This window comes from Roseateles sp. DB2 (genome assembly GCF_051857535.1).
In the GTDB taxonomy this organism is placed as follows: Bacteria; Pseudomonadota; Gammaproteobacteria; order Burkholderiales; family Burkholderiaceae_C; genus Roseateles_B.
The window spans coordinates 1-55,826 of sequence record NZ_JBPZGY010000003.1 but is presented as its reverse complement, the minus strand read 5'-3'; the positions used below and the strand labels follow the sequence as shown (position 1 = coordinate 55,826).

The following is a 55,826-nucleotide window of genomic DNA, read 5'->3' as shown; positions in this document are numbered from 1 at the left end:
GGGGATCACGCGGGCGTCGAACTGGCTCTTGCTGAGCTTCTCGTCGCCCAGCAACTCGCCGGCGATGACCTCGGCCGCCACATGCGCCTCATGCACCGCCTTGTGCGCCAGCATGGGCTGGCCGACGATGTCGCCGATGGCGAAGATGTTGGGCACATTGGTGCGCATCTGCACGTCGACGTTGATGAAGCCGCGGTCGCTCACGGCCACACCGGCCTTGTCGGCGGCGATCTTCTTCCCGTTGGGCGTGCGGCCCACGGCCTGCAGCACGAGGTCGTAGACGCCCTCGCTCTTCGTGCCGTCCAGGCCTTCGAACTGCACCTTGATGCCCTCCGGCGTGGCCTCGGCCCCGACGGTCTTGGTCTTCAACATGATCTTGTCGAAGCGCGGCTTGTTCATCTTCTCCCAGACCTTGACCAGGTCGCGGTCCGCGCCCTGCATCAGGCCGTCCATCATCTCGACAACGTCCAGGCGCGCGCCCAGGGTCGAGTAGACAGTGCCCATCTCCAGGCCGATGATGCCGCCGCCGATGATCAGCATCTTCTTGGGCGTGCCCTTGAGCTGCAGCGCGCCGGTGGAGTCGACGATGCGATCGTCCTGCGGCAGGAAGGGCAGGCGCACGGCAGCGGAGCCAGCGGCGATGATGGCCTTCTTGAAGCGCACGACCTTGCTCGTGCCCGTCTTGTCCTGGGCCGTGCCGGTGGTCTCTTCCACGCTCAGGTGGTAGGGGTCGATGAAGCTGCCGTAGCCGCGCACGACCGTCACCTTGCGCATCTTGGCCATCTGCGAGAGACCGCCGGTCAGCTTGCCAATGACCTTTTCCTTGTGGCCGCGCAGTTTGTCGATGTTCACGGTGGGCGCGCCAAAGTCCACGCCCAGCTCGGCCATGTGGCTGACTTCGTCCATCACGGCGGCCACGTGCAGCAGGGCCTTGGACGGGATGCAGCCCACGTTGAGGCAGACGCCGCCCAGGGTGGCGTAGCGCTCGACCAGCACGACCTTCAGGCCGAGGTCAGCCGCGCGGAAAGCGGCCGAGTAGCCGCCGGGGCCGCCGCCCAGCACCAGCACGTCGGCCTCGATGTCAGCGGCGCCGCTGTAGCTGCCCGCGGGCAGGGGCACCGCCGGGGCCACCACGGCAGGCGCCGGTGCAGTCGCAGTCGCAGTCGCTGCAGGCGCAGCGGGGGCCGCTGCAGCCTCGCTGTCGAGCATCAGGATCACGGTGCCCTGGTTGACCTTGTCGCCCAGGCTCACCTTGAGTTCCTTGACCACGCCGGCGTGCGTCGACGGGATCTCCATCGAGGCCTTGTCGCTCTCGACGGTGAGCAGGCTCTGGTCGACCTTCACCGTGTCGCCGGCCTTGACCAGCAGCTCGATGATGGCCACGTCCTTGAAGTCGCCGATGTCCGGGACCTTCACTTCTAGCAATGCCATGTCTGTCTCCATGTCTTCAAGGCGCGCCGATGATGGCACGGCCAGGATGATCAAGCGACGCGCGCGGATCCGGCTTCGCCGGGCCGTCGCGCGTGCCCCCTTGAGGGGGCGCGCGAAGCGCGTAGGGGGTGGTTAAAGAGCGATGCGGCGGAAGTCGGCAAGCAGGGAAGCGAAGTACACGTTGAAGCGCGCAGCCGCCGCGCCGTCGATCACGCGGTGATCCCAGCTCAGGCTCAACGGCAGCATCAGGCGCGGCTGGAAGGCCTTGCCGTCCCACTTGGGTTCGATCTGGCTCTTGCACACGCCCATGATGGCCACCTCGGGCGCATTGATGATGGGCGTGAAGTAGCGCCCGCCGATGCCGCCCAGGGACGAGATGGTGAAGCAGCCACCGCTCATGTCTGCCGGGCCCAGCTTGCCGTCACGGGCCTTCTTGGCCAGCTCGGCCATCTCCTGGCTGATCTGGACGATGCCCTTCTTGTCGGCATCCCTGATCACCGGCACGACGAGGCCGTTGGGCGTGTCCGCTGCGAAGCCGATGTGGAAGTAGTTCTTCAGCACCAGCGTGTCGCCATCCAGGCTGGCGTTGAATTCGGGGAACTTCTTGAGCGCGGCCACGGCGGCCTTGATCATGAAGGCCAGCATGGTGACCTTGACGCCGCTCTTCTCGTTTTCCTTGTTCAAGAGAACGCGGAAGGCCTCGAGGTCGGTGATGTCGGCATCGTCGTGGTTGGTGACGTGCGGAATCACCACCCAGTTGCGATGCAGGTTGGCGCCCGAGATCTTCTTGATGCGGCCCATCTCCTTGCGCTCGATGGGACCGAACTTGGCGAAGTCCACCTGCGGCCAGGCCAGCAGGCCGGGGAAGGCGCCACCGGTAGCGGCGCCGCCCGCGGGCGCGGCGGCCTTCTGCGCGGCGGTCTGGGTCTGGCCGGTCATCACGGCCTTGACGAAGCCCTGCACATCGGACTCCAGCACGCGTCCCTTGGGACCGCTGCCCTTCACTTCCCCCAGCGGCACGCCCAGCTCGCGGGCCAGCTTGCGGATGGTTGGCGAGGCATGCGGCAGGCGGCCCTTCGCGGCAGTGGGTTCATGCGCGGGCAGCGTGGGCGCAGAGGCGCTTGCGCTTGCGGGTGCAGCAGCAGGTGCGGCAGCAGCAGGTGCAGTTGCACTTGCTGCAGGCGCAGCGCCCGCCACGGTCTGCACCACGGCCAGCAGCGTGCCCTTGGCGACTTTGTCACCCAGCTTGACCTTCAGCTCCTGGATCACGCCGGCATGCGAGGACGGAATCTCCATCGAGGCCTTGTCGCTCTCGACAGTAATCAGGCTCTGCTCGACACGGATGGTGTCGCCTGCCTTGACGAAGACCTCGATCACGCTGACCTCGTCGAAGTCGCCGATGTCCGGCACCACGACGTCGACCAGGCCGCCGCCCGAAACAGGCGCAGCGGGTGCAGCGGGTGCAGCGGGTGCAGTGGGTGCAGTGGGTGCAGCGGGGGCAGCAGCAGGCGCAGGCGCAGCGGCGGCAGTCGCTGCGGCGCCCGTCCCTTCCACGATCAGCAGCAGGCTGCCCTCGTTGACCTTGTCGCCCACGGCGACCTTCACTTCCTTCACGACGCCGGCCTGGGTCGAGGGGATCTCCATCGAGGCCTTGTCGCTCTCGACCGTCACCAGGCTCTGGTCGACCTGGATGGTGTCGCCCACCTTCACCAGCAGCTCGATCACTGCCACGTCCTTGAAGTCCCCGATGTCGGGCACCTTCACTTCAAGCATTGCCATGCGGATGTCTCCGTTGAATTCGTTGCGTCACGCAGCGCGTGCCTTCCCGAGCGGGGCTTGCAGATCCGGCTTTGCCGGGCTGCCAAGCCCGCCCCCTTGAGGGGGCCTTGGCTCAGCGCTTTCGCGCCTCGGGAGTGGTCAGGCATACAGGGGATTGATCTTGTCGGCCTTGATGCCGTACTTCGCGATCGCCTCGGCCACCTTGGCGACAGGCAGCTTGCCTTCGTCAGCCAGGCTCTTCAGCGCGGCCACGACGATGTAGTGGCGATTGATCTCGAAGTGCTCGCGCAATTTGGTGCGGAAGTCCGAGCGGCCGAAGCCGTCGGTCCCCAGCACCTTGTAGGAGCGGCCGGCCGGCACGAAGCCGCGGATCTGCTCCGCGTAGTTCTTCATGTAGTCGGTCGAGGCGATCACCGGGCCGCTGGTGGTACTGAGCTGCTGGGCCACGAAGGAGGCACGAGGCGTCTCGGTCGGGTGCAGCAGGTTCCAGCGCTCGGCGTCCTGGCCGTCGCGGGCCAGCTCATTGAAGCTGGGGCAGGACCAGATGTGGGCGCCGACGCCCCAGTCCTGCTCCAGCAGCTCCTTGGCCGCCATGGACTCGCGCAGGATGGTGCCCGAGCCCAGCAGGTTGACCTGCAGCGCGCTGCCGGCCGAAGCCGGATCCAGCAGGTACATGCCCTTGAGGATCTGCTCCTCGGTGCCGGCCTTCAGGCCCGGCATCGGGTAGTTCTCGTTGAGCAGGGTGATGTAGAAGAACACGTTCTCCTGGTTCTCCACCATGCGCTTGAGGCCGTTGTGCATGATCACGGCGACCTCGTGCGCGAAGGTCGGGTCGTAGGAGATGCAGTTGGGGATGGTGCCGGCCAGGATGTGACTGTGGCCATCCTCATGCTGCAGGCCCTCGCCGTTGAGCGTGGTCCGGCCCGAGGTGCCGCCCAGCAGGAAGCCGCGCGCCTGCATGTCGCCCGCCGCCCAGGCCAGGTCACCGATGCGCTGGAAGCCGAACATCGAGTAGTAGACGTAGAACGGGATCATCACCCGGTTGTTCGTCGAATAGCTCGTGGCGGCAGCGATCCAGCTGGCCATGCCGCCGGCCTCGTTGATGCCTTCCTGCAGGATCTGTCCGGCCTTGTCCTCGCGGTAGTACATCACCTGGTCCTTGTCGACCGGGGTGTAGAGCTGGCCCTTGGGGTTGTAGATGCCGATCTGGCGGAACAGGCCTTCCATGCCGAACGTGCGGGCCTCGTCCACCAGGATGGGCACCACGCGGGGACCAAGCTCCTTGTCGCGCAGCAGCTGCGTCAGGAAGCGCACATAGGCCTGGGTCGTCGAGATCTCGCGGCCTTCCGCGGTGGGCTCCAGCACGGCCTTGAAGGTGTCCAGCGGCGGCGTGGTGAAGCTCTCATCGGCCTTCACGCGGCGCTTGGGCAGGTAGCCGCCCAGGGCCTGGCGGCGCTCGTGCAGGTAGCGCATTTCCGGCGTGTCATCGGCCGGCTTGTAGTACGGCAGCTTGGGCAGCTCGCTGTCCGGCACAGGGATGCCGAAGCGGTCGCGGATGTACTTGATGTCCTCGTCCGTCAGCTTCTTGGTCTGGTGGACGGTGTTCTTGCCTTCACCGGCCTTGCCCATGCCATAGCCCTTGACGGTCTTCACCAGCAGCACGGTGGGCTGGCCCGAGCTGTTGTTGTGGGCGGCGTGGAAGGCGGCGTAGACCTTCTCGGGCTGGTGGCCACCGCGGCGCAGCTCGAAGATCTCCTCGTCGCTCATGTGCTCGACGAGCTTGGCGGTCTCGGGGTACTTGCCGAAGAAGTGCTTGCGGACGTAGGCGCCGTCGTTGGCCTTCATGGCCTGGTAGTCGCCGTCCAGCGTCTCCATCATCAGTGCTTTCAGCTTGCCGCTCTTGTCGCGCGCCAGCAGCTCGTCCCAGCCCTTGCCCCAGATCAGCTTGATCACGTTCCAGCCGCTGCCGCGGAACTCGCCTTCCAGCTCCTGGATGATCTTGCCGTTGCCACGCACCGGGCCGTCCAGACGCTGCAGATTGCAGTTGATCACGAAGACCAGGTTGTCCAGGCCCTCGCGCGCGGCCAGGCCGATGGCGCCCAGGCTTTCGGGCTCGTCCATCTCGCCGTCACCCATGAAGGCCCAGACCTTGCGGTTGGCGGTGTCGGCAATGCCGCGGGCGTGCAGGTACTTCAGGAAGCGAGCCTGGTAGATGGCCATCAGCGGGCCCAGGCCCATCGAGACGGTCGGGAACTGCCAGAAGTCCGGCATCAGCTTGGGGTGGGGATAGCTGGAGAGGCCCTTGCCATCGACCTCCTGGCGGAAGCTGTCCAGCTGGGCCTCGCTCAGGCGGCCTTCCAGGAAGGCGCGGGCGTAGATGCCGGGGGCGCTGTGGCCCTGGATGTAGAGCAGGTCGCCGCCGTGCTTTTCACTTTCGGCATGCCAGAAGTGGTTGAAGCCAGCGCCCAGCATGGAGGCCAGGGAGGCGAAGGAGCCGATGTGGCCTCCCAGGTCACCGCCGTCCGCCGGGTTCAGGCGGTTGGCCCGCACCACCATGGCCATGGCGTTCCAGCGCATGTAGGCGCGCAGGCGCTTCTCGATCTCGATATTGCCGGGGCAGCGCGCCTCCTGGTCAGCCGGGATGGTGTTGACGTAGGGCGTGGTGGCCGAGAACGGCACGTCGATGCCGGCCTGGCGGGCATGGTCGATCAGGGTATTGAGCAGGAAGTGGGCCCGCTCACTGCCTTCCTCGCCGATGACGGCGGACAGCGCGTCCAGCCATTCCTGGGTCTCGAGGGCGTCGGTGTCGTGGGCGGCTGCGCCTGGGGTGGACTGGGGCTGCGCGGACATGCTGTCTCCTTGCAAATCTCTGGTGTTGCGGTGCTGATTCGCGGTGTTGAGGCCTGGCTTCAAGCCCCGCCGATCGCCGTCACAGACGCAGCAATCCCGGGGCCCGCCAATGTTCCGGCCGGAGTGTCGCACAGCATGGCTATTTTTTCCAAATCGTGCGATAGCATTTCACATAATGAAATCACAAGGGATCGCCAAAGGGATTGTTCGCTGCTCCGGGGGTCGGGCCGGACGGGATAATCCGCGCCATGTCTTCGCGTTTCGATCTCAAGGCCCAGCTGCGTCGCTGGTCCCAGCCCTTGCGTCTGCTGGCCACCGCCTGGTGGCGCCGCCAGTCCCCTTCCCGCCAGGACCGTTTCGCCACCCTCGGTCCGCTGATCTCGGTGCTGCTGTTTCTGGCGGCCATCATCCTGGCCTTCTGGTATCTGCGTAACGAAGAAATCGAGCGCGAGCAGGAAGCCGTCAAGCGCGACACCGAGATCGCCCAGAAGCAGATCCAGCTGCGTCTGATCGAGAACCAGGAGCAGTTGGTGCGCATCGCCCGGGAGATCGCCACCCGGGCCACCGACTCCCACGAGTTCAACACCCAGGCCAGCACCTGGGCCCGGGACCGGCCCGAGATCACCCATGTCACCTGGCTGAGCAACCGCCGCGAACGGCGCGCCAGCGTCAGTGCGGCAGGCTACCAGGCGGACAGTCTCATGGCGCTGGAAGGCGGCGACCCCTCCATGCCTGCCGGCAACGCCACCAGCGCAGCCGAGAGCGCCTTCCAGCTGGTCAAGGAACGCCGCCAGCCAGCCTATTCCCAGGCCTTCAGCGATGCCAACAACACCATGGTCTTCCAGGTCCAGGTGCCGCTGATCGACCGCACCGGCTTCTCCGGCGTGCTGATCGCCGAGTACACGGTGGAAGGCCTGCTGCGCTATTACGTGCCCTCGGACGTCGCCGTGCGCCATGCCATCGCCGTGCTGGACTCCCGCGACATGGTCGTGGCCAGCACCGTGACGCCGATGCCGGGGCAAAAGCTCAAGAAGCCCTCCATCTTTCACGAGGTGCCCCTGGCCCCTGCTTTCAACGGTCTGGTGCTGCGCGGCCAGGGCTACCGCACCTCGGTAGGCCTGATCTCCAACACCCTGTTCTGGATGGTGGTGGCGCTGTCGGTGCTGACCGTCTGGATGCTGCTGGGCACCTGGAAGCACATGCGCCGCCGCATGCAGGCCCAGAACGCGCTGATCAACGAAACCAATTTCCGCCGGGCCATGGAGAACTCCATGCTCACCGGCATGCGCGCCATGGACATGGAGTCGCGCATCTCCTACGTGAACCCCGCCTTCTGCGCGATGACGGGTTTCTCCGAGGGCGAGCTGATCGGCCGCAAGCCGCCCTTCCCGTACTGGCCGCCCGACCGCTACGAGGAGAACGCCCGGCTGCTGCAGCAGGAGATCCAGGGCCGCAGCCCCGCAGGCGGTGCCGAGGTGAAGGTCATGCGCAAGGACGGCACGACCTTCGATGCCCGCATGTACGTCTCTCCCCTGATCGACCCCAAGGGCAAGCAGACCGGCTGGATGACCTCGATGACCAACATCACCGAGGCCAAGCGTGTGCGCGACCAGCTCTCGGCCTCGCATGAGCGCTTCACCACCGTGCTGGAAGGGCTGGACGCTGCGGTGTCGGTGCTCTCGGTGCAGCAGGGCGAGCTGCTCTTCGCCAACCGCAGCTACCGACTGTGGTTCGGCGCCGACCCCAAAGGCCACGCCATGCTGGCCGGCGGCAAGCTGGGCCGCAGCAAGGAAGACCCTGACCACGATGAAGAGGTGGACGACTATTCCGGCCTCCCCGCCCAGCCCTTGATGGAGGTGGGGTCGGACCCGCGCGAGGTCTACATCGACAGCCTGGAGATGTGGTTCGACGTCCGCGCCCGCTACCTGCAGTGGACCGACGGCCGCCTGGCCCAGATGCTGATCGCGACCGACATCACCGCCCGCCGACGCGCCGAGGAACAGGCCGCCCAGCAGGCCGAGAAGGCCCAGGTCACCAGCCGCCTGATGACCATGGGCGAGATGGCCTCCAGCGTGGCTCACGAGCTGAACCAGCCGCTCACCGCCATCACCAACTACTGCAACGGCATGGTCTCGCGCGTGCGCAACGACCAGATCGGCAAGGACGACCTGCTCGCAGCGCTGGAGAAGACGGCCAAGCAGGCCCAGCGGGCCGGGCAGATCATCCACCGCATCCGCAACTTCGTGAAGCGCAGCGAGCCGCAGCGCGCGCCCTCGCAGGCGCATGACATCGTCGAGGACGCCGTCGAGCTGGCCGGCATCGAGCTGCGCCGCCGCAATGTGGCCATCCACACCTATGTGGCGCAGCGCCTGCCCACGCTGATGGTGGACCCCATCCTGATCGAGCAGGTGCTGATGAACCTGCTCAAGAATGCCGCCGAGGCCATCGACAACGCCGGCCTGCCGGTCTCCCGCCGCCACATCGAGCTGCGCGTGGTGCCCAAGCACACGCAGGAGCTGGGGGCCAATATCGAGTTCTCGGTGACTGACATGGGCCCGGGTTTGCCCGAGGAAGTCATCGAGCGCATGTACGAGGCCTTCTTCTCCACCAAGGCCGATGGCATGGGCATCGGACTAGGGTTATGCCGGTCCATCGTGGAGTCCCACCAGGGCCGGATCCGTGCCGAGAACTTATACAATGGCCCGACGATCGTAGGGTGCAGGTTCGCCTTCACCATTCCCGTCGAAATCCCGCGCCACGAGGCGCCGGGCACTGCCCCAAACACTGCCGAGACACCATGAGCCTGATTCCGAAGAAGGGTACCGTCTACGTTGTCGATGACGATGAAGCGGTGCGCGATTCCCTGCAATGGCTGCTGGAGGGCAAGGACTACCGCGTGAAGTGCTTCGATTCCGCCGAGTCCTTCTTGAGCCGCTACGACCCGCGTGAAGTGGCCTGCCTGATCACCGATGTGCGCATGGACGGCATGAGCGGCCTGGACCTCCAGGACAAGCTGCTGGAGCGCAAGAGCCCCCTGCCCGCCGTCTTCATCACCGGCCACGGCGACGTGCCCATGGCCGTGAACACCATGAAGAAAGGCGCGATGGATTTCATCGAGAAGCCCTTCAAGGAAGAGGAGCTGCTGGCCCTGGTCGAGCGCATGCTGGAGCAGGCCCGTGTGGAATTTTCGCAGCACCAGGAAGCGGCCAGCCGCGAAGCCCTGCTGTCGCGCCTGACCACCCGCGAGGCCCAGGTGCTGGAACGCATCGTGGCCGGCCGTCTGAACAAGCAGATCGCCGATGACCTCGGCATCAGCATCAAGACCGTGGAAGCGCACCGCGCCAACATCATGGAGAAGCTCAACGCCAATACCGTGGCCGATCTGCTCAAGATCGCTCTGGGCGCCTCGGCCCAGGCCAAGGCCTGACGCTTCACCCCATTCCAGGAAAGCCGCTGATATTCCAGCGGCTTTTTGCATTCTCCGGAGTCTTTCTGACATGACCGCAACCCTCATCGACGGCGTCGCCCTCTCCAAGCAACTTCGCACCGAGGTGGCGCAGCGCGCTGCCGCCCTGGCACCCAGAGGCGTCAAGCCCGGCCTGGCCGTGATCCTGGTGGGTGACAACCCGGCCAGCCAGGTCTATGTGCGCAACAAGGTCAAGGCTTGCGAGGACGTGGGCTTCCACTCGGTGCTGGAGAAGTACGAGGCCACCATGAGCGAGGCCGAGCTTCTGGCCCGCGTCGAGGCGCTCAACAACGACCCCGCCATCCACGGCATCCTGGTGCAGTTGCCCCTGCCAGGGCACATCGACGACCACAAGGTCATCGAGGCCATCTCGCCCCTGAAGGACGTGGACGGCTTCCACGTGGCCTCGGCCGGCGCCCTCATGGTGGGTGAGACCGGCTTCAAGGCCTGCACGCCCTACGGCTGCATGAAGATGCTGGAGAGCATCGGCATGAAGGACCTGCGTGGCAAGCACGCCGTGGTGATCGGCCGCTCCAACATCGTGGGCAAGCCCATGGCCCTGATGCTGCTGCAGGCCAATGCCACCGTCACCATCTGCCACAGCGGCACGGCCGACCTCGCTGCCATGACCCGCCAGGCCGATGTGGTCGTGGCGGCCGTGGGCAAGCGCAATGTGCTGACGGCCGACATGGTCAAGCCCGGTGCCGTGGTCATCGACGTGGGCATGAACCGCGATGACGAAGGCAAGCTCTGCGGGGACGTGGACTTCAACGGCGTTCGCGAAGTGGCCGGCTGGATCACTCCCGTTCCCGGCGGTGTCGGCCCCATGACCATCACCATGCTGCTGGTCAACACCATGGAGTCAGCCGAGCGCGCCGCGGACGGCCGCTGAGGACGGCTCTGCCGCCGCTGCCGCATCCGGCAGGAGCAACACAGACTACGCAAGTGGCCCGCGCGCCCAGGGAGATTCCGTGAACAACCCGCTGCTCAGTACCGCCCCTCTGCCCGCCTTCGCGAGCATCCGCCCCGAACACATCCAGCCCGCCATCAGCGAACTGCTGGAGGCTGCCCGTCGGGCCCAGGCGGAGGCCACCGCGGATTCGACGCCAGCGGACTTCGACGCCCTGGAACGCGTGCTGAGCACCGCCACGGAGCGGCTGTCCGTGTCCTGGGGTGCCGTCAGCCACATGAATGCGGTGGCTAACACACCCGAGCTGCGCGAGGCCTACAACGCCATGCTGCCGGCCGTCACCGAGTTCTACACGAGCCTGGGTGCCGATGAAAAGCTCTTCGCCAAGTACAAGGCCATCCAGCAGGCGCAAGGCGCCACGCTGAACCCGGCCCGCCAGCAGGCGCTGCGGCACTGGATCCGCGACTTCGTGCTCTCCGGCGCCGACCTGCAAGGCGAGGCCAAGACTCGCTTCGCCGCCATCCAGGAGCGCTCGGCAGAGCTGGGCCAGGCCTTCAGCGAGCACGTGATGGACGCCACCGACGGCTGGGTGCACTACGCCAGTGCCGCCGAAATGGCCGGCGTGCCAGAAGACGTGCTGACCCAGACCGCACAGGCCGCCGAGGCAGACGGCAAGCCGGGCCTGCACAAGATCACCCTGCACTTCCCCTGCTACCTGCCGGTGATGCAGTACGCCAGCCACCGCCCGCTGCGCGAGCGCGTGTACCGCGCCTACGTCACCCGCGCCAGCGAGCTGGGCGACAAGCCCGAGTGGGACAACGGCGCGCTGATGCGGGAGATGCTGGCCCTGCACCAGGAAGAGGCCGCGCTGCTGGGCTATGCCAACTACGCCGAGGTCTCTCTGGTGGCCAAGATGGCCGAGTCGCCCGCACAGGTGATGACTTTCCTGCGCGAGCTCGCCGCCAAGGCTCGCCCCCATGCGCAACGCGACCTGGATGCCCTGCGCGCCTTCGCCCGAGAGCAGTTGGCCGCCGAGTTTCCCGAAGGCACGCTGCAGGCCTGGGACCAGGCCTATGTCTCCGAGAAGCTGAAGATGGCCCGCTATGCCTTCAGCGACCAGGAGGTGAAGCAATACCTGACCCTCCCGCGCGTGCTGGAGGGCCTGTTCAGCATCCTGGAGCGCGTCTTCGGCGTGCGCCTGATCGCTGACACGGCCGAGGTCTGGCACGAGTCCGTGCGCTTCTACCGCCTGGAGCGCCAAGGGCAGCTCATCGGCCAGGTCTACCTGGACCTCTACGCCCGCACCGGCAAGCGCCCTGGCGCCTGGATGGACGAGGTCCGTGGCCGCTGGCGCCGCCCCGAGGGCTCGCTGCAGCTGCCGGTGGCGCACCTGGTGTGCAACTTCGCCTCACCGGTGGGGGACAGGCCGGCGCTGCTCACGCACGACGACGTCACCACGCTCTTCCATGAGGTGGGCCATGGCCTGCATCACCTGCTGACGCGCGTCGAGGAGGCCGGCGTGTCTGGCATCTCCGGTGTGGAATGGGACGCCGTGGAGCTGCCCAGCCAGTTCATGGAGAACTTCTGCTGGGAATGGGAGGTGCTGCAGCAGCTGTCCCGCCATGTGGACAGCTGCGAGCCCCTGCCCCGCAGCCTCTACGACAAGATGGTGGCCGCCAAGAACTACCAGGCCGGCCTGCAGACCCTGCGCCAGATCGAGTTCGCGCTCTTCGACATGCGCCTGCACGCCGAGCCTGGCAGCGAGCAGCGCATCCAGCAGGTGCTGGACGAGGTGCGGGCCGAGATCTCCGTCAATCCGCCCCCTGCCTTCAACCGCTTCCAGCACAGCTTCTCGCACATCTTCGCGGGCGGCTACTCTGCGGGTTATTACAGCTACAAATGGGCCGAGGTGCTGTCGGCAGACGCCTGGAGTGCCTTCGAGGAAGAAGGCGTGTTCAATCCGGACGTGGGCCGGCGCTACCTGGAGAACATCCTGGAAGTGGGCGGCTCGCGCGACGCCATGGACAACTTCAAGGCCTTCCGCGGCCGCGAGCCGCGCATCGACGCCCTGCTGCGTCACCAGGGCATGGCGGCCTGAGGCTGACTCAGGTCCGGCAGGGGGCCTGGGCGCCGGGGCGCTCACCCGATCCCCACGCCCCGGGGGCCGCTGGCCCGCGCTCAGGCAGACAGATCCAGGGCCGTACCAGGCTCCAGGCCCAGGCGGCGTGCCATGCCGGCCCGTAGCTTCAGCACGGAACGGGCCTGCTGGCAGCGCAGGGTGCGCCAGGGCCGCACGCCAGTCACGATGCGGGCCACGGTGCCGTCCGCATTCAGGAAGACCGCATCCACGGCCTGGTTCATCCACCAGGTGGACAGGGTCTTGCTCGGGGCAATCCACAAGCCATAGGACTTGGCCCGTCCGTAGGTGGGCAGGGGTTCGCCAATGGGACGCCGCCACCAGGGCAGGGTCTTGTGCACGTGATAGGGCGTCGCCTGCCCATCGACATGCAGGGCAATCGTGGCCATTCCAGTCTCTCCTCGCTGCGCCTTGCACCCCGGCTTCATGCTTGAGCACGGGTAGGGCAAGGCCGTCCTCTCAGGCAGCCCTCCCCGGCTGCCGCTCTCCCGCAGGCATGCCGGCGGGACTGGGACGATAGCGTGGGCGTTCGGCGCTGTCCGTCAGCAGCCGTGAAAAGAGGTAAGGGAATGTGGGCGCCCGATCGCGCGCGACCCCACCCTCAGTCCAGCACCAGACGCTGCTGCAATCGCTGCATGGCGGCATCGTCGCGCCTGCTCTGGCTGCAGGCCCGCCCCTGCGGGCAGCGTACGCCACCCGTGCCAGGCTGCAGCACGATGCCAGGGCCGAGCTCGCCCCGCCACTGCGCCTGTACACCCTTGCTGCTGAAGGGTTCGCTGGCGGCGGCACCACTCTCCGGCGGCTCGCGGGACTCCACCGCCACCTCGCCGCTGAGCACATGCACCTGAGTGGTCTGGCGCGCATCAACCTCCACCAGGAACTCGGTGCCGCGCACGGCGGTGACGGCGCTGGGGGTACGCACCTGCCAGTGGCCGCCGGTCACTGGGGCCACCTTCTGCCCCAGCAGACCCAGTTTGAGCAGGAAGCTGGCCATGCGGGGCTGGCCAGCCTGTGCCTCGAAATGCTCCACCAGCAGCCGACTCTGCTCGGCCATCACCAGCACCGAACCGTCCTCGCATTGCAGGCGCAGGCGCGCTGCTTTGGCTGTGCGCAGCTCCATACCCACGGTCACCGCCATGCCTGCCTGGACGCTCCCTTGCCGCACCCCTTGCTGCCACTGCGCGGCCCCCTTGAGCGACCGGACCTCGCATACCGAGACAGCCTGCGCCCAGGCTTCCCCGGGCAGCACGCAGAAGGCCAGGGCGCCATAGGCGACCAGGGCAGCCAAGGCGGCATGAGAACGACGCCGGCCGCGCGGCCCCTGCCCAACGGGGACCGGCTGGCGGGAAGTCAGCAGAGGGTCAGGCATCGGGCTCATGGACATCTCCGGCAAAGGACTGCGGCAAAGGACTGCGGCAAGTCTAGCCCCGCATCCGGACGCTGCGCAGGCCTTCCTTGAGGGGCGTCGCCGCGGTTTTCGCCGCAGCGTCGGGCGCCGACGGGTCGCCGCTGCCACCCAGCCTTGCCGCGCCCAGGCTGCCGGGCGCAGAATCCCTGCATCCCGCCGGAGGTGCCTGCATGAACACCCCATCCGCCCCACCCGCCTTGCGCCGCCTGGTGCTCGCAGGTCTCCTGCCAGGGCTGATGGCCAGCCCGCTGCTTCATGCGCAGGAATCGGCCAACCGTGCGCTGGAGCAGTGCATACGCGGGCAGCAGCGCAGCAGTAGCGCCATCGGCGGCCTGCTTGGCGCCCTGGGAGGCCTGGGCCTGCATCTCGGGCGCAGCAGCGAGGACCGCAGCACCGAGCGCGGCGGCATCAGCGTGAGCCTCGGGGCCAGCGCGGGCAGCGCGCTAGGCCTGGCCTCGGCCTACTTCAATGCCGCCGGCGCGTGCTTCAAGAAACATCCGGAATGGCTGCCCGAATCACGCCTGGAGCGCGGGCAGGACGTCGATGGCCTGATTCACGACACCGGCTACCGGCCCGAACAAGGCCTGCTGGCGCGCAGCACGCAGGTCGACATGCCGGCCCAGGCGCGGCCTGACAGCGCCGTGGAGGTCCGCAGCCGATTCATCCTGCTGACGCCGGACGGCGCCGAGGCCGCGGTGCAGATCGAGCGGCTCCTCTTTGCCGTGGTGGAGGGCCAGGAAAGCGCCCTGCCCCTGCCCGCCCAGGCCCGGGAGCAGCGCGTGCTGCCACCGGGGGAGCACCTGGACCTCGTGCACCTGCCCATCCCCAAGGACGCGCCTCTGGGCACCATCTACCGGCTGGAGTTCCGCATCCGCGTGGGCGAGCAGCCGGTGTCCAGCGCGCAGGCGCAGGTCCGCGTGCTCTGAGGCTTGCCCCATGCAGCGCCGCGCCCTGCTGGCCCTGTGCTCCCTGCCGCTGGGGGGCTGCGTCTCCCCGCAACAGGTCCGTGGCTACGAGCGGGCCTACCTGGCTCACCAGCTGAGCGACCCGCAGCTGACACAGCTGCAGGCCCGGCTCCGCGCCGAAGGCCTGGCCGACGCTCGCGTGGGGCGCGATGCCGTGGGCCGCGCCCAGCTGCAGGGCCGCTATGGCAGCGATGAGCAGGTGGAAGCGGCCTTCGTGCTGGCACAGGCCCTGCTGGGCCCGGCGGCGGTCTCTCCCTTCTATCCGACAGACATCGTCGAGCGGCGCTGGGAGCGCGAGGCTGCGCTGGCCCTGCAGCGGCATGCCCAGGCGCGCCAGCGCCAGGCGCCGCCCTCGCGTCGGCGCGCCCTGCTGATCGGCATCAATCAGTTCCTGGACGAGCGTCATCTGCGCCCCCTGCAGGGTGAGGACGATGCCCGGCGCGTCCAGCAATACCTGACCAGGAGCGGCTACGAGACCACGGCGCTGCTGGGCCCCGCCGCCACGCGCAGCGCCATCGAGACGGCCATCGCCGACCTCAGCCGGGCGCTCGGCAGCGATGACGAGCTGTTCATCTACGTCTCCAGTCACGGTGCGCTGCCCCTGCCCGGACCGGCCGGCGGAGACGACCGCCGCATGTCCATCGTGGCCTATGACTCCGGTGACGCCCTCGGCCCACGCAGCCGCGACGCTGGCGAATTCCTGCTGCGCCTGCAGCGCAGCAGCGTGCGCGACGGCCTGCTGCAGGAGCTGGCCCAGCAGCCCAGCCGCCAGACCCGCGCCCTGATCGACACCTGCTACAGCGGCGAGATGCTGCAGGCCCTGAACCACGAGCCCCTGCCCGCCGGTCTGAGGGAGCAGCGGGAGGGCATCGCCCTGCCCCCTTGGGCAGCCACCGCACGCGCCCAACGCTCGCGTTACACCCTGCTGACGGCCACCAGTCCCGGCGAACTGGCCTTGGGTCCGCCCCTGCGGGAAGGCACCTTCGAGAGCCCGCTGCGCAGCGGGCGGAGGCTGCGCGGCTCCTTCTTCACCCAGCTGCTGTTCGAATGCCTGGAGCAGCGCGAGGGCCTGCTGCAGGCCGCCTTTGCCGATGCCGAACGGCTCACGGCGCAGCTGGCTCGACAGGTCAGCGCAGGCCGCCTGACGCAGACGCCGCGCCTGCTCAGCACCATGGCGCCCAGCCAGGACCGACTCTGATCGAAGCCGGCCTCAGGCGCGGTCCAGCCAGGCGGTGGCCTGCTCCTCGGGGAGGGCCTTGGCGAAGAGCCAGCCCTGCCCCACCTGCACGCCCAGCGCGGCCAGCAGCTGCGCCTGTGCCTCGTCCTCCACCCCCTCGGCCAAGGTCTGCTTGCCCAGGGCCAGGGCCAGACCGACGATGGTGCGGACAATCTCCTGCGCCTCCTGGCCGGCGGCGAGGCGCATGACGAAGCTGCGGTCCACCTTGAGCGTGTCAAAGGGGAAACGGTGCAGATAGGCCAGGGAGGAGTAGCCCGTGCCGAAGTCATCGATGGAGAGCTTGAAGCCCATTTGCGACAGCTGGCGCAGCAGTTCGGCGCTGCGCGTGGGATTGGCCATGGCCATGCTCTCGGTGACCTCCAGCTTGAGCTGCCGCGCCGGGACCTCGCCCAGGGCGGCCAGCGTGTCGCGGGCGTCGCGCATCAGTTCCTCCTCACGCTCGAGCTGCACGCCTGACACATTGACCGCGATCTCGCCGAGAAAGCCACGCGCCGCCCAGCGCTGCAACTGGGCCGCAGCCTCCAGCAGCGTCCAGCGGCCGATGGCGGCAATCTGGCCGCTGGCCTCGGCCACCGGAATGAAGTCCCCCGGCATGATCAGGCCCCGCTCCGGATGCTGCCAGCGGATGAGGGCCTCGAAGCCCAGCAGCCGTCGGTCCGAGAGGCGGATGAAGGGCTGATAGTGCAGCTGGAACTGGCCACCATCTTGCAAGGCCCGCTCGATCTGCTCACGCATCCAGCGCCGGGAGTGTTCCACCAGCTGTTCGGCCGCATCGAAGGCATGCAGGTGGCCCGGCCCCTGCGACTTGGCACGGGCCAGGGCTGCTTCCGCGGCAGCCAGCAACTCGTCCACATCGCCAGGCCCCTGGGCCAGATGGGCCCAGCCCACACAGGCCTGCAGCGGCACCTGCTGCACGGGCAAGGCCTCGGCGGCCGCTGATTCGGCCGCCACGCCGATCTCGAAAGGCGCGGCCAGTTGCTGCATGGCCCAGGCCGGCCAACGCCCCGGCGCCCCGCCGCCGGGCTCCAGCGGCCCGCTGAAGGCCAGGCCGAATTCGTCACCCGACAAGCGCGCCACCAGCAGCCCCTGGCCCTGCGCGCGCGCCACCCCCTCGGCCTGGCGCAGGCGCCGTGCCAGCTGGCGCAGCACCTCGTCGCCGGCCAGCGGCCCGTGGATCTCGTTGAAGCTGCGGAACTCGTCCAGGCCCAGCATCAGCAGGCCGAGCTCGCGTCGGCCCGGCGCCAGGCTCATCATCTGAGCCAGCTGCGCACGGAAGGCCGTGCGGTTGGGCAGGCCGCTGAGGCGGTCATGCAGGGCATCGTGGCTCAGCTGCTGCTGCAGGCGTTGAGGCTCGCTGATGTCGCTCAGCGAGCCAGCCATGCGCAGCGCCCGCCCTCCACCCGGCTCACGGATGGCTGACCCCTTGAGCAGAAGCCAGCGCTGCTGCCCACCCTGCTCGAACTGCAGCACCTGGTGCAGCTGCAGGCTGCGCCCCTGCAGATGCGCGTCGATGGCCGCCTGCAGACTGTCCCGCGCGGCCGGGGACAGCGGCTGCCCCAGGGTGTCCATGCCCTGGACCTCGTCCGCCCCCAGGCCCAGCAGGGCGAGGCAGCGTGGCGAGAAATAGACGCTGCCATGAACCAGGTCCCAATCCCACAGGCCGTCGTTGGCACCGCGGGCGGCCAAGGCGTAGCGCTGCTCGCTCTCGCGCAGGGCCAGCAGGGCCTGGCGGCGGCGCGCCTGCTCGCCAAGGCCGCGGATGAAGATGGCCCCCAGCGACGCCAGCACCAGGCTCAGCAGGGGCAGCCCCAGGTCCAGCACATGATGGCGCACCAGCCCCCACTGCAGGCCCAGGCCCAGGGCCAGCAACAAGCCTGCCTGCAGCGCATAGGCGCGCCACAGGCCCAGGCGTGCCAGGCTGAGGCAGACCAGCAGGGGCAGCCCCATCAGCAGGCCCATCTCCATCAGCGCAGCCAGGGGCGGATGGCGAAGCACGCGCTGGCTCAGCAGGTTGTCGACGGAAGTGGCCAGCCGCTCGACACCCGGCAGCCCCCCATCGAAAGGGCTGGGAAAGGCATCGCCCGCGCCCAGGGCCGTGCTGCCCAGCAGCAGAATGCGGTCCCGCAGGCGCTCAGGTGCCACGCGCCCCTCGAGGAGGTCGATGAAGCTGATCTGATCGAAGCGGCCTGCGGGGCCGTAGTAGTTGATCCACTGCCTGGAGAGGGCGTCCAGCGGCAGGGTCAGGTCTTGCCACAGCACGGCCTCGCCCAGCTGCGCGCGTGCCTGCGCCCACGCCAGACCGCGCGCCGCTCCGGCCAGGCGCAGGGCCAGCGAGGGATAGAGCTCGCCCTGGTAGGCCAGCACCGGCAGGTCAAAGGGCACAGCGCCGTCGACGCCGCGCTGCACGCTGACATGTCCCAGGCCCGCCGCCGCGCTGGCCAGCAGCGGCAGGGGCTGACGCAGGGTGCGGGCCTGCAAGAGCGATTCGGCATCCCCGGCGTAGCGGGTGAAGGCGCTGCCCAGCACGGCGTCGCCCGGCTCGATGGCCTGCTCGCCAGCCTCCAGCTCCGCCGGCAAGGCGTAGGGCAGCAACACGGTGCCGAGCTGGCGCATCGCCGCAGCCAGGGACTCGTCATCAGCGGGATTGGCAGCCGGCGCCAGCAGCAGGGCATCCAGTGCGATGACACGGGGCCGGGCCTGGGCGAGCTGTTCCAGGGCCCTTGCCAGCTGGGCGCGGTCCGGCACGATGCGCCCCAGGGCCTGCAGGCTGCGGTCATCCACCGCCAGCAGCGTGATCGGCGCCTGGGGCTGCAGGGGCCCTCGCAGCTGTAGCTGGGTGTCCAGCAGCAGGCGATCCAGGCGCTGCAGCAGCGGCCACTGGGCGCGCTCGGTCCACAGCAGCAGGCACAGCAGGCCCACGCCGAGCGCCAGCAGCAGCTGCCAGCCGGTCTGGTGCCATCGTCGCGAATGGGTGGCGTGAGAGAGATGCATGCGCTGTCCTTGGCGGGCGGCCGCTATCGGCCGCTGGGAGGCTCAGAAATCAAGGCGGTCGCGCAGGGCATGGACGCGTGCCTGGGGCCAGGTCTTGACCGCGCTGCACCCGGTGTCGGCACGGCAATCGGTGCCCTGCGCGGGCTGGTCGAGCAGCCGGGTGGGGCCGGGGACGCCGACCGAGTCGACGGCCACCGCCCCGGCCTGCACATGGACCGCCGTCTTCGTGTTGGCGTCGACCTCCACCACGAATTCGGTGCCCCGCACAGCCGTCACGGCAGAGGGCGTGCGCACCTGCCAGCTGCCGCCGTTCTGAGGGCGGACCACCTGGCCGATCAGGCCCAGCTGCAACCACAGGCTGGCCTGCCGCGGCGCCCCCGCTGCTGCGGACCAGCGCTCCAGGCGCAGCTCGGTGACGTCGCTGAGCACCAGCACCGAGCCGTCCTCGAAACGCAGGCGCAGGCGTCCGGGCTGGCCGGTGCGCACGGTGGCCCCGGCTTGCAGGCGTTCACCGGGGCGCAGTGGATGGCCGTCCATCCAGGCCTCGCCCTTGAGCGCCAGCACCTCGCCGACCGCCTGTCCGGCCTCCTGCGCCGGGGCCGGTGGCGCCGCAAGGCCGGCGCAGACGGCCAGGCAGACCATCGGCTGCGCCATCTGCCGTAGCCGCAGTGATGCCGGCTCCTGCGCCCCCGAGTCCCGACGACGTGAAGTCCCCATGTCCGACTCCTGCCCCGTCATGCCTGCAGGGCTGCGGCCCATGCTAGCCAGCACGCGCCGGGCCGACAAGCGCCCGCTCCGCGGATACAGGGTGCAATGGCCCGGGACTGCGGCTCAGGTCTTGACGCGAATGCCGCGCGCCAGCCACTGGGCGCCGCCCAGCAGCACCGCCATCAGCCACATCGGCGCTGCGTTGAGGGTGGCGGCGGCGAGCAGACCGAAGCCAGTGGGCATGCTCACCGTGGCCGCATTGACCATGAGCATGCGCAGCCCCAGGGCCTGTCCATGAGCGTCATGGGGTGTGACCCGATGCAGCATGGACAGCACCATGGGCTGGACCGAGCCCAGGGCTAAGCCCAGCACGGCTGAGCCGAACATCAGGCCCGGCGTTCCCGGCAGCCAGGCGTAGACCGCCAGCATCAGCGTCGCCAGGCCCATGGCCCAGCGCAGGGCGCGCAGTTCCTCCAAGTTCTCGCCCCAGCGGACGATGGCCAGGCGCACACAGGTGGCCGCCACCGCAAAGGAGGCCAGCACGAGACCGATGCTGGAGGCGCTGAGGCCCTTGGCATGGCCCACCACGGGCACGACAAAGCTGTGCGCATCCCAGCAGGCTGAGAGCACGATGTTGACCATCAGCAGGCGGCGCAGAGCTGGCTGCTTCAGCAAGGCCCAAGCCGGCCGCTGGCGGGACGGGCCGGCCTGAAACGCCGGCACATGGCGCGGCACCTGCCGGGCGATCCACCAGGCCAGCACAGGCAGGGCCACGGCCAGGGCGAAGGCCCAGCGGAAACCCGCGTGATCGATCAGCAAGCCCGTCATGACCGGCGCGATGGCATTGGACAGGGCCGGCCCCAGCGCCACCCAGCTGAACACTTTCTTGAGTTCGGACGGCTCACTGGCCATCAGCCCGGCCTCGCGCTGGATGGCCACGGCGGCCACCGCCACCGCCCCGCCACTGAGCAGGCTGCTCAAGGCGATGGCCCACAGCTGCATGGAGCCCCAGGCCACCAGCGCCCCGCCCAGCGCCATGCACACGCCCAGGCCCACGGGCCGGTGAAAGCCGTGCCGGTCAGCCAGGCGACCTGCCCACAGCGAGAGCGCGATGGGCGCCACGGCGAAGAGACTCAGCAGCACGCCCACCGCCCATTCGCCATACCCCTCGCGCAGCACCCACAGGCTGGCGGCCACGCGGGTCACGGCCATGCAGGCATGGACGGCGATCAGGCTGGCGATGACCCAGGGAAAGGCGCGGCTCAGAGCGCCCGGAGCGGCAAGCCCGGAAGCAGAAGGAGCAGGCTCCGCGGGGCCAGGCTCCGTCATGCGGACTCATCCTCCGGCGCATCCGCCCCCTCGGCCAGGCCCAGTGCCAGCAGGCGCTGGCTGCTGTCCTCCGGCAGGGCCTCGACGGTCTTGAGCTTGCGGCTCATGGCGCGGGTGCGCACCTCGGCGGCGTCAATGGTGTTGCTGGCTTCCTCCAGCTTCTTCTTGGTCTTGGCCAGCACCTCGCCGAACTTGCCGAACTCGGTCTTGACCGCGCCCAGCACCTCCCACACCTCGGCCGATCGCTTCTCCAGCGCCAGGGTGCGGAAGCCCATCTGCAGGCTGGTCAGCGTGGCCAGCAGGGTGGTGGGGCCCACCAGCATCACCTTGTGCTCGCGCTGCAGGGACTCGACCAGGCCGGGGCGGCGCAGGGCCTCGGCATAGAGGCCTTCGGTGGGCACGAAGAGCATGCCGAAGTCCGTGGTATGTGGCGGGGCGATGTACTTCTCGCGGATGGTGCGGGCCTCCAGGCGCAGCCGGGTCTCGATGGCCTTGGCGGCCTGCTCGACGCCGACGGCATCGGCACGGTCCTGGGCCTCCAGCAGGCGCTCGTAGTCCTCGCGGGGGAACTTGGCGTCGATGGGCAGCCACAGGGGCACGCCGTCCGCACGCTGGCCTGGCAGTTTGATGGCGAACTCCACGCGCTCACTCGACCCCGGCAGCGTGGCCACGTTGGAGGCGTACTGCTCGGGCGTGAAGACCTGCTCCAGCAGGCCCGCAAGCTGCACCTCGCCAAAGATGCCGCGCGTCTTCACATTGGTCAGCACGCGGTTGAGCGAGCCCACGTCGCGGGCCAGGTTCTGCATCTCGCCCAGGCCCTTGTGGACCTGCTCCAGGCGGTCGGCCACCTGCTTGAAGCTCTCGCCCAGACGCTGCTCCAGCGTGGCGTGCAGCTTCTCGTCGACGGTGGCGCGCATCTGCTCAAGCTTCTTCTCGTTGTCCTGCTGGATGGACTGCAGGCGCTGCTCCACCGTCAGGCGCAGCTCGGCCAGGCGCTGCTCGTTGCCCTGCTGCAGCTGCTGCAGCTGCTCGCGCAGGCCCTGGGCCAGCAGGGCCAGGCTCTCGGCCTGGGCCTGGCTGCTGCGCAGGGCGGCGGCGTCCTGGGCCTCGCGCGAGGCCAGGGCCTGGGCGGCCAGCGACTGCGTGGTGGCCTGCAGGCCCTGGCTCAGGGCCGTCTGGAGGCTGGCCAGTTGCACGCGCAGGCTGTCGATCTGCTCGTTCTGGGTGCGCACGGCGTCGCCGCTCTGGCCCATGAGCGCCTGCTGGAACTGGGCCAGCTGGCCCAGGGTCTCCTGGCGCAGGGCGGTGCTGCCGCGCTGCAGCTCCTCACGCAGCTCGCGCTCCAGGCGCTCAGTCTGGCGGCCCTGGGCGTCCTGGCCTTGCACCAGGGACTGGAGATGGGCCTGCAGCTGCGGTGACTCCGGGGACTGCCGCTGGCGCAGGACCAGCACGACGAGGACAAGGAGGAGGGCCAGGCAGGCCAGCAGGAGCAGTTCGGCAAACGTCATGGGCCGATTGTCTCAGGCGCCCTGCCGGTGCGGGCGCCACGGGTCTTGTGCGCGGCGTGCTGTGCGAACAGGCGCAGGCCGGCCCCGTAAAATCCGCCGCTCACCATGCCGCGCCTCCAAAGCATTCAAGACATCCGGGACCGCCTGCGCGCCCTCGGCGCCCTGCCCAAGCACGAACACCGTGTGCTGCGGCTCTGGAGCCAGGCCCTGCCCCAGGCCACCACCAAGCGCCCCATCGAGGACTTCCTGCCCAAGACCCTGCGCGAGGCCCTGCCCGCGCTGGAGGCCGAGCTGGACGCCCTGGCCCGCGTGCAGAGCGAGCATCCGGCCGAGGACGGCTCCAAGCGCCTGCTGGTCGAGCTGGGCGATGGTCAGACGGTCGAGAGCGTGCTGCTGCCGCGCGAGGGCCTGTGCGTCTCCAGCCAGGTGGGCTGCGCCGTGGGCTGCCAGTTCTGCATGACGGGCCGTTCGGGCCTGCTGCGCCAGGTCACCAGCGCCGAGATCGTGGCCCAGGTGGTGCTGGCGCGCCGCCAACGTGCGGTCAAGAAGGTCGTGTTCATGGGCATGGGCGAGCCGGCCCACAACCTGGAGCACGTGATGGAGGCCATCGAGCTGCTGGGCACCGCCGGCAACATCGGCCACAAGAGCCTGGTGTTCTCGACCGTGGGCGACCCGCGGGTCTTTGAGCGCCTGCCGCAGGGGCCGGTGAAGCCGGCGCTGGCGCTCTCGCTGCACACCAGCAAGGCCGGCCTGCGCGAGCAGCTGCTGCCACGCGCGCCGCGCCTCACGCCCGAGGAGATCGTGGCCGAGGGCGAGCGCTATGCGCGGCTCAGCGGCTATCCCATCCAGTACCAGTGGACCCTGATCGAGGGCGTCAATGACGGCGAGGACGAGCTCGACGGCATCGTGCGCCTGCTCAAGGGCCGCTACGGCGTGCTCAACATGATTCCCTACAACAGCGTGCCCGAGCTGCCCTTCAAGCGCCCGGCCTGGGAACGCGCCGCCGAGATCGCCCGCCAGCTGCACCGCCGCGGCGTGCTGACCAAGCTGCGCAACTCCGCCGGCCAGGAGGTGGACGGCGGCTGCGGCCAGCTGCGGGCCCGGGCGCTGGACGGTTCGGTGCCAGTGCGCGTGATGCGCAAGGCAGCGGCAGGCTGAGGGATCAGGCGGCGGCCGGTTCGCTGTTGACCATCCAGGGCACGCCAAAGCGGTCCGTCAGCATGCCGAAACCGGGCGACCAGAAGGTGGCGCCGAAGGGCATGGTCACCTGCCCGCCCGCGGACAGGGCCTTGAAGAGCCGTTCGCCCTCGGCCGCGTCCTGGGCCGGGACGGTCAGGCTGAAGCCCTTGTAGCCCTCGAAGGGCATGCCGGGAGGCATGTCCGAGCCCATCAGGGTGAGACCGCGGGCCTCGATGCGGGCGTGCATGATGCGGTCCTTCCATTCCTCGGGCGTGGGCGGACATTCGGGCGCTGGGGGCGCCTCGCCGTAGGTGGAGCGCATGGTCTTGCGGCCGCCCAGGGCGGCGGCGTAGAAGTCCAGGGCCTCGTCGCAGCGGCCGTCAAAGCTCAGGTAGGCAATCATGGGAGTCTCCTTGCTCGGGTTCGGGGTTCGGGGCGTTGCTGCCCCGCCCCTTGTATAACCCGATCCGGCGATGGACGCCGCTGCCGTCTTGCCGACGTCCTTGCCGTCAGGGACATCGCCGTCGGCGGCTCCGCTCAGTTCAGCGCCGTCTTCATGGCGCCGCCGCTCAGGGCTGCGATGAGGTTGTCCACCGCCAACTCGCACATGGCTCGGCGCGTGGGGATGGAGGCGCTGGCAATGTGGGGCGTCAGCACCACGTTGCGGCAGGCCAGCAGGGCCGGGTGCACGGCGGGCTCGCCCTCGAACACATCCAGGCCCGCGCCGGCCAGGCGCCCCGCCTGCAGCGCCTCGGCCAGGGCGGCGTCATCCACGATGCCGCCGCGCGCCACGTTGGTGAGCGTGGCCGTGGGCTTCATCAGCGCCAACTCGGCCGCGCCGACGAGGTGGTGGGCCTCGGGACTGTAGGGCACGACGATGACGAGGTGGTCGCTCTGGCGCAGCAGCGCTTCCTTGTCGACCCAGCGCGCGCCCAGGGGCTGCTCCAGCGCGGGCGCCAGCCGGCTGCGGTTGTGATAGATCACCTGCATGCCGAAACCCAGGGCCCCGCGCCGCGCGATGGCCTGGCCGATGCGGCCCATCCCCAGGATGCCCAGGGTGCTGCCATGCACGTCCGCACCCACGAGCAGGTCCACATGCCACTGCTTCCACCGGCCCTCGCGCAGGTAGCGCTCGGACTCGCTGATGCGCCGCGCGGCGGCCATCATCAGCGCGAAGCCGAAGTCGGCCGTGGTCTCGGTCAGCACATCGGGCGCATTGCTGACGCGCACGCCGCGCGCCGTGCAGGCGGCCAGGTCCACATTGTTGTAGCCCACGGTCATGAGGCAGACGGCGCGCAGGTCCGGGCAGGCGTCCAGCAGCACGGCGTCGATGCGCTCGGTGCCGGTGGCGAAGAGCCCGGCCTTGCCCTGCAGGCGCTGGATCAGTTGCTCGGGCGGCAGGGGTTCGTCGCTGTCGGTTTCCTCGACCTCGGCATGCTCGCGCAGCCGGGCCACGATGTCCGGGAAGATGCGGCGGGCCACGAAGACGGCCGGCTTGGCGGGGCTCATCGCAGGCCTCACTGGTCCAGGAAGCGAACGAACTCGTCCAGGGCGGCGCGCTCGGTCACCAGGCTGTTCTCGACGGCCTTGGGGTCCGCGTAGCCCAGGGCCATGCCGCAGACCAGCATCTGCTCGGGGCCGAACTGCAGCTCCTCGGCGATCAGGCGGTGGAACTGGGTGAAGGCGGCCTGCGGGCAGGTGTGCAGGCCGCGGCCGCGGGCGGCGATCATGATGTTCTCGAGGAACATACCGTAGTCCAGCCAGCTGCCCTGCTGCATCACGCGGTCGATGCTGAAGATCAGGCCCACCGGCGCGTCGAAGAAGCGGTAGTTGCGGCCGTGCTGCTCGTGCATGCGGGCCTTGTCGCCCTTGCCGATGTTGAGCAGGCCGTAGAGGTCCCAGCCCACCTTGCGGCGGCGATCGATGTAGGGCGAGGCCCACTCGCGCGGGTAGTAGGCGTATTCCTCCTGGTGGGCGGCCAGCTCCTGGGGGTCGTCATAGACGGCCATGATGCGGTCGCTGAGGCGCTGCAGGGCCGCGCCGGTGAGCACATGCACCTGCCAGGGCTGGGTGTTGGTGCCCGAGGGCGCGCGGGCGGCCACGCGCAGGATGTCTTCCAGGGTCTCGCGCGGGACCGGCGTGTCCAGGAAGGCGCGCATGGAATGACGGGTGCGGATGGCCTCGTCCACGGCCGCCTGGGCCTCGGGGCTGGGTCGATCAAAGACGCTCGGATTGGCACTCACGTGGGGATTCCTTCCAGGGCTTGCAGGGCGTTCAGATAGGCCGCGGGCAGGGCCGGCACGGGGCGGCGCGTCTCGCGGTCGACGTAGACATGGATGAAGTGGCCGCGCGCCGCGCACAGAGGCGCGCCCTCGGCGAACAGGCCGATCTCGTAGCGCACGCTGGAGCGGCCGCGCTGCGCCACGCGCAGGCCAGCCTCCACGCGCTGCGGGAAGGCCAGGGATTCGAAGTAGTTGCAGCGCGTCTCCACCACCAGGCCGATCACCTCGCCAGCATGCAGATCCAGGGCGCCCTGCTCGATCAGGTACTGGTTCACCGCGGTGTCGAAGAGGCTGTAGTAGACGACGTTGTTGAGGTGGCCGTAGAGGTCGTTGTCCATCCAGCGGGTGCTCAGCGGGATGAAGCGAGCGAAGGCGCTGCGGGGCTCGGGGCCGGGACGCGGGGCGGCGGCTGCGGAGGCTTGGGGGGCGTTCGTCATCGGGCCATTGTTCCATCAGCGCCCTGCCAGCGCTGCCACGCGCGCGACGCCGCCTGCACCGTCGCGTACTGCACGTCGACCATCGCCGCCAGGTCGGCACCGTAGCCGCCGGCCATGTTCAGGGCCACGGGAGTGCGACGCTGCCACAGCCAGTCCAGCACGCGCTCGTCCCGGGCGAGCAGGCCGGCGGCCGTGAGCTTCAGGCGGCCCAGGCGGTCGCCCTCGTGCGGGTCGGCGCCGGCCAGGTAGAAGGCCAGGCCTGGCGGATGGGCCTGCAGGCGACGGTCGACCTCGTCCAGCGCCTCGTCCAGCGCGGCCAGGTAGGCCGCGTCGCCGGTGCCGTCGGGCAGCTCCACGTCCAGGCTGCTGGCCTCCTTGCGGAAGGGAAAGTTGCGCGCGCCGTGCAGAGACAGGGTGAAGACACTGGGGTCGTCCCGGAAGATGGCCGCCGTGCCGTTGCCCTGGTGCACGTCCAGGTCGATCACCAGCACGCGCAGGCCGGGCCGGGCGCTGCGATGGCGCGCGTGCCACTCGGCCTGCATGAGGCGCGCGGCCACGGCCACGTCATTGAACACGCAGTAGCCGCTGCCCTTGTGGGCATAGGCATGGTGGGTGCCGCCGGCCAGGTTCATGGCCACGCCCTCGGCCAGGGCGGTGCGGGCGGCGGCAATGGTGGCGCCTACCGAGTGGCGGGACCGCACGGGCATGGCAGGCGACCAGGGAAAGCCGATCTCGCGCTGCTCGGCCTCGCTCAGGCGGCCGTCCAGCACCCGGGCGATGTAGTCCGGCTCATGGGCCAGGGCCAGTTCGCCCTCGCTGGCGGCCGGCGCAGGGCACAGCCACACGGCACCGGGGTCGGCCTCCACACGCTCCCGTAGCAGGCGGTATTTGGCCTGGGGGAAGCGGTGCTGGGAAGGCAGCTGCAGGGCGTGGGCGTCGGAATGAAAGGCCTGCATGGGCAAGGACGGCGTCGGTGGGGAAGGCGCGGGGCGGGCATGACGCCCGTGTGAAGGCAGCGCCCTGATTGTGGCGTCAGTCGCGATTTGCCCTATTTTGCTGCGGCGCAGCAAAAAGTGCTTGCAAGGCGGGCGGGCAGCCCCCACAATCTGATTCATGTTGCAGTGCAACATTATCGCTGTCACCCAGTTTCCATCAGGACACCCGCGGGTCCTCCCGCTCAAACTCAGGAGAGCACCATGCTGACTGCAGAACAAATCTTCGCCGCCCACAAGGCCAATATCGACACCCTCTTCGGCCTGACCAACAAGGCTTTCGAAGGCGTGGAGAAGCTGGTCGAGCTGAACCTGCAAGTGGCCAAGGCCACCCTGGCCGAAGCCGCCGAGAACACCCAGGCCGCCCTGTCCGTGAAGGACGCCCAAGAGCTGCTGGCCCTGCAGACCTCGCTGCTGCAACCCAGCGCCGAGAAGGCCGCCGCCTACAGCCGCCACCTCTACGACATCGCCACCGCCACCAACGCCGAAGTGGCCAAGGTTGCCGAGGCCCAGTTCGCTGACGCGCAGACCAAGTTCAACGCCGTGGTCGACACCGCTGCCAAGAACGCCCCGGCCGGCACCGAGAACGCTGTGGCCCTGGTGAAGTCCGCCGTGGCGGCCGCCAACAACGCCATCGAGAACATCCAGAAGGCCGCCAAGCAGGCGACCGAAGTGGCCGAAGCCAACTTCCAGGCCGTGACCAACACCGCCGTGAAGGCTTCCCAGGCAGGCAGCCGCGCCAAGCGCTCGTCCGCCGCCTGATTCTGAGCAGTTGTCTCCTCGGTACCCCGTGGTGACCGCGTCACCCAGGTACCCTTGAAGCCCGATGCCTCGTGCATCGGGCTTTTTTTGTTTTCGGTCCCGCTCGACTAGACTGCCGCGCCACCCACTGCGCCTGCACGTCCGATGTCACTCTGGCAACGCCTGACCCAACTGCCCTCGCCGGCGCCCGGCCATTGCGCCAACTGCGGCGCCGCGCTGGCCGATCCGCGTCCGCGCTTTTGTGGCGCTTGCGGGCAGGAGACCGAGGTCAAGGCCCCGACGCTGGGCGAATTCGTCCAGCAGTTCGGCGGCGCCTACCTCTCCACCGAGGGGGCCCTGTGGCGCACACTGTGGCGGCTCTTCGTCCCGGGGCAGCTGACGCTCGAGTACTTCGCCGGCCGGCGCCGGCACTTCGTGCTGCCGCTTCGCCTGTACCTGACGATGTCGGTGGTCCTGCTCCTGACGCTGCGCCTGAACGGGCAGCTGGAGCTGCCGGTGGAAGAGGATGCGGCATCGGCGGCCAGTGCAGCGGCCGGCGCCGTGACCCGTGCAGCCTCCGACCCGGCGCCTGGCACCGCCAGCAAGCCGCAGCCGGCCCCGCCACCGCGCGGTCCGCTGATCATCGACAAGAAGGACCGCGAGGAAGCAACGATCCTGGGCATGGGCCCCTGGCAGGCGGGCATGCACGAGGGCAAGTTCTACTGCAAGGGCTTCAGCGAGCAGGTCTGCAAGCGCATGGAGCGCCGGCTGAATGCCGATCCGGCCACTATGCAGCAGGAGCTCGCCGACCTCCCCTCGCGCGCCCTGGACCACCTGGGCCAGGCCATGTTCGTGCTGCTGCCGGCCTTCGCGCTGTGGCTCAAGCTGCTGTACGTGGACAAGCGCCGCCGCTACACCGAGCACCTGGTCTTCGCCCTGCACCAGCACGCCTTCTGGTTCGCCATGCTGGCCCTGCTGACGCTGAAGTCGGAGCCGGTGGCCGTGTTCTGCGCCCTGGCCATGGTGGTGCATCCGCTGATCGCCCTGCACCGGGTCTATGGCACGCGCTGGTGGAGCACCCTGCCCCGCGCCTTCGGCCTCATGATGGCCTACAGCATCAGCCTGGGCCTGGTGCTGGCCGCCATGTTCATCTACCTGTTCGCGTCTTAGCCGCCAGGCGCTGGCGCAGCTGCGGCAGCGCGGCCAGGGCGGCGTCGCGCCCGGCCTGGATGCTGCGCTTGCGGGCCGAGAAATCGGCGCTGCCCACGCCCTCCAGCTTGGGGCGGATGATGACGTCCGCCTCGCGCAGCTCGAAGTTGTTGATGGAGCGGCCCATGATGGAGAAGGTCTGCAGCAGCATGCGCATGGCATCGCCGGGCGGCTTGGCCTCGGGCGGCTCGGAGATGTCCACGGCGACGATCAGCTCGGCACCCATCTGCCGGGCGAAGCGCACCGGCACCGGCGCCACCAGACCGCCGTCCACATACTCGCGCTGTCCGATCTTGACCGGCTGGAACACCGCCGGCACCGAGCTGGAGGCGCGCACCGCGGCCCCCGTGTCGCCAGTGCGGAAAAGGATGGGGGAGCCGTCTGAGAGGTCGGTCGCGACGATGCCCAGGGGCAGGGGCATCTGCTCGATGAGGCGGTGGCCCGTCTTCTCGCGCACGAAGCGCGCCAGCGCCTCGCCGCGTATCAGGCCGCGGGTCGGGAAGGCCCAGTCGGTGATGGCGCCCTCGTCCATGGATTCGGCCATCTGCGCCAGCTCCTTGCCGTTCTTGCCCGAGGCATAGAGCGAGGCCACCAGGCTGCCGGCCGAGGTCCCGGCCACCAGGTCCACCTTGATGCCGTTCTCCTCCAGCACCTGGATCACGCCGATGTGCGCAAAGCCGCGGGCCGCGCCGCCGCCCAGGGCCAGGCCCAGCTTGGGAGGCTTGGGCGGCGGCAGGGGCACGACCGGGTCGACAGGCTGCGCCGGCTGAGGCGCAGGCGTCTCGGTGGGGGCGTTACGGGTGGGCGAGGTGGCGCAGGCGGCCAGGCCCAGGGCCAGCAGGGCCGCCAGGGCGGCGCGGCGAGGGTGGGGGCGGGGGAAATCCGTGAAATCAGACGATCGCATGGCGCGGCATTCTATTGAGCCGGCCGCGCAAGCCCCCGAGGCCGTCTGCACTGCGGCGCCGGGGCCACGTCTTGCCTTCCCCTTGCCGGGCGCGATGCCACAATGCAGCAGCGCCTTTGCTCCTGCGAGGCGTGCCCACCGGGGAGTCGTGCGTGGACGAATCGGAACAGGTCAGGGAACGCATCGCCGCCATGCTGCGCAGCAGCCCGGTGTTCGGCCCGCTGTCCGATGCCCTGCGCCTGGCCCTGGCCGCCGCGATGCGCCTGCACACCGTGCCTGGCGGCAGCCCGCTGTTCCATGAGGGCGAGCCCGCGGACAGCATGGCCGTGGTCCTCAGCGGCGGCCTGCGTGCATGGCGCCAGACGCCCGCCGGCGAGCTCCTGCTCTACAACCAGTTCCATCCCGGCCAGAGCGTGGGCGAGCTGGCCATGATCCTGCAGCAGGCGCGCGCCCAGCATGTCACCGCGTTGCGGGATTCCCTGGTCGCCCTGCTGGACCGCCAGGCTTACGAGGCCCTGCTGCTACAGCATCCCCTGGAACTGAGCCGGGTGATGATCAAGACTGTGGCGGACCGCCTGCGCAGCCAGGCCGACGGCGGTGAGCAGCGCCTGGCACAGACCTTTCTCGTGCTTCCCCTGTCTCCCGACGAAGCCTGCTGCATGGCCGCTGCCGCCTTGGCCCGCCAGCTGAGCCAGGCCCTGGGGCGGCTGGGCCGCGCGGGCCACCTGCTCGAGCACGGCCCTGAGCAGACCCTGCGCCTGGACGGCCAGCCCTGGCCCCGCGAGCGGCTGCCGGAGCTGGACGACAGCCACGACTACCTGGTCTACGAGGCCGATCCCACGGCCAGCGCCTGGACGCGCTACGCTTTTCGCCACGCCGACCAAATGGTGCTGGTGGCCCGCGCCGGCAGCTGCACGGGGCTCAGCGAGATCGAGCGTCAGCTGCAGCGCGAGACTGGCTGGTCCCTCAAGCGGCAGCATCTGGCCCTGCTGCACCCGGGCGCAGCGCGCGACGCCGAGGCGCCGCAGCCCTGGTCGACCGAGCGCCAGCTGGAGCGGGTCTACCCGATGCGCGAAGGCCATGGCGAGGACGTCGACCGTCTGGCCCGCTTCCTGACGGGCCAGGCCGTGGGCCTGGTGCTGGGCGGCGGGGGCGCGCGCGGCTTCGCGCATCTGGGCGTGCTGCGCGCAATGCGCGAGGCGGGCGTGCCGGTGGACCTCATCGGCGGCAACAGCATGGGCGCGCTGATCGGCGCCCAGTTGGCCCAGGGCCATGACATCGACACTGTGCTGGCGCAGACCCGCCGCTTCGCCACCGGCGGTGAGCGCCTCACCCTGCCGCTGGTGTCGCTGGTGGGCGGACGGCGCATCGAGCGCGACCTCCGGGCCCTGTTCGGCGAGCAGCAGATCGAATGCCTTTGGCGCCCCTTTTTCGCTGCCAGCTGCAACCTGAGCCGGGGCAGCACGACGGTGCTGGACCGCGGCCCGCTGTGGCGCGCCGTGCTGGCGAGCAACTCACCGGCAGGCCTGCTGCCGCCCGTGCTGCAGGACGGCGACCTGCTGGTGGACGGCGCCATCCTGGAAAACGTGCCGGTGCAAGCCATGCGCGTGCGCCTGGGCACGCCGCTGGAGAGGCGGCGCGGCAACGGGCAGATCATCGCCATCGACGTCGACGCGCGCGCCGAGCTGCGCGCAGATCCGCAGTTGCACCGCCTGAGCGCCGGCAGCCGGCTGCGCTCGCTGATCCGGCGCAGTGCGCCGGCCGCCCCGGGCATCGCGGACATCCTCTACGCCGCCGGCCACGTCGGTGGCGCCAGCCAGCGCGGCCGCACCATCGCCCAGGCTGACGTCTACCTGCAGCCCGACCTCAGCCGCTATGCCCTGATGGCCTATGCCCGGGCGCAGGAGATCGCCGACGAGGGCTACCGCCATGCGCTCCAGGAAATGGAGAAGTGGCAAGACCTGGCCCCGGGAGGTCGCGCCCGATGAGCAGCATGCAGGCGCAGCTGCCCCTGTCACTGAGCCAGCGCGAGGTCTGGCTGGACCAGCGCGCCTGGCCTGGCAGCACCCATCTGCACATCGGCGGCTTCGCCTTTCTGCACGGGCCGCTGGACCTGCCGCTGCTGCGCCGCTCCCTGCAGCAGCTGGTGGAAGAGAACGAGGCGCTGCGCCTCCAGGTCCTGCCCGATGCAGGAGCTCAGTGCCTGCTGCAAACCCTGGTAGCGCCGCTGGACATCATCCCGCTGGACCCGAGCCGGGACGCGCGCACGGCCATGCTGGACTGGTGGCGCCAGGAATGCCACCAGCGCTTCGACCTGGCCGAGGCCCCCCCCTGGCGCTGCGTGCTGCTGACGGACGGGCAGGACTTCCACGGCCTGTCCATCCGCTTTCACCACCTCGTCATGGACGGCTGGTCCACCCAGCTCTTCATGCAGCGCTGGACCGAGCGTTACACCCAGCTTCAGCAAGACCTGACCCCCGTGCCAAGCGAGTCCGGCGCCTACCTGGCCTTCATCAGCTCCGGTCAGGAGTACCTCGGCAGTCCCGCCTGCCTGCGCGATGCCGACTACTGGTCCGGGCAATGGCCCTCGCTGCAGGAGCCAGCCCTGCCGCCCCGCCATGCACTGCGCGCACCAGACCGGCTGCCTCGCGCCCACGTCGCGCGTCTGCAGATCCCGCGGCGCGAGCTGCAACCCCTGCAGACTGCGCTGCAGGCGCTGGAAGCCAGCCTCTTCGACGCCGCACTCAGCGCCATCGCCCTGTACCTGCAGCGCAGTCGCGGCGTCGAGCATCTGGCCGTGGGCATGCCCAGCCTCAACCGCGGCGGCGCGCGCTGGCGGCAGACACTGGGCATGTTCGTCAGCGTCCAGCCTCTGCTGCTGCATCTGCAGCCGCAGATGAGCATCGGGGCCCTGCTGGCCGACTGCCGGCACCAGGCCCGTACAGGGCTGCGCCACGCCCGCTACCCGCTCAGCGAGACCGCCCACCGGCTCCAGCTGATGCGCAGCGGCCGCGACAGCCTGCTGGATGTGATGGTGTCCCTGGAACGCCAGAGCTACGCCCTGGGCTTCGGTCCCTGCCGGCTGGAGCAGGCGCGCCAGAGCTTTGCAGACGAAGCCCGCTACCCCCTGGCCCTGACTCTGTGCGAGTTCGGCGACGCCGAGGAGGTGGAGCTGGTGCTGGAGCTGTCCGAGCGCTGTTTCGAGGCCGACGAGGCCGAGCTGCTGCTGCGTCGAATCTGGCATCTCATGAAGCTGCTGCCCGGAGGCCTGGACAGCCCGCTGGACGCCCCCGCCCTCATGCCGGACGAGGAATCCTGGGCGCTCATCCACGGTCTGCACAAGAACCTGGCCAGCACCGAGCAGGCGCAGCCGGTGTGGCTGCAGTTCAGCCGGCAGGCCGGGCTCCATCCCGAGGCCCTGGCCCTGGTCTGGGACGATCCGCCGGACCAGGCTCAGTCCATGAGCTATGCCGAGCTGCATCAGCGCAGCCTGGCCCTGGCGTCTGCATTGCAGGGTGCCGGCCTTCGCCAGGGCCAGGTGCTCGCCCTGCTGCTGGACCGCAGCCCGGCCCTGCTGGCGGCCCTGCTGGCGGCCTGGCGCTGCGGCGCCTGTGTGCTGCCGCTGTCGACGGAGCTGCCGCAGGAGCGCTTGCTGGAGCTGCTGAACATCGCCGCGCCGGCACTGTTGCTGGGAAGCCGGCAGGACGTGATGCGCTGGTGTTCGGAGCCCCTGCCCGGCATCAGCCTTTCGCCACAGGGGGAGGTGCTCGACGTTCCCGTCGCAGGAGCCGGAGTCGGGGCTGCGCGCGTACTGCAGGAGGCCGCCTATCTGCTCTTCACCTCGGGCTCGACCGGCCGGCCCAAGGCCGTGCGCGTGGGCCATGATGCCCTGGCCCGGCGCCTGGCCTGGCTGGTCCGGCGCTGGCAGATCGGCCCGCAGGATCGCTCGGTGCAGCAGGTGCAGCCGAGTTTCGACCCAGCCTTGATCGAGCTGCTGCTGCCACTCATCCAGGGCGGCAGCGTGGCCCTGATGCCGCCGGGGCGCCAGCATCCCGAGCGCCTGGCGGCCTTCATGCAGCGTCATCAGGTCAGTCTTTGCGCCCTGGTGCCGTCCAGCCTGGCAGGCCTGCTGGCAGGTCTGCAACGACACCCGGTGCCCAGTCTGCGCGTCGCCTGCTGCGGTGGCGAGGTGCTGGCGCCGGCTCTCTCCAACCGCTTCCTGGCCGAGACAGGCGCCGCCCTCTTCAACGTCTACGGTCCCACCGAGGCCTGCATCTTTGCCAGCGCCTGGCCCTGCGAGCCCTGGCCCGAGACCGAGGCCCTGCCTTTGGGACCAGCCGTGGACGACACCCGCATCTACGTGCTCGATGAACGGCAGCGCCCGCAGCCCTTTGGCGTCAGCGGCGAAGTCTGGCTGGCCGGCCCCACCCTGGCTCTGGGCTACCTGGACGAGCAGGACACCGCCGCCGCCTTCCTACCCGACCCCTTCCATCCCGGCGAGCGCATGTACCGCAGCGGTGACCGCGGCTGGCTGGACGTGCAGGGCCGCCTGCACTTCGCCGGCCGGCGGGACCGCCAGCTGAAACTGCGCGGCTACCGGATCGACCTGGGCGATGTGGAAGCGGCCTGCCTCAAGCTGCCCGGAGTGCACCAGGCGGCCGTTCAATGCGTAAACCAGGGCGAGGGGCAGCGCCTGCATGCCTGGCTGGCGGGCCCGCGCGCACAGGCAGAGCCCGGCCTGGCCGCTCTGCTGCGCCAGCGCCTGCCGGACTACATGGTGCCCAGCTCCCTGACCCTGCTGCCGGAGCTGCCGCTGAGCGCCAGCGGCAAGCTGATGCTCGATGCGCTGCCGCCGCCAGCACGCGCCGTCGGCGTTGCGGCAGAAGCGCCCGTTGCCAGCGCCATGGAGGCCGAGTTGCTGGACTTGTGGCGAGTGCATCTGAAGCGGGAATCCATCGGCCTGGCACAGAACTTCTTCGACCTGGGCGGCGACTCCCTGGCCGCTCTGGCCATCCTGAGCGCCATGGAAGACCGCCTCGGACGCCGCCTGCCGCTGCAGTTGGTCGTGGACCATCCCACCGTGCGGCAACTGGCCTTTGCCCTTGCGGCACCGCAGGCCGCCGAGGGCGTGCTGCTCCCCCTGAGCCGGGACATGCAGGCGCCACGCCTGTACGTTGCGGCGTCGGGCCATGGCGACGTGCTGCGCCTGCAGGCACTTGCCCGGGCGCTGGAGGGGCGGCTGAGCGTGCTGATGCTGCAACCTCCCCGCGACGCACCGCAGCAGATGGCGGCGCTGGCCGAGGTCTATGCGGATGCCGTTGCCAGTGACAAGCCTCGGCGCTTCTGGCTGGCTGGCTTCTCGGTGGGCGGCGTGAGCGCCCTCGCCTGCTGCCGGGCCCTCGAAGCCCGCGGGATGGCGCCCCAGGGCCTCATCCTGCTGGACAGCATCCACCCCGACGCAGTGCTGGGCGGCACCAGCTCGTGGCGCGCCCTGGGCTGGCTGGTCCGGCGCCTTCACGTCCAGGACCTCAGCATGAACGGTCGACGCCTGGGCGCCATGTTCGCCGATCCCGGCCTGGTGGCCCAGGTCATGGCCTTGCGCCACCACCGCTGCGAGGCCTGTGCCTGCGCAGTCTGGCTGCTCAAAACCACCGGGCTGCTGCGCTGGAATCGCCTGCTGTTCCATGGCTGGCAGCGGCTCTTCGGCGAGCGCCTGCGCAGCGTCGTGGTGCGCGGATTGCATGGCTCCATGTTCGAGCCCGAGCATGTGCATCAGCTGGCGGACAGCCTGGAGGCGCTGATGACAGCCCGGACCAAGCCATGAACCGCCCAGCCCTGGAAACGGCACTGGGCTGGCGCCTGGCCCTGCTGATCGCCCTGCTGGCAGGACTGATGCTGCTGGGCTGGGCCTGGCACCAGGACAGCTGGCAGGCCTGGCTGCGCGACGGCCAGGCCCTGCACTGGCTGCGTGCACAGGCGGCCGCCCTGGGGCCTCTGGCCGTCTGGCTGCTGATGAGCGGCGCGCTGTGCCTGGCCTTGCCGCTGGTGCTGCTGAGCCTCTTGGTGATTGCAGCCTTTGGCCCATGGTGGGGCATGGCGCTGTGCTTTGCCAGCGCCGGGCTGTCCGGCCTGATCAGCCACCGCATCGGCCATTGCCTGGGCCACGCCTTGCTGCTGCGCCTGGCCGGTCCGCGCGTGCGCCTGCTCAGCGAAGCCCTGGGGCGGCGCGGCCTGCTGGCCGTGGTGCTGATGCGCCTGACCCCCGTCGCGCCCTTCGCGGTGGTGAACATGGTGGCCGGCGCCACCCACATCCGGCCCTGGCAGATGCTGCTGGGAACCTGGGTAGGCATGGCACCCAGCACCCTGGTCATGGGTCTGTTCCTCGATCCACTGATGCGCTTGCTGGGCCGCCTGGACCGCCCCCTTGCCGCCGCTGTGCTCGCCCTGGTCGCCAGCGCTGCCGCCTTGCTGGCCTGGTGGCGGCGCCGCGGCCGCGCTCAGGACTGAGGTCTCGCCTGGACCTTCAGCCGCTGCTCGCCCAGGCCCTGCACGCCCAGGCGCATCTCGTCCCCCTCCCTCAGGTACACGGGCTGAGGCTTGCGGCCCATGCCCACGCCGGGCGGCGTGCCGGTGGAGATCAGGTCGCCCGGGTAGAGGGTCATGAAGCGGCTGATGTAGCTCACCAGCTGAGCCACGCCGAAAACCATGGTGCGCGTGCTGCCACGCTGCATCGGCTGGCCGTTGAGATCCAGCCAGAGGGTCAGGTCTTGCGGATGCGGCACCTCGTCGGCCGTCACCAGCCAGGGGCCGACGGGGCCGAAGGTGTCACAGCCCTTGCCCTTGTCCCAGGTACCGCCACGCTCCAGTTGGTACTCCCGTTCGGAAATGTCATTGACCACGCAGTAGCCGGCCACGCAGGACAGCGCCTGCGCCTCATCCACATAGCTGGCCTGGCGACCGATCACGACGCCCAGCTCCACCTCCCAGTCAGTCCGGGAGGAGCCCCGCGGCAGCCATACAGCATCGCCCGCGCCTATGGCGCAGGACGGCGGCTTCATGAACAGCACCGGCTCGGCCGGCAGGGCCATGCCAGCCTCCGCGGCGTGGTCTGCGTAGTTCAGGCCCACACAGAGGAACTTGCCCATGCCGCTCCAGGGCAGCCCCAGGCGCGTTTGCGGCGGCAGCAGTGGCAGGCTGGACGGGGCCAGGCGGCGCAGGCGATCCAGGGCCTGCGGCGCCAGCGCTGCGCCGTCCAGGCTGGGGCAGTGCGCGCTCAAGTCCCGCAACAGCCCCTTTTCGTCAACCAATCCCGGGCGTTCGGCCCCGGGCACACCCCAGCGCATCAACTTCATGCGTACTCCCTGCATTGAATGACCGGACCAGTCTATGGCCGCAGACCGACTGGCTGGCGGGCGGCGGGCAGCTCAGGACAGCTTGTAAGTCTGCAGGTGGATGCTGGTCTCGGTCGCGCCTATGCCCTTGATCAGGCGCACCCGTTCCAGCACCTCGGCCAGCTCGCCCAGCGTTGCGGCGCGCAGCTCGGCCAGCAGGTCCCAGCGGCCATTGGTGTCGAAGAGGCCGGACACGCCGGGCTCACCCAGCAGGATGGCGATCACCTCCCGGGTCTTGTTGCCCTCTACGGCGATGCTCATCCAGGCCGTGATGGCATTGGGCGTGACATCGGGCCGCAGCTTGACGGTGTAGCCCACGATCACCCCGCTGTCCTCCAGCTTGGCAATGCGATTGGTCACCGTGCCACGAGAGACCTTCAGCTTCGCGGCCAGCGTCGCCACTGTGGCACGGGCATCCTGGCGCAGCAGCGCCAGCAGTTGCTGGTCTAGGGTATCCATGGGCAGCTCCGGCAGCAGGTACAGGGGTGGAGCGCATCGTGGCACCCCTGATGTCTGCGAATTTTGACATTATGGCAATTTTGACTGCCAAAATGGCAATGAACCTTGAGTTTTTGAACAACCTTTGCGCTTCTTTCTAACGCACAGCTTGAGAAGAATCATGTCCATCACAACAACGGAGACTTCTCATGGCCATGTTGCTGAGCACGCACGATGTTGCTGCAATGACCCAACGACTGGGGCTGCCTGAGCTGCTGAAGCGCCTCGTGGGCTACCTGGAATCGGACTACCTGCGCTGGCAGGACTTCGACAAGACGCCCCGCCTGGCCACCCATTCGGACGATGGCGTGATCGAGCTGATGCCCATCGCCGACCACGAGCTCTACACCTTCAAGTACGTCAACGGCCACCCGCGGAACTACCGCTTCGGCCTGTCCACCGTGATGGGCTTCGGCGCCCTTGCCGATGTAGCCACGGGCACCCCCCAGGTGCTGTCCGAGCTGACGATCAGCACCGCCCTGCGTACCGCCGCCACTTCGGTGATGGCCGCCAAGCGGCTCGCACGTCCGGACGCCAAGACCATGGCCCTGATCGGCAATGGCGCGCAAGGCGAGTTCCAGGCCCTGGCCTTCCACTACCTGCTGGGCATCGAGGAGATCCGTCTCTACGACATCGACCCGGCGGCCACGGCCAAGCTGATGCGCCATCTCCAATCCGTGCCGGGCCTGCGCCTGGTCCCCTGCCAGAGCACCGCCGAGGCGGTTCAGGGCGCGCACATCGTCACCACGGTCACGGCCGACAAGGCCAACGCCACCATCATCACGCCTGAAATGCTGGAGCCCGGCATGCACATCAACGGCGTGGGCGGAGACTGCCCCGGCAAGACCGAGCTGCATCGCGGCGTACTGGAGCGCGCCAGCGTCTTTGTGGAATTCGAGCCGCAGTCGCGGATCGAAGGGGACATCCAGCAGATGCCCGCTGACTTCGCCGTGACGGAGTTCTGGCGTGTGCTGTCCGGCCAGGCGCCGGGACGGCGGGACGCCCAGGAAGTCACCGTCTTCGATTCGGTCGGCTTCGCCCTGGAGGACTTCTCCATGCTGCGCCTGCTGCGCGACTGCGCCCGTGAACTGGGACTGGGCAGCGAAATCAGCCTGGTGCCGCGCATGAGCGACCCCAAGGACCTGTTCGGCGAACTCGGGCTGGGCCTGGAGCAGGCGCGGCGTCAGGCTGCCTGAGAGGGCTTCAGGCGGCCTGCCCACATGGTGAACAGGCCCCCATCAGGGCGGCATGCCTCCCCCCGACGGAGCGATAGAGACTGCGTCCGGCTCAGCCGAAGATGCGCCTGAAGCGACGAGTCCGACGACTCCGCCGCTGTTCTGGCGGACGTTCTAGCAACGTTCCCGCCACCGTTCTGGCAGGGGGCAAGGAGGTGCCGCATGAGTCCCAATCTGAAGAGGGTGCTGGAGATCCAGGCCCTCGCCTTGCTGGCAGCCCTGCTCTGCATTCTTCATGAGTCGGCCCAGGCCGATGCGCTTGCTGCGTCCAGGCCGTGGCCGGGCGCTCGACACCACGAAGCGGTCGCCCCCGGGGACGCCGCTTCGCCTTGCCGGTTGCCTCAGGCAGCCATGGTCGCCTTGAAGGCGCGCGCCTCCCGACGCTTGGCCTTGGTGGCCTCCTGACGGTAGAGGTCCTCGGCCTCCTGACGTAGCACCACGGCCTTTTCAAGGGCCTGCATGTAACGCTCCACGGTGTATGTGGACTCGGAGGCGATGTAGACGCTGCGGCGGCGAGCCGGCTCGCCATAACGGGGCAAGAGCACGGTGAAGCTGCAATCCCTCAGCTTGCCGCGGCGCTGGCGGACGATGGGGCCGGAAATGCCCACCGGCAGCTCGCTGGTCTTGTTGGCATTGGGTTCAGGCTTGAGGCGGGTGGGCGCAGGCAGCTTGGCCACGCGCTTGAGCAGTTCCTTGGTCGCTGCAGCCAGTGCGCCCCCGGCACCGCCGGGGAACTTGCTGTCGGAATAGAACTTGGTGCCGCCATAGCGCAACTGCCATCCATGGGTGGAGCGGGAGTCGATGCGCTGCACGCCTTGCGGAACGGTGAATTGTTCACCGGTATAGATCTGTACTTCTCTGGTTTTCATGAGGTATCCCCATACAACTGGATAACTCCCTGTGTGCGCCAGTGTAACTGTTGTGTCACAGAAGCAGACTTGTGTCGTTAGGATAAGGGACGGGACTTGCGGGCCGGATGCCACAGTGTCGCCTGCGTGACAAGTCATGGGAGTGTCGGACTCTTTCCGGAGCCCTCCTCAGAGCCTCTGCCTGTCTTCCTCCTCAGCCCGCGGTGGCACAGCACGCCTTGATTCTTAGGTTCGGCTGAAGACCATGAGCAGGCCCATGGCCGCCAGGCTGCCTTCCTGCACAATGCGCCATCTGTCACCGAGAGGGTCTATGCAAAGGCGTCAATTCATCATCCAGGGCAGCGCCGGGCTGTCCGCGCTCGCCCTGCCTGCGCTGGGTCAGGCGCAATCGCGGCCCGTCGAAGGCAAGCAATACCTCAGACTGGGCACGCCGCTGTCAGGCACGGCCGCAGCCGGCGAAGTCCTGGAGTTCTTCTCCTACACCTGCCCGCATTGCCACGCCTTCGAGCCGCACCTGCATCAGTGGCTGGGCCGCAAGCCCGCCAAGGTCCAGTTCAGGCGCGTGCCCCTGATCATCAACCCCATCGCCAAGGTCACGCAGAAGGTCTATTACGCCCTGGAGGCCATGGGGCAGTTGGAGCCCCTGCATGCCAAGGTCTTCAGTGCCGTGCAGGCCGACCTGAGCAAGTTCCAGAACCTGGAGGGCGCGACGGCAGAGCTGGTCAAGCTGGGCGTGGATGGCACCCGCTTCAAGCAGATGGCGGAGTCCTTTGGCGTGCAGTCCAAGTGTCAGCAGGCCAACAGCCTGGCTCCCGCCCTGGGCAACCATGGCGTGCCCACGCTCGTCGTCAATGGCCGTTGGGTGACCAGCCCCTCCATCGCGCAAGGCTACCCGGAGGTGCTGGCCACCCTGGATCATCTCCTGACCCTGCCCCGGGCCTGACGCCCATGGTTCACTACGGGGCGCTGATCAAGGAAGTCGGGCGCGGCTCGCGCGGCGCCCGCAGCCTGGACCGGGAGCAGGCCTGCGCGCTGTATGGCCAGATGCTGGACGGTCAGGTGCCCGACATGGAACTGGGCGCCCTGCTGATTGCCCTGCGCATCAAGGGAGAAAGTTGCGAGGAGCTGCTGGGCTTTCACGACGCCCTGCAGGTACGCACCGCGCGGATCGAAGTGCCCCGGGGGCCTCGCCTGGTTCTGTTGCCGGCGCTCAACGGCGCCCGCAAGCTGGCCAACCTCATGCCCCTGGTGGCCCTGCTGCTGGCCCAGCGCGGCGTGCCTGTGCTGATCCATGGCCGGCATGATTTCGATACCCGCGAAGACTCCTTCGAGCTGCTCCGAGCACTGGGCCTGGAGCCAGCGCAGCAGTTACCACAGCTGCAGGAGCAGTTGGAGTCCCGCCGCCTTGCGGTGGCGCCCCTGAGTCTGCTGTGCCCCGGCCTGGACGCCCTGATGGCTCTGCGCCAGCGCCTGGGTGTGCGCAACAGCGCCCACATCATGGCCAAGCTGCTGGACCCAGCGCCCGGGCGCAGCCTGCGCGTGGTGGCGGTCACTCACCCCGAGTACCTGGACAGCATGAGCGAAGCCCTGCCCCGCCTGTGCCTCGACAGCAACGGCCAGGCCTTGCTCATGCGCGCCTGCGAAGGCGAGGCCCATGCTCATCTGCGCCGCAAGGCTTGGATGCGCCGCTTCGGACCGGACGGCAGCTCCGAGCTGCATACCGGGGACGAAGACCTGTCGCAGCCGCTGCTGGAGCAGCCTGGCATCCAGGACAACAGCGCCCTCATCCAGGCCATGCTGTCAGATCGGCAGCCCCTGCCGGCGCGCATTGCCGAGCAGGTTCAAGCCCTGGAAGCGCTGGCCGGAGGCTGAGGCCGGGCAGCGGCGTCCAAGCAAATCCCCCCGGCTGCCCAGCCAGTGCCAGGCGGCTGCTCTCAAGATGTTTCCGCATGCTCGCAAGTGCGGTGACGCAGTTGCACTCGCAAGCACCTCATCCCTTTCGGCGGGTCAGGTCTTCCCATGAGCGCAGCCCGCCCGCCCCGGTGCCTCGGGGCCGCTGCGATCATGCCCAAGAGGCCCCATGGCAGCGCTGCTGAACCCCGGCAACCGCTTGTCTAGTCACGGGCCTTGGCGATCCAGGCCTGACTGTCTGGGCTCAAGGCTGGCGCCTGTGAAGCAAGCAGTGAGCGTTGGCGCAAGCCGATACAAAGCGTCACCAACACCTCAGGGATTCCCTCTTGTTAAATATTTGTTGTGTACGTCAAATATATTGTCATCAGCAGATGTACATAGTTGTGGTACGCAGGACTGCTGATACACGGCTCGGCCTCTTGGCGAGCCGGCAGTTCCCGGTCCGGCCGACCGGGTGCTCCCTCCCCTCAACTTGAATCGGAACCCTCCCATGCGAACCCCCACTCTGACGGGGCTTGGCCTCGCCATGTCCTTTTGCCTGAGCCTGTCCCATGCAGACTCGCTCCCCTCCGGCCCGATGCCGCAGAACCAGCAGGCCGACAGCCGCCAGCACAGCCTGCACCGCCACACGGAGTCGAAGACCATTGACGCCAAGGAGCGCCCGCCAGTGTCCGCTGAGCGTTCGCGCGCCAGCACTGACAACGCCAAGCGCAGCAAGCTCAGCGTGAACAAGCAGGCCGCCCTGGCTGCCACCTGCGATACCACGCTCTTCACCACGCGCACCGGCAGCGCCCTGGTCGAGGCGGTGCGCACCAGCACCGCCGACTGCGTCAACTCCCTCTTCAGCCTGCGCGGCACCGATGCCCAGCGCGCCTTCAACGAGTCCCAGATGCGCAGCGTTGCCGATGGTCTGCGCAGCTACGCCGCCGGCTACAACGGCACCAACAGCACGGGCGTGCTGCAGCTGGTCCTGTTCCTGCGTGCCGGCTACTACGTGCAGTACAACGACAGCAGCTCCGTGGGCACCTACGGCAGCACGCTGAAGACTGCGCTGCGCGGCGCCCTCGACACCCTGTTTGGCAATGGCAGCATCTTCGGCGTGTCCGACGCCAACGGCGAGGTGCTGGCCGAGTCGGTCACCCTGATCGATTCGTCCACCGAGAACGCACGCTACGCCTGGGTGGTCAAGCGCCTGCTGGATTCCTACACCAGCAGTTGGAACAGCTCCTACTACATGAAGGTGGCCGTCAACAACACCTTCACCGTGCTGTGGCGCGGCCACCAGAACGCCGACTACCAGGCCCTGGTGAAGTCCGACCTGACGCTGCAGTACGCGGTCAACGACTTCACCAACCGCAACTGGAACCTGATCGGCACCACCGAGAGCTACCTGGTCAGCAATGCCGCCCGTGAGCTGTCGCGCTTCCTGCAGTACCCGACCATCATCTCGACCACCCGCTCGCAGGTCCAGGCGCTGATGAACCGCAGCGGCCTGGGCACGCCCAGCCAGGCCATCTGGATCGGCCTGGCCGATATGACGGACTACTACGACGCTGGCCAGTGCAACACCTACGGCAGCTGCAACTGGAAACCCCGAGCCGAAGCCGCCGTGCTGCCCCTGAAGCAGGTCTGCAGCCCCAGCCTGACGCTGCGCGCCCAGTCCATGAGCGCTGCCGAGTTGAACGCCACCTGCACCTCGGTGATCAACGAGGAGGCCTACTTCCACAACAAGCTGCAGACCAACCGCACCCCTGTCGCCAACGACAACAACACCAGCCTCGAACTGGTGATCTTCGACAGCAGCCACGACTACCAGGATTACGCCGGCCCGCTCTTCGGTATCGACACCAACAACGGCGGCATGTACATGGAGGGCAATCCTGCGCAGGCCGGCAACGTGCCGCGCTTCTACGCCTATGAAGCCGAGTGGGTGAAGCCGAACTTCGAGGTCTGGAACCTCAACCACGAGTACACCCATTACCTCGATGGTCGCTTCGACATGTACGGAGACTTCAGCGCCAACATGACCACGCCCACCGTCTGGTGGGTGGAGGGCCTGGCCGAGCACGTGTCCTACTGCTATCGCAATGTGCGCTACAGCAATGCCCTCACAGAGGCCGGCACCTACCGCTACGCCCTGAGCACGCTGTTCGACACCACCTACGACAACGCCGACCAGACCCGCGTCTACAACTGGGGCTACCTCGCCGTCAGCTTCATGCTGGAGAAGCACCGTGCGGACGTCACCACCCTGCTGGGCCTGTACCGCAAGGGCGACTGGACCGGCGCACGCAAGCTGCTGAAGAGCACCATCGGCACCCGCTACGACAGCGAGTTCCGCACCTGGCTGGGCAGCGTGGCCACCACGGGCGTGAACTGCGGCAGCTCCCCGACCCCGCAGGCGCCGATGGCCTCGTTCAAGACCAGTGTCTCCGGCCTGACCGTGGGCTTCACCGACACCTCGACGGACGCCGACGGCACCATCGCCAGCCGCCTCTGGAGCTTCGGTGACGGCAGCAGCTCCACCGCCGCCAACCCCAGCAAGACCTACGCCGCCCCCGGCAACTACACGGTCAAGCTGACGGTGACGGACAACAGCAAGCTGAGCACCACGACGACCCAGGTGGTGAGCGTCTCCAACCCGACTTCGCAACCGCCGGTCGCCGCGTTCTCCGTCGGCACCACGGGTCTCACCGCCTACTTCACCGACACCTCCACCGACGCTGACGGCACCATCGCCAGCCGCCTGTGGGACTTCGGTGACGGCAGCACCTCGACCTACGCCAACCCCGCCAAGACCTACGCCGCAGGTGGAACCTACACGGTGAAGCTCAAGGTGACGGACAACAGCGGTCTCAGCACCACGACCTCCAAGTCCGTGTCGGTCTCCGGCACCGTGCCGTCCACCTGCCCCACGCGCACGGACAGCATGAGCAACGGCTGCATCCGCACCGGTCTGGCTGGCGCTGCGGGTGATCTGCTGTACTACTTCATCTACGTGGACAAGCCCAATGTGCAGCTGAGCATCAGCACCAGTGGTGGCAGCGGCAACGCCGACCTCTACGTCAACACCCAGGGCTGGGCCTCGCCGACCTCGCACAACTATCGCTCCACCAACAGCGGCAACGCGGAGACCGTGGTGGTGCCGGTGTACACGCCGGGCTACATCTACCTGACGGTGTCGGGCAAGACGGCGTTCAGCGGCTTGAGCCTGAGCACCAAGTACTGAGCGAGATGAGCTGAGGGCCGGGGCTTCCTGGCCGGCCAGGCGGCGCCTCTGCAGGAGATGCGGGTGTGCCGCCTTTTTCATGGCACGGTCTGGGAGAGGGGGAACGCGCACGCCATGTACAGCCACGCAGGCAGTGAGTCAGGGGGGCGTTCGTGATCAGCGTCGGCCCACTCACGGCGTACCGCGACAGGAGGTCGGCAGCCCAAGGCGCCGTGCGGCCGGCGCTCGTGGTGGAACAGTGCCATGCCTCTATCCGTGCCCTGCCCTCAAGCAGCGTGCGGAGCCCCCAGGATCGCCGCTCGCGTCGAACAGTCTCTGTCCGATCAGACCCAGACTGCAATCCATTCGCTGCCCCAGCCCCATGCCAGCAGCACGAGACCGGTCGTGACCGCTCCCGCCAGGCAAGCCACCAACAAGCCCATGAGAACAGCCAGTCCGTCGCGAAACACCAGCCCCAGACCGATAAAGGACAGCGCCATGGCGGGCAGGACGTTGCCGAAAGGGATCGGCATCACGATGATGGCCGCCATCATCCCCACCACGAGGGCGAGGCCGGATCGTCGGCCAGCCGATGCGAGATGGCTCAGCCGGGCTCGGGCATGGCGTCCAGCCAAGGCGTAGGCGGACGCCAGCCCCACCAGGACCCGCTGCGCCCAATGGCGCGGCAGCTCAAGCGCTGCCACGTGCTTGGGCAGATCTGACGCGCAGCGCCCGCGCCACATCGCCACGGCCAGCACCGCCAACCCCATGCCCAGCGCCGTGGCTACGCCGGGCACCGGCAGCAGGCAGGGCATGGCCAGCAGCAGGAGCAAGGCACCGTGGGCCTCGGGCCCATGGGCTTGAGCCATGGCCTGCATCGACACGCGCTCGTCCTGGAGGGTCGCAGCGGCATCGCGCAGGCGGCGCACGATGGGCGGCGTCACGCCGCCACCTCGCCCGCCGGCTGCTCGCACGTCTTCCGCAAAGACACCCGCCCCCCACCGGCGATCAGACCCAAGGTCACGCCCAGCGAGATCACGGCCGGGATCTCGCCGATGAGACTCAGCAGGAAGGTACCGCCCACTGCCAGCGCCGCGACGACGATGCCGACAAAGGCCATCAGACGCCGGGCGGGCCTGCCCATGGAGTCGGCCGAGAGGCAGGGCGGCAGCAAGTCCATGTCCTGCCCCCGGGCTCAGAGGATGGCTGTCGCGGCCGTGCCCGCGCCCATCAGGCCGCTGAGGACGCCGAGTAGCACGACGTCGCGCTTCTCATTGCCCAGGCGCCAGGCTTGCCAAGTAACCCCAACCATGCAGGCGGTCAGGACGGTGAAGAGGAGCGTGCTGGTGTCCATGGTGATGGTGATGGTGATGGTGGTGGTGGTGGTGAGGTGGCGTGTGTGAGGGATCTTGCGACGGTGACGAGAGGGGCGGCGCGCTCAGCTCGCCGCCTGGGGAGCGCCGCCGGCACGGGGACCTGCCCCAGCACCCTGGCTACGCCACAGTGCGATGAGCAGGTGCAGACCGGCGCCCAGCAACAGGAGCAACACGGTGCCGAGGCCCCAGGCCACCCAGGCCGCCACGGTCAAGCCGCCCTCCAAGGCAGGGACGGCCTGAAGCAGGCCGTCAACGAGCGGCCTCACTTCAGTCAGCAGCTGGCCCAGCCATTGGGTGATTTCCGTCGGCACCCAGGCCTCCAGCCAGTCCGGCAAGGCGCTGGCGTCCGTCGCCTCCCCTGTGAGCGCAGCGGCGTTCGAAATCGTCCATGCAGCGAGGGCATGCAGCACCCAGACGACCAGCGACCAAAGCGCGATGAGCGATGCGACGAGGAAGCAGCTGAGGGCATAGTGCATGACCGGACCTTGCATGTGGCATTCGAATGCCCAGGAGTGTGGGCATCCATGCGCTTCGGACAAACCAGTTCTACACGCATCTAAACTTCGGTTTTTCCGCACAGGAGGACGCATGCTGAACTACCGGCATCTCCACTATTTCTGGGTCGTCACCAAGGAAGGCGGATTCGCCCGTGCCGCCGAGCGTCTGGACATGGCGGTGCAGACCATCAGCGCGCAGGTGCGCGAGCTGGAGAAGTCACTGGGCCACCAGTTGCTCAAGCCGGCGGGCCGCGGGGTGGCGCTCACCGAAGCAGGCCAGGCCGCCTTCGCGCGCGCCGAGGAGATCTTCCAGCTCGGCCAGGGCATCCCCGACGAAGTGCGTGAAGCAGCCAACGGCAAGGTGGCCCGACTGGCCGTTGGGCTCTCCGACGGCATCTCCAAGCTCGCGGCCCATGCGCTGCTGGAGCCGGTGTTGAGCACCCCCCAGCTCCGGCTGGTCTGCCACGAGGGCGAGGTCGAGCAGTTGCTCAGCGAACTGGCGCTGCATCAGCTGGACCTGGTGCTGGCCGGGCAGGCGGCGCCGCGCAACGCGAACCTGCGCCTGACCAGCGAGCGGCTCGTTGTTTCGCCGGTGGATTGGTACGGGCCTGCCCGGTGGGTCGGCAGGACTGAGCGCGACCGCTTCCCCCACTGCCTGAACGAGCTGCCGGTGCTACTGCCCACGGGGCACTCGGCCCTGCGCCAGACACTGGACCACTGGTTCGAGACGCAGGCCCTTCGGCCTCGCATCGTCGGCGAGTTCGAGGACAGCGCGCTGATGGCGGTCTTTGCCGCCCGTGGACTGGGCGTGTTCCCGGTCAGCCGGCTCGGCGCCGACGACATCGGCCTGATGCGAGGTCTTCGGCTGCTCGGCAGCAGCGACAGCGTGAGGGAGGAGATTCACGCCATCCGCTCGCGCCGTGGCCAGCATCATCCGCTGGTGGCGCGGGTGCTCGCCGCGGCTCGTCCCTGACCACAGCTGGAGCGGCTCAGATCAGCTCGCGTACGGCCACGCCGATGTCGTGGCGATGGGTTCCTGACCATCGACCAAGCGCCAGTGATGCCGCGCGGCGTCCAGGACAACTGTTTCGCCATCGGCCAACTGACCGTCTGCCTGTGCAGCGGCCAAGGACAGGCGCAGGACCTTTCTCTGCAGCAGCGGATCCGATATCTCGGCCATCAGTGACGCCAGGTCGCTGTCGTCGACCTGGATCATGCGCGCTCCTGCCGCAGGCCCGCTGGCCAGGAGTTCCTCGCACAGCGTGTGCACGATGTGCGGGAGCAGATGGGGCTCCAGCCCGAGTTCGCGCTCCGCGCCCAACTGCTTGAGGATGTCGACCTCGGCACTGCACACCTGCCCGTCGGAGATGAGCACCAGCGCCACGATGCGGGCGGCAGCCTCGGGGCTGTTATGGGGATAGCTGCGCATGGCGGATGTCCTCGGATGTCGATGGGCCGTGAAGGCCGACAAACCCTGAAGTCTGCAGCCTGAATGGTCCGACTCGTTCAGGTTTTCCGATATTTTCGTCTTCCAAATGCTGCTTTTACGGATAGCCCCGCAGCCCCAGATTCCGCTTGTCAGTCAAGCGATGGAGATCCGTGATGCAAGTGCTCTTCAAGTCCCGCCACCCCCAGGCCACCGAGCTGCGCGAATTGGCCGAACGCCGTGTGCGCTTCGTGCTGCGGCGCCTGGGCTGGCTGGTTCCGCGCGCCGAGGTACAGATGTCTGACGTGAACGGGCCGCGCGGCGGCATCGACAAGCGCTGCCAGGTGGAGCTGCGGACCGACGGCGCCGGATCGGTGGTCGTTGCCTCCGTGGCCAGCGACTGGCGTACCGCGCTGGACCAGGCGCTGGCCCGCGCCGCCCGCTTCCTCATGCGCCTGTGGCGCCGCAGCAGTGACTCCCGCTGCCTGCGCCAGCGCCTCATTGGCCTCGACCGCTGACCTCAAGCAACCAAGGACCCAACACCATGAATACCCTCAACCCCCTCCCCTCGACCGCGCGCCCGGAATCCGGGCACCCGGCGCCGGAACTCGCAGGCCGCTCCGCCCCCGCAGATGCCGCACTGACGAGCCGCGTGCTTCGCAACACCTATGCCTTGCTGTCGATGACGCTGCTGTTCAGCGCTGCCGTCGCTGCGGCCAGCGTGGCGTTCCAGCTTCCGGCGCCAGGCATTCTGTTGACCCTCGTGGGCTACATCGGCCTGCTCGTCGCGATCCACAGGTTCAAGAACAGCGGCTGGGCGCTGCCCGCGGTATTTGCCTTGACAGGCTTCATGGGCTATTCGCTGGGGCCGGTGCTGGCCAAGTCACTGGCCCTGCCTGGCGGCGCCCAGGTGGTGACCATGGCGCTCGCAGCCACGGGCGCCACCTTCCTGACCCTGTCGGCCTGGGTGCTGACAACCCGGCGAGACTTCAGCTTCATGGGCGGCTTCCTGTTCGCCGGCATGGTGATCGCGCTGATCGCTGGCCTGGGCGCCGTATTCCTGCAGTTGCCGGCGCTGGGCCTGGCCGTGGCCGCGATGGTGGCGCTGCTGTCGGCCGGGCTGATCCTGTTCGAGACCAGCCGCATCGTCAATGGCGGCGAAACCAACTACGTGCTGGCCACCGTCGGCCTGTATGTCTCGCTGTTCAACCTGTTCACGAGCTTGCTGAGCCTCTTCGGCTTCGGCAGCTCGGACGAGTGAGCCCACAGCAGGAGCACCTCATGAAATGTCCCGCCTGCCCCGACACCCTGCTCGTGATGAGCGAGCGCCAGGGCATCGAGATCGACTACTGCCCGCGATGCCGAGGCCTGTGGCTCGACCGCGGCGAGCTCGACAAGCTGATCGAGCGTTCGGCGACGCTGACGCCGAGCGCCGCCCCGAACACGGCAGCACGTTCGCAGCCGCATTTCGCCGATTCCGACTACGAGCATGGCCGCGACCCGCGAAGCGGCCGCAAGAAGTCCTGGCTTGGCGACATCTTCGATTGATCTGCGTCCGTCCGACATCAAAAGGGGAATCCTCATGCGCAGCTATCCCGTGAACAGTCCGCAGGCAGCCGCCCGCATCGTCGCGCTGACGGTGCTCGCGGATGGCAACATCGCCGACGCCGAGCTCGAGCTGCTCGATCGTCTTGGCGCGCACGATCAGCTCGGGCTGGACCGGCAGGCCTTGCGCGCGCTGCTGGACAGCGTCTGCGAAGACCTGCTGTCGAGCGGCGAGCTGCAGTGGGCCGATGTATGCCCGGTGGACGAACGCACCCTGGCGCATCTGATGAGTGAAATCCAGGCCCCAGCCTTGCGGTTGAAGGTGTTGCGACTATGCGTTCAGCTGGCAGAAGTCGACGCCCGGATCCACGACAGCGAGTCGATCGTGCTGACGGCCGCTGTGGAGCACTGGGGCCTGGCCCATGAGATGTTCCGGCCTTCCGCGCCGAACTGAGCGGCTGACTTGCCAAAGCCCTATCGAGGCGCTTGGCGGCTGCCGTGGTTGCGCCTTGACGCCGTCATGAGCTTTATCAAGCCTTTATTCCAAATAGACCATAAGCAATCTACGATTCAGTAGTTCTCATATATATAAAGGACTTTTACAGTCCGCCACCTAGGCTGCCAATGGGGCTGCCATGAGGAGCGGATGTGGATGGAGTAGCGATTGCCAGCGGCTTCGGCGTCGGCGCCATCGTCGGGATCACCGGCGTGGGCGGCGGCTCGCTGATGACGCCCCTGCTGCTGTCCGTCTTCAAGCTCAATCCGGCCGTGGCCATCGGCACGGACCTCTGGTTCGCCGGGCTGAGCAAGCTCTCCGGTTCCGTGGCGCACAGCCGCCACGGCCATGTGCGCTGGGACATCGTCCGCCAGTTGCTGGCCGGCAGCATCCCCGCCTCCATCGCCACCGTGGCCCTGATGCACTTCAGCGGCATCACCAAGGGCTGGGCCAGTGCCCTCACCTTCTCCCTCGGCATCGCCCTCTTCCTGACCGCCCTGGTCGTGGCCTTCCGCCCCACCTGGCAGGCCGTGGGCCTGCGCCTGGAGCGCTACCTCCCCGAGCACCGCAAGCCGGCGCTGACCGTGATCAGCGGCCTGATCCTGGGCGTGCTGGTGTCCCTCTCTTCCATCGGTGCCGGTGCCATCGGCGCGACCCTGATCCTGCTGATCCATCCCCGGCTTGAGGCTCGCTACATCGTGGGCAGCGACATCGCCCATGCCGTGCCTCTGACCCTGGTCGCCGGTCTCGGCCACGCCAGCCTGGGCCATGTGGACTGGGCCCTGCTTGGCTCCCTCCTGATCGGCTCCATCCCCGGCATCTGGCTGGGCGCACAGGCCACCCGCCGACTGCCCGACGGCGTGATCCGCAGCCTTCTGTGCGCCTCCCTGCTGATGGCCGGCTGGAAAGTGCTTCACTGAATTCCTGAGTTGAACTGACATGTACGCCTACACCGACTTCGACCGCCAGTTCGTCCACGCCCGCGCCGCGCAGTTCCGCGACCAGCTGGAGCGCAACCTGGCCGGCACCCTGTCCGACGACGAATTCCGCCCCCTGCGCCTGCAGAACGGCTGGTACGTGCAGCGCCACGCCCCCATGCTGCGCGTGGCCGTGCCCTACGGCGTGATGTCTTCGCGCCAGCTGCGCCAGCTGGCCCGCATCGCCCGCGAGTTCGACCGCGGCTACGGCCACTTCACCACGCGCCAGAACCTGCAGTACAACTGGATCCCCCTGGTCAAGTCGGCCGACGTGATGGACCTGCTGGCCGATGTGGACATGCACGGCATCCAGACCAGCGGCAACTGCATCCGCAACATCACGAGCGATGCCACCGCGGGCGTGGCCCCCGACGAGATCGTCGACCCGCGCCCCTACGCCGAGGTGCTGCGCCAGTGGAGCACCCTGCACCCGGAGTTCGCCTTCCTGCCGCGCAAGTTCAAGATCGCCATCTCCGGCGCCCGCGAGGACCGTGCCGCCATCGCCTGGCATGACATCGGCCTGCAGCTCAAGAAGAACGAGGCCGGCGAGGTCGGCTTCGAGGTGCTGGTGGGCGGCGGCATGGGCCGCACGCCGGTGATTGGCACCAAGATCCACGACTTCCTGCCCTGGCAGCAGATCCTCGTCTACATCGAGGCCATCGTGCGCGTCTACAACCGCTACGGCCGCCGCGACAACGCCTACAAGGCCCGCATCAAGATCCTGGTGAAGGCCGAGGGCCAGGCCTTCATCGACGACGTCAACCGCGAGTTCGCGCAGATCCTGCAGGACGACCCGGCCGGCCACGAGCACATCATCCCGCAGGCCGAGCTGGACCGCGTGGCCGCCAGCTTCGTGGTGCCGGCCGGCGTGGCCGCGGTGCCAGGTCTTGACATCTTCGAGGGCGTGCAGCCCGGCGCCTACAAGCGCTGGCTGGAGCGCAATGTGCACGGCCACCGCCTGAGCGGCTACCGCGCCGTGACGCTGTCCCTCAAGCGCGTGGGCCAGGCCCCGGGCGACGTGACAGACGCCCAGATGGACGCCGCCGCCGCGCTGGCCGACCAGTTCAGCCAGGGCGAGCTGCGCGTGACACACGACCAGAACCTGCTGCTGCCCTGGGTGCGCGAGAGCGAGCTGCCCGCCCTGTTCGAGGCCGCCCGCGACAACAGCTTCGCCACGCCCAATATCGGCCTGCTCAGCGACATGATCGCCTGCCCCGGCGGCGACTTCTGCGCCCTGGCCAATGCCCGCTCCCTGCCCATCGCCGCCGAGATCACCGAGCGCTTCCAGGACCTGGACGAGCTCTACGACATCGGCGACATCGACCTGCACATCAGCGGCTGCATCAACTCCTGCGGCCACCACCACAGCGGCCACATCGGCATCCTGGGCGTCGACAAGGACGGCACCGAGTGGTACCAGATCACCCTGGGCGGCTCGGACGGCTCCACGCTCTCCGGCGCCTCGCAGGCCGGCAAGGTGATCGGCCCTTCCTTCGCGGCCGATGAGGTCAGCGACGTCATCGAGTCCGTGGTGAGCACCTACAAGCGCGAGCGCCAGGCCGCCGAGCGCTTCATCGACACCGTGCGCCGCGTCGGCATCGAGCCCTTCAAGGCCGCCGCCAACGCCGTCCGCTCCTCCACCGCCGCGCGCTGAAGACTGCAAGAGAGACCGTCATGAAGTTCATCGACACCCACCACGACCAATGGCATCGCGCGGCTGGCGAGGACGGCCCCGTGCCCCACCCCAGCGCCACCGCCCACCTGCTGCTGACGCTGGAGCAGTGGCATGCCGTGCGCGATACCTGGCCCGCCGGCCTGCCCGTGGGCGTGCTGCTCGCCAACGACTTCGACGTAGAAGAGCTGGTGGCCGACCTGCCCCGCCTCGCGCTGATCGCGCTGCAGTTCCCCAAGTGGGTCGATGGCCGCGCCTACACCCAGGCCCGCCTGCTGCGCGTGCGCTACAAATTCAGCGGCGAGATCCGCGCCGTGGGCGATGTGCTCGTGGACATGCTGCCCCTGCTGGCCCGCACCGGCTTCGACGCCGTGCAGCTGCGCGGCGACCAGAACCGCGAAGCCGCCGAACGCGCCCTGGGCTTCTTCCCCGGCCACTATCAGGGCGATGTGAGCGAGCCGCGCCCCCACTTCGCCAAGCTGCTGGCAGCCCACGCCTGAGGAGCCACCTCATGAGCCAATCCGACAGCGTCTCTTTCCTGCCCTTGGGCAAGGCACCGCAGAGCTCGGCCATCAGCCTCTACGCCCGCGCCACCGCCGGCTTCGACGCGCGCCTGGACGAGACCCGTGCCCTGCTGCGCGAGGCCCACGCCCAGTACGGCGCGCAGCTGCTGCAGTCCAGCAGCCTGGGCGCCGAGGACATGGTCATCACCGCCCTGCTGGCCGAGCTGCAGCTGCCCGTGGCCGTCGCCACGCTGGACACCGGCCGCCTGCACGCCGAGACGCTGGCGCTGATCCCGCAGATCCGCACGCAGTACGGCATCGAGGTGCAGGTCTTCACGCCCGTGGCTGACGCCGTCGTGCAGTTCGTGAAGACCCGCGGCGAGAACGCCATGTACGAGAGCCTGGCCCTGCGCAAGGAGTGCTGCGGCCTTCGCAAGCTGGAGCCACTCTCCCGCATGCTGGCCGGCCGCAGCGCCTGGATCACCGGCCTGCGCCGCGAGCAGTCCGCCAACCGCGCCGAAGTGCCCTTCAGCGAGCCGGACGGCCAGGGCCGCACCAAGCTCAACCCGCTGGCCGCCTGGAGCTGGGCCGATGTCTGGCATTTCATCCAAACCCGCGGCGTGCCCTACAACGCCCTGCATGACCAGTTCATGCCCTCCATCGGCTGCGCGCCCTGCACCCGCGCCATCGCCGTGGGCGAGGATTTCCGCGCCGGGCGCTGGTGGTGGGAGAGTGAAGACGCCAAGGAATGCGGCCTGCACAAGGCCAAGAGCAATGAAGATCTGAAGTCTGGAGCGACTGCATGAACGCCCCCGTGAATCTGGAACACCTGGTCGCCAACGTCGACCACCGCCACCTGGACCACCTGGAAGAAGAGGCCATCTTCATCCTGCGCGAGGTCGCCGCCGCCTTCGAGCGCCCGGGCCTGCTGTTCTCCAGCGGCAAGGATTCCTGCGTGGTGCTGCGCCTCGCGGAAAAGGCCTTCAAGCAACGCGTGTCCGGCAACGAGTTCAAGGGCAAGCTGCCCTTCCCGCTCGTGCACGTGGACACCGGCCACAACTTCCCCGAAGTGATCGAGTTCCGCGACCGCCGCGTGGCGGAGATGGGCGAGCGCCTGGTCGTCGGGCACCTCGAAGACTCGATCAAGAAGGGCACGATCCGCCTCGCGCATCCGCTGGAATCCCGCAATGGCCACCAGACCGTGACCCTGCTGGAGACCATCGAGGAGCACCGCTTCGACGTGCTGATCGGCGGGGCTCGCCGCGACGAGGAGAAGGCGCGCGCCAAGGAGCGCATCTTCAGCCACCGCGACAGCTTCGGCCAGTGGCAGCCCAAGGAACAGCGCCCCGAGCTGTGGAACCTGTTCAACACCCGCATCCGCCCGGGCGAGCACTTCCGCGCCTTCCCCATCAGCAACTGGACCGAGCTGGACGTGTGGCTCTACATCCAGCGCGAGAACATCCCCCTGCCGCAGCTCTACTACGCCCACCAGCGCCAGGTGATCCGCCGCAAGGGCCTGCTGGTGCCGCTGACCGAGGTCACGCCGCCCGAGGCCGGTGAACAGATCGAGACCGCCACCGTGCGGTTCCGCACCGTGGGCGACATGACCTGCACCTGCCCCGTGGAGAGCGACGCTGCCAGCGCTGCCGACATCGTGGCCGAGACCCTGACGGTGACGGTCAGCGAGCGTGGCGCCACGCGAATGGACGACAGAACCTCGGACGCCTCCATGGAGCGCCGAAAGAAAGAGGGCTACTTC

General features: G+C 68.6%; 49 protein-coding genes (1 of these 49 running past the window's edge). 26 read left to right on the top strand and 23 right to left on the bottom strand.

The window, feature by feature from the left end; all coding sequences use genetic code 11:
- The 3 genes from lpdA to aceE all read right to left on the bottom strand — a co-directional run.
- Window positions 1-1,431 carry the 5' portion of a dihydrolipoyl dehydrogenase gene (gene lpdA / locus ACS5PK_RS05265; RefSeq protein ID WP_439439212.1) on the bottom strand. Its footprint begins 372 nt before the window's first position, so the window shows 1,431 of its 1,803 coding nt (coding positions 1-1,431); its start codon is at window positions 1,429-1,431; its stop codon lies beyond the left edge, outside the window.
- Window positions 1,432-1,563: 132 nt separating this feature from the next.
- Complete coding sequence (gene aceF, locus ACS5PK_RS05260) at window positions 1,564-3,210, bottom strand: dihydrolipoyllysine-residue acetyltransferase (RefSeq protein ID WP_439439211.1); 1,647 nt, start codon at window positions 3,208-3,210, stop codon at window positions 1,564-1,566.
- Window positions 3,211-3,348: 138 nt separating this feature from the next.
- Complete coding sequence (aceE, locus tag ACS5PK_RS05255; RefSeq protein ID WP_439439210.1) at window positions 3,349-6,060, bottom strand: pyruvate dehydrogenase (acetyl-transferring), homodimeric type; 2,712 nt, start codon at window positions 6,058-6,060, stop codon at window positions 3,349-3,351.
- Between the two features lie 248 nt (window positions 6,061-6,308).
- On the opposite strand from aceE, the gene ACS5PK_RS05250 reads away from it, so the two are divergent.
- The 4 genes from ACS5PK_RS05250 (at window position 6,309) to ACS5PK_RS05235 (ending at window position 12,534) form a co-directional block, all read left to right on the top strand.
- Window positions 6,309-8,861: a PAS domain S-box protein gene (locus ACS5PK_RS05250; RefSeq protein WP_439439209.1), complete on the top strand. Its 2,553-nt coding sequence runs from the start codon at window positions 6,309-6,311 to the stop codon at window positions 8,859-8,861.
- Complete coding sequence (locus tag ACS5PK_RS05245; protein ID WP_183103233.1) at window positions 8,858-9,487, top strand: response regulator transcription factor; 630 nt, start codon at window positions 8,858-8,860, stop codon at window positions 9,485-9,487. Before ACS5PK_RS05250 ends, ACS5PK_RS05245 begins: the two co-directional genes overlap by 4 nt.
- A 70-nt stretch (window positions 9,488-9,557) precedes the next feature.
- On the top strand, window positions 9,558-10,418 hold the full coding sequence (gene folD, locus ACS5PK_RS05240; RefSeq protein ID WP_439439208.1) for a bifunctional methylenetetrahydrofolate dehydrogenase/methenyltetrahydrofolate cyclohydrolase FolD: 861 nt from the start codon (window positions 9,558-9,560) through the stop codon (window positions 10,416-10,418).
- A gap of 79 nt (window positions 10,419-10,497) precedes the next feature.
- Window positions 10,498-12,534 carry a M3 family metallopeptidase gene (locus tag ACS5PK_RS05235; protein WP_439439207.1) on the top strand — a complete coding sequence of 679 codons (2,037 nt, stop codon included), beginning with the start codon at window positions 10,498-10,500 and terminating at the stop codon, window positions 12,532-12,534.
- 80 nt (window positions 12,535-12,614) lie between these two features.
- On the opposite strand, the gene ACS5PK_RS05230 is transcribed toward ACS5PK_RS05235, so the two are convergent.
- Both ACS5PK_RS05230 and ACS5PK_RS05225 read right to left on the bottom strand, forming a co-directional pair.
- Window positions 12,615-12,962, bottom strand: a complete 348-nt coding sequence (locus tag ACS5PK_RS05230; RefSeq protein ID WP_439439206.1) for a DUF192 domain-containing protein — start codon at window positions 12,960-12,962, stop codon at window positions 12,615-12,617.
- Window positions 12,963-13,174: 212 nt separating this feature from the next.
- Window positions 13,175-13,951, bottom strand: coding sequence for a FecR family protein (locus ACS5PK_RS05225; protein ID WP_439439205.1), 777 nt, complete (start codon window positions 13,949-13,951; stop codon window positions 13,175-13,177).
- 200 nt (window positions 13,952-14,151) lie between these two features.
- Here ACS5PK_RS05225 and ACS5PK_RS05220 point away from each other — a divergent pair, with 200 nt between their 5' ends.
- Window positions 14,152-14,907: a hypothetical protein gene (locus ACS5PK_RS05220; protein WP_439439204.1), complete on the top strand. Its 756-nt coding sequence runs from the start codon at window positions 14,152-14,154 to the stop codon at window positions 14,905-14,907.
- A gap of 10 nt (window positions 14,908-14,917) precedes the next feature.
- Window positions 14,918-16,144 carry a caspase family protein gene (locus tag ACS5PK_RS05215; RefSeq protein WP_439439203.1) on the top strand — a complete coding sequence of 409 codons (1,227 nt, stop codon included), beginning with the start codon at window positions 14,918-14,920 and terminating at the stop codon, window positions 16,142-16,144.
- A gap of 12 nt (window positions 16,145-16,156) precedes the next feature.
- Here the strand turns inward: ACS5PK_RS05215 and ACS5PK_RS05210 are convergent, their stop codons facing one another.
- From ACS5PK_RS05210 to ACS5PK_RS05195, 4 genes are all read right to left on the bottom strand, one after another.
- A complete protein-coding gene (locus ACS5PK_RS05210; RefSeq protein WP_439439202.1) occupies window positions 16,157-19,174 on the bottom strand; it encodes an EAL domain-containing protein in 3,018 nt (1,005 codons plus the stop codon).
- A gap of 42 nt (window positions 19,175-19,216) precedes the next feature.
- On the bottom strand, window positions 19,217-19,891 hold the full coding sequence (locus ACS5PK_RS05205) for a FecR family protein (RefSeq protein WP_439439201.1): 675 nt from the start codon (window positions 19,889-19,891) through the stop codon (window positions 19,217-19,219).
- A gap of 114 nt (window positions 19,892-20,005) precedes the next feature.
- Window positions 20,006-21,211 carry an MFS transporter gene (locus tag ACS5PK_RS05200; protein ID WP_439439200.1) on the bottom strand — a complete coding sequence of 402 codons (1,206 nt, stop codon included), beginning with the start codon at window positions 21,209-21,211 and terminating at the stop codon, window positions 20,006-20,008.
- Window positions 21,208-22,719, bottom strand: a complete 1,512-nt coding sequence (locus ACS5PK_RS05195) for a DNA recombination protein RmuC (RefSeq protein ID WP_439439199.1) — start codon at window positions 22,717-22,719, stop codon at window positions 21,208-21,210. Before ACS5PK_RS05195 ends, ACS5PK_RS05200 begins: the two co-directional genes overlap by 4 nt.
- A 105-nt stretch (window positions 22,720-22,824) precedes the next feature.
- Between ACS5PK_RS05195 and ACS5PK_RS05190 the strand changes: the two genes are divergently transcribed.
- A complete protein-coding gene (locus ACS5PK_RS05190; protein ID WP_439439198.1) occupies window positions 22,825-23,877 on the top strand; it encodes an RNA methyltransferase in 1,053 nt (350 codons plus the stop codon).
- A 4-nt stretch (window positions 23,878-23,881) separates the two neighbouring features.
- On the opposite strand, the gene ACS5PK_RS05185 is transcribed toward ACS5PK_RS05190, so the two are convergent.
- The 5 genes from ACS5PK_RS05185 to ACS5PK_RS05165 all read right to left on the bottom strand — a co-directional run bounded on the left by ACS5PK_RS05185 (window position 23,882) and on the right by ACS5PK_RS05165 (window position 27,573).
- Window positions 23,882-24,301 (bottom strand): VOC family protein, encoded by a 420-nt coding sequence (locus tag ACS5PK_RS05185; protein ID WP_439439197.1) that lies wholly within the window; start codon window positions 24,299-24,301, stop codon window positions 23,882-23,884.
- Between the two features lie 134 nt (window positions 24,302-24,435).
- The gene (locus ACS5PK_RS05180; RefSeq protein WP_439439196.1) at window positions 24,436-25,407 is read right to left on the bottom strand and encodes a 2-hydroxyacid dehydrogenase; all 972 of its coding nucleotides are present in this window, start codon (window positions 25,405-25,407) and stop codon (window positions 24,436-24,438) included.
- Between the two features lie 8 nt (window positions 25,408-25,415).
- On the bottom strand, window positions 25,416-26,141 hold the full coding sequence (locus tag ACS5PK_RS05175) for a nitroreductase (RefSeq protein ID WP_439439195.1): 726 nt from the start codon (window positions 26,139-26,141) through the stop codon (window positions 25,416-25,418).
- Window positions 26,138-26,617, bottom strand: a complete 480-nt coding sequence (locus ACS5PK_RS05170) for an acyl-CoA thioesterase (RefSeq protein ID WP_439439194.1) — start codon at window positions 26,615-26,617, stop codon at window positions 26,138-26,140. The genes ACS5PK_RS05175 and ACS5PK_RS05170 overlap by 4 nt, the downstream gene beginning before the upstream one ends.
- Entirely contained in the window at window positions 26,614-27,573 is a 960-nt protein-coding gene (locus ACS5PK_RS05165) for a histone deacetylase family protein (RefSeq protein ID WP_439439193.1), read from the bottom strand. The genes ACS5PK_RS05170 and ACS5PK_RS05165 overlap by 4 nt, the downstream gene beginning before the upstream one ends.
- Window positions 27,574-27,813: 240 nt before the next feature.
- Here ACS5PK_RS05165 and phaP point away from each other — a divergent pair, with 240 nt between their 5' ends.
- A complete protein-coding gene (phaP, locus tag ACS5PK_RS05160) occupies window positions 27,814-28,371 on the top strand; it encodes a TIGR01841 family phasin (RefSeq protein ID WP_439439192.1) in 558 nt (185 codons plus the stop codon).
- Between the two features lie 144 nt (window positions 28,372-28,515).
- Entirely contained in the window at window positions 28,516-29,520 is a 1,005-nt protein-coding gene (locus ACS5PK_RS05155; protein ID WP_439439191.1) for a DUF3667 domain-containing protein, read from the top strand.
- Here ACS5PK_RS05155 and ACS5PK_RS05150 read toward each other — a convergent pair.
- A complete protein-coding gene (locus tag ACS5PK_RS05150) occupies window positions 29,498-30,463 on the bottom strand; it encodes a patatin-like phospholipase family protein (RefSeq protein WP_439439190.1) in 966 nt (321 codons plus the stop codon). The two genes, ACS5PK_RS05155 and ACS5PK_RS05150, sit on opposite strands and share 23 nt — an antisense overlap.
- A 152-nt stretch (window positions 30,464-30,615) precedes the next feature.
- On the opposite strand from ACS5PK_RS05150, the gene ACS5PK_RS05145 reads away from it, so the two are divergent.
- The 3 genes from ACS5PK_RS05145 to ACS5PK_RS05135 are packed head-to-tail and all read left to right on the top strand — an operon-like array spanning window position 30,616 to window position 36,970.
- A complete protein-coding gene (locus ACS5PK_RS05145) occupies window positions 30,616-32,451 on the top strand; it encodes a patatin-like phospholipase family protein (protein WP_439439189.1) in 1,836 nt (611 codons plus the stop codon).
- Window positions 32,448-36,287 (top strand): non-ribosomal peptide synthetase, encoded by a 3,840-nt coding sequence (locus tag ACS5PK_RS05140; protein WP_439439188.1) that lies wholly within the window; start codon window positions 32,448-32,450, stop codon window positions 36,285-36,287. The genes ACS5PK_RS05145 and ACS5PK_RS05140 overlap by 4 nt, the downstream gene beginning before the upstream one ends.
- Window positions 36,284-36,970: a TVP38/TMEM64 family protein gene (locus ACS5PK_RS05135; protein ID WP_439439187.1), complete on the top strand. Its 687-nt coding sequence runs from the start codon at window positions 36,284-36,286 to the stop codon at window positions 36,968-36,970. The genes ACS5PK_RS05140 and ACS5PK_RS05135 overlap by 4 nt, the downstream gene beginning before the upstream one ends.
- Here the strand turns inward: ACS5PK_RS05135 and ACS5PK_RS05130 are convergent.
- Window positions 36,961-37,815 (bottom strand): fumarylacetoacetate hydrolase family protein, encoded by an 855-nt coding sequence (locus tag ACS5PK_RS05130; RefSeq protein ID WP_439439186.1) that lies wholly within the window; start codon window positions 37,813-37,815, stop codon window positions 36,961-36,963. The genes ACS5PK_RS05135 and ACS5PK_RS05130 overlap by 10 nt on opposite strands.
- Window positions 37,816-37,887: 72 nt before the next feature.
- Complete coding sequence (locus ACS5PK_RS05125; protein ID WP_439439185.1) at window positions 37,888-38,313, bottom strand: Lrp/AsnC family transcriptional regulator; 426 nt, start codon at window positions 38,311-38,313, stop codon at window positions 37,888-37,890.
- Window positions 38,314-38,501: 188 nt separating this feature from the next.
- Here ACS5PK_RS05125 and ACS5PK_RS05120 point away from each other — a divergent pair, with 188 nt between their 5' ends.
- A complete protein-coding gene (locus ACS5PK_RS05120) occupies window positions 38,502-39,548 on the top strand; it encodes an ornithine cyclodeaminase (RefSeq protein ID WP_439439184.1) in 1,047 nt (348 codons plus the stop codon).
- 380 nt (window positions 39,549-39,928) lie between these two features.
- On the opposite strand, the gene ACS5PK_RS05115 is transcribed toward ACS5PK_RS05120, so the two are convergent.
- On the bottom strand, window positions 39,929-40,456 hold the full coding sequence (locus ACS5PK_RS05115) for a hypothetical protein (RefSeq protein WP_439439183.1): 528 nt from the start codon (window positions 40,454-40,456) through the stop codon (window positions 39,929-39,931).
- A 310-nt stretch (window positions 40,457-40,766) separates the two neighbouring features.
- Between ACS5PK_RS05115 and ACS5PK_RS05110 the strand changes: the two genes are divergently transcribed.
- From ACS5PK_RS05110 to ACS5PK_RS05100, 3 genes are all read left to right on the top strand, one after another.
- The gene (locus tag ACS5PK_RS05110) at window positions 40,767-41,399 is read left to right on the top strand and encodes a thiol:disulfide interchange protein DsbA/DsbL (RefSeq protein WP_439439182.1); all 633 of its coding nucleotides are present in this window, start codon (window positions 40,767-40,769) and stop codon (window positions 41,397-41,399) included.
- Window positions 41,400-41,404: 5 nt separating this feature from the next.
- The gene (ybiB, locus tag ACS5PK_RS05105) at window positions 41,405-42,328 is read left to right on the top strand and encodes a DNA-binding protein YbiB (RefSeq protein ID WP_439439181.1); all 924 of its coding nucleotides are present in this window, start codon (window positions 41,405-41,407) and stop codon (window positions 42,326-42,328) included.
- A gap of 529 nt (window positions 42,329-42,857) precedes the next feature.
- On the top strand, window positions 42,858-45,596 hold the full coding sequence (locus ACS5PK_RS05100) for a collagenase (protein ID WP_439439180.1): 2,739 nt from the start codon (window positions 42,858-42,860) through the stop codon (window positions 45,594-45,596).
- 323 nt (window positions 45,597-45,919) lie between these two features.
- Here the strand turns inward: ACS5PK_RS05100 and ACS5PK_RS05095 are convergent, their stop codons facing one another.
- From ACS5PK_RS05095 to ACS5PK_RS05080, 4 genes are all read right to left on the bottom strand, one after another.
- A complete protein-coding gene (locus ACS5PK_RS05095; protein WP_439439179.1) occupies window positions 45,920-46,519 on the bottom strand; it encodes an exopolysaccharide biosynthesis protein in 600 nt (199 codons plus the stop codon).
- On the bottom strand, window positions 46,516-46,755 hold the full coding sequence (locus ACS5PK_RS05090) for a hypothetical protein (RefSeq protein WP_439439178.1): 240 nt from the start codon (window positions 46,753-46,755) through the stop codon (window positions 46,516-46,518). Before ACS5PK_RS05090 ends, ACS5PK_RS05095 begins: the two co-directional genes overlap by 4 nt.
- Before the next feature lie 15 nt (window positions 46,756-46,770).
- Window positions 46,771-46,929 carry a hypothetical protein gene (locus ACS5PK_RS05085; protein ID WP_439439177.1) on the bottom strand — a complete coding sequence of 53 codons (159 nt, stop codon included), beginning with the start codon at window positions 46,927-46,929 and terminating at the stop codon, window positions 46,771-46,773.
- 84 nt (window positions 46,930-47,013) lie between these two features.
- Window positions 47,014-47,442: a hypothetical protein gene (locus ACS5PK_RS05080; RefSeq protein ID WP_439439176.1), complete on the bottom strand. Its 429-nt coding sequence runs from the start codon at window positions 47,440-47,442 to the stop codon at window positions 47,014-47,016.
- A gap of 97 nt (window positions 47,443-47,539) precedes the next feature.
- On the opposite strand from ACS5PK_RS05080, the gene ACS5PK_RS05075 reads away from it, so the two are divergent.
- Window positions 47,540-48,421: a LysR family transcriptional regulator gene (locus ACS5PK_RS05075; RefSeq protein WP_439439175.1), complete on the top strand. Its 882-nt coding sequence runs from the start codon at window positions 47,540-47,542 to the stop codon at window positions 48,419-48,421.
- A 21-nt stretch (window positions 48,422-48,442) separates the two neighbouring features.
- On the opposite strand, the gene ACS5PK_RS05070 is transcribed toward ACS5PK_RS05075, so the two are convergent.
- Entirely contained in the window at window positions 48,443-48,877 is a 435-nt protein-coding gene (locus ACS5PK_RS05070) for a TerB family tellurite resistance protein (protein ID WP_439439174.1), read from the bottom strand.
- Window positions 48,878-49,050: 173 nt separating this feature from the next.
- Here ACS5PK_RS05070 and ACS5PK_RS05065 point away from each other — a divergent pair, with 173 nt between their 5' ends.
- The 9 genes from ACS5PK_RS05065 to cysD all read left to right on the top strand — a co-directional run.
- Window positions 49,051-49,392, top strand: a complete 342-nt coding sequence (locus ACS5PK_RS05065) for an HPF/RaiA family ribosome-associated protein (protein ID WP_439439173.1) — start codon at window positions 49,051-49,053, stop codon at window positions 49,390-49,392.
- A 26-nt stretch (window positions 49,393-49,418) separates the two neighbouring features.
- Window positions 49,419-50,135, top strand: a complete 717-nt coding sequence (locus ACS5PK_RS05060) for a Bax inhibitor-1/YccA family protein (RefSeq protein ID WP_439439172.1) — start codon at window positions 49,419-49,421, stop codon at window positions 50,133-50,135.
- A 20-nt stretch (window positions 50,136-50,155) separates the two neighbouring features.
- The gene (locus tag ACS5PK_RS05055) at window positions 50,156-50,422 is read left to right on the top strand and encodes a zf-TFIIB domain-containing protein (protein WP_439439171.1); all 267 of its coding nucleotides are present in this window, start codon (window positions 50,156-50,158) and stop codon (window positions 50,420-50,422) included.
- A gap of 34 nt (window positions 50,423-50,456) precedes the next feature.
- Complete coding sequence (locus ACS5PK_RS05050) at window positions 50,457-50,873, top strand: TerB family tellurite resistance protein (protein WP_439439170.1); 417 nt, start codon at window positions 50,457-50,459, stop codon at window positions 50,871-50,873.
- 194 nt (window positions 50,874-51,067) lie between these two features.
- Complete coding sequence (locus ACS5PK_RS05045) at window positions 51,068-51,835, top strand: sulfite exporter TauE/SafE family protein (RefSeq protein ID WP_439439169.1); 768 nt, start codon at window positions 51,068-51,070, stop codon at window positions 51,833-51,835.
- Window positions 51,836-51,854: 19 nt separating this feature from the next.
- A complete protein-coding gene (locus ACS5PK_RS05040; protein ID WP_439439168.1) occupies window positions 51,855-53,546 on the top strand; it encodes a nitrite/sulfite reductase in 1,692 nt (563 codons plus the stop codon).
- Window positions 53,547-53,566: 20 nt separating this feature from the next.
- A complete protein-coding gene (locus ACS5PK_RS05035; protein WP_439439167.1) occupies window positions 53,567-54,064 on the top strand; it encodes a DUF934 domain-containing protein in 498 nt (165 codons plus the stop codon).
- 11 nt (window positions 54,065-54,075) lie between these two features.
- Window positions 54,076-54,873 (top strand): phosphoadenylyl-sulfate reductase, encoded by a 798-nt coding sequence (locus ACS5PK_RS05030; RefSeq protein WP_439439166.1) that lies wholly within the window; start codon window positions 54,076-54,078, stop codon window positions 54,871-54,873.
- On the top strand, window positions 54,870-55,826 hold a 957-nt coding region (gene cysD, locus ACS5PK_RS05025; RefSeq protein WP_439439165.1), incomplete at its 3' end, for a sulfate adenylyltransferase subunit CysD. The genes ACS5PK_RS05030 and cysD, both read left to right, overlap by 4 nt.

Excerpts from the sequence above, each read along its gene's own strand:
- ybiB (WP_439439181.1), top strand. The coding sequence starts at position 41,405 with ATGGTTCACTACGGGGCGCTGATCAAGGAAGTCGGGCGCGGCTCGCGC.
- folD (WP_439439208.1), top strand. The coding sequence starts at position 9,558 with ATGACCGCAACCCTCATCGACGGCGTCGCCCTCTCCAAGCAACTTCGC.
- ACS5PK_RS05185 (WP_439439197.1), bottom strand. The coding sequence starts at position 24,301 with ATGATTGCCTACCTGAGCTTTGACGGCCGCTGCGACGAGGCCCTGGAC.
- ACS5PK_RS05040 (WP_439439168.1), top strand. The coding sequence starts at position 51,855 with ATGTACGCCTACACCGACTTCGACCGCCAGTTCGTCCACGCCCGCGCC.
- ACS5PK_RS05215 (WP_439439203.1), top strand. The coding sequence starts at position 14,918 with ATGCAGCGCCGCGCCCTGCTGGCCCTGTGCTCCCTGCCGCTGGGGGGC.
- ACS5PK_RS05190 (WP_439439198.1), top strand. The coding sequence starts at position 22,825 with ATGCCGCGCCTCCAAAGCATTCAAGACATCCGGGACCGCCTGCGCGCC.
- ACS5PK_RS05035 (WP_439439167.1), top strand. The coding sequence starts at position 53,567 with ATGAAGTTCATCGACACCCACCACGACCAATGGCATCGCGCGGCTGGC.
- ACS5PK_RS05030 (WP_439439166.1), top strand. The coding sequence starts at position 54,076 with ATGAGCCAATCCGACAGCGTCTCTTTCCTGCCCTTGGGCAAGGCACCG.
- ACS5PK_RS05200 (WP_439439200.1), bottom strand. The coding sequence starts at position 21,211 with ATGACGGAGCCTGGCCCCGCGGAGCCTGCTCCTTCTGCTTCCGGGCTT.
- ACS5PK_RS05180 (WP_439439196.1), bottom strand. The coding sequence starts at position 25,407 with ATGAGCCCCGCCAAGCCGGCCGTCTTCGTGGCCCGCCGCATCTTCCCG.
- ACS5PK_RS05100 (WP_439439180.1), top strand. The coding sequence starts at position 42,858 with ATGCGAACCCCCACTCTGACGGGGCTTGGCCTCGCCATGTCCTTTTGC.
- ACS5PK_RS05115 (WP_439439183.1), bottom strand. The coding sequence starts at position 40,456 with ATGAAAACCAGAGAAGTACAGATCTATACCGGTGAACAATTCACCGTT.
- ACS5PK_RS05080 (WP_439439176.1), bottom strand. The coding sequence starts at position 47,442 with ATGCAAGGTCCGGTCATGCACTATGCCCTCAGCTGCTTCCTCGTCGCA.
- ACS5PK_RS05250 (WP_439439209.1), top strand. The coding sequence starts at position 6,309 with ATGTCTTCGCGTTTCGATCTCAAGGCCCAGCTGCGTCGCTGGTCCCAG.
- ACS5PK_RS05210 (WP_439439202.1), bottom strand. The coding sequence starts at position 19,174 with ATGCATCTCTCTCACGCCACCCATTCGCGACGATGGCACCAGACCGGC.
- aceF (WP_439439211.1), bottom strand. The coding sequence starts at position 3,210 with ATGGCAATGCTTGAAGTGAAGGTGCCCGACATCGGGGACTTCAAGGAC.
- ACS5PK_RS05135 (WP_439439187.1), top strand. The coding sequence starts at position 36,284 with ATGAACCGCCCAGCCCTGGAAACGGCACTGGGCTGGCGCCTGGCCCTG.
- ACS5PK_RS05245 (WP_183103233.1), top strand. The coding sequence starts at position 8,858 with ATGAGCCTGATTCCGAAGAAGGGTACCGTCTACGTTGTCGATGACGAT.
- ACS5PK_RS05230 (WP_439439206.1), bottom strand. The coding sequence starts at position 12,962 with ATGGCCACGATTGCCCTGCATGTCGATGGGCAGGCGACGCCCTATCAC.
- ACS5PK_RS05140 (WP_439439188.1), top strand. The coding sequence starts at position 32,448 with ATGAGCAGCATGCAGGCGCAGCTGCCCCTGTCACTGAGCCAGCGCGAG.
- ACS5PK_RS05130 (WP_439439186.1), bottom strand. The coding sequence starts at position 37,815 with ATGAAGTTGATGCGCTGGGGTGTGCCCGGGGCCGAACGCCCGGGATTG.
- ACS5PK_RS05225 (WP_439439205.1), bottom strand. The coding sequence starts at position 13,951 with ATGAGCCCGATGCCTGACCCTCTGCTGACTTCCCGCCAGCCGGTCCCC.
- ACS5PK_RS05070 (WP_439439174.1), bottom strand. The coding sequence starts at position 48,877 with ATGCGCAGCTATCCCCATAACAGCCCCGAGGCTGCCGCCCGCATCGTG.
- ACS5PK_RS05060 (WP_439439172.1), top strand. The coding sequence starts at position 49,419 with ATGAATACCCTCAACCCCCTCCCCTCGACCGCGCGCCCGGAATCCGGG.
- ACS5PK_RS05195 (WP_439439199.1), bottom strand. The coding sequence starts at position 22,719 with ATGACGTTTGCCGAACTGCTCCTGCTGGCCTGCCTGGCCCTCCTCCTT.
- ACS5PK_RS05065 (WP_439439173.1), top strand. The coding sequence starts at position 49,051 with ATGCAAGTGCTCTTCAAGTCCCGCCACCCCCAGGCCACCGAGCTGCGC.
- ACS5PK_RS05075 (WP_439439175.1), top strand. The coding sequence starts at position 47,540 with ATGCTGAACTACCGGCATCTCCACTATTTCTGGGTCGTCACCAAGGAA.
- ACS5PK_RS05205 (WP_439439201.1), bottom strand. The coding sequence starts at position 19,891 with ATGGGGACTTCACGTCGTCGGGACTCGGGGGCGCAGGAGCCGGCATCA.
- ACS5PK_RS05155 (WP_439439191.1), top strand. The coding sequence starts at position 28,516 with ATGTCACTCTGGCAACGCCTGACCCAACTGCCCTCGCCGGCGCCCGGC.
- ACS5PK_RS05165 (WP_439439193.1), bottom strand. The coding sequence starts at position 27,573 with ATGCAGGCCTTTCATTCCGACGCCCACGCCCTGCAGCTGCCTTCCCAG.
- phaP (WP_439439192.1), top strand. The coding sequence starts at position 27,814 with ATGCTGACTGCAGAACAAATCTTCGCCGCCCACAAGGCCAATATCGAC.
- ACS5PK_RS05125 (WP_439439185.1), bottom strand. The coding sequence starts at position 38,313 with ATGGATACCCTAGACCAGCAACTGCTGGCGCTGCTGCGCCAGGATGCC.
- ACS5PK_RS05050 (WP_439439170.1), top strand. The coding sequence starts at position 50,457 with ATGCGCAGCTATCCCGTGAACAGTCCGCAGGCAGCCGCCCGCATCGTC.
- ACS5PK_RS05170 (WP_439439194.1), bottom strand. The coding sequence starts at position 26,617 with ATGACGAACGCCCCCCAAGCCTCCGCAGCCGCCGCCCCGCGTCCCGGC.
- ACS5PK_RS05120 (WP_439439184.1), top strand. The coding sequence starts at position 38,502 with ATGGCCATGTTGCTGAGCACGCACGATGTTGCTGCAATGACCCAACGA.
- ACS5PK_RS05085 (WP_439439177.1), bottom strand. The coding sequence starts at position 46,929 with ATGGACACCAGCACGCTCCTCTTCACCGTCCTGACCGCCTGCATGGTT.
- ACS5PK_RS05150 (WP_439439190.1), bottom strand. The coding sequence starts at position 30,463 with ATGCGATCGTCTGATTTCACGGATTTCCCCCGCCCCCACCCTCGCCGC.
- ACS5PK_RS05220 (WP_439439204.1), top strand. The coding sequence starts at position 14,152 with ATGAACACCCCATCCGCCCCACCCGCCTTGCGCCGCCTGGTGCTCGCA.
- ACS5PK_RS05055 (WP_439439171.1), top strand. The coding sequence starts at position 50,156 with ATGAAATGTCCCGCCTGCCCCGACACCCTGCTCGTGATGAGCGAGCGC.
- aceE (WP_439439210.1), bottom strand. The coding sequence starts at position 6,060 with ATGTCCGCGCAGCCCCAGTCCACCCCAGGCGCAGCCGCCCACGACACC.
- ACS5PK_RS05110 (WP_439439182.1), top strand. The coding sequence starts at position 40,767 with ATGCAAAGGCGTCAATTCATCATCCAGGGCAGCGCCGGGCTGTCCGCG.
- ACS5PK_RS05090 (WP_439439178.1), bottom strand. The coding sequence starts at position 46,755 with ATGGACTTGCTGCCGCCCTGCCTCTCGGCCGACTCCATGGGCAGGCCC.